Genomic DNA, 54,810 nt, shown 5'->3' on the forward strand with positions numbered 1-54,810 from the left:
CCATGATCTGCTGTACGTATTGCATGCCGATGTAGAAGAACCCGAACGTCGCGCCGAACAGGATGACGATCGCGGCGACGCCGGTGGCGAAATTCGGGTCGGCGAACAACCGGACATCCAGCAGGGGCTGCCTGCTGCGCCCGGCGAGCCGCAACTCGACGGCACCGAACGCGGCCGCGAGCACCGCCCCCGCGACAAGCCCGCCCCAGATCAGCGGGTCATCCCAGCCGCGGGTCGGCGCCTCCAGGATCGCGGCCACCGCGATCGCCACCGCGGCGCCGATCAGCACCGCGCCCAGCGAATCGATCCGCGGGGCGCCGCCGTCGCGCGACGAGGACACGGTGCACGCCAGCGCGAAGATCACCAGTCCGGCCGCGCCCAGCGACCAGAAGATCGCGTGCCAATCCCAGAAGCGCAGCAGCAGGCCGGAACCGATCATCCCCAGCACGCCGCCGGACCCGGCGGTGCCGGCCCAGATGCCGACCGCCTTGGTGCGCTCGTCCTTCGGGAAGGCCACGGTCAGCAGCGACAGCGTGGCCGGCATCACGAAGGCCGCGCCGATCCCGGCGACCGCGCGGCCGGCGATGATCTGGGCCGGGCTGTGCAGCAGCGCGGGCGCCATCGAGCCCAGGGCGAAGACCACCAGCCCGAGCAGCAGGGCGCCGCGCCTGCCGTAGCGGTCGCCGATCGCTCCGGCGGGCAACAGCAGGCACGCCAGCGCCACGGTGTATCCGTCGACGATCCAATTCAGCTGCGACTGGGTGGCCGAGGTGGCCACCGCGAGGTCCCCCAGCGCGGTGTTCAGCGCCGTCATCGACGCGACCACCAGCGCCACCCCCATGCAGGCGACGGCCAGCGTCCAGTTCCGGGCGCGGGGGCTACCCCCGATGCTGACTACATCAGTACTCTGGTCAGGCCGGACCAGGGTTTCGACCATGTGCTGCGCCTCCCCACGGTGGCGTTCGAAGATTCGAGACCGACAGTCTTGTAGGTAGACCGATAGTCTCGTTCCCAAACAGGGAGGTGGGTCACAATTACCGGCAGCACCACCGATCCACGCCCGGCCCGCTCGCGGGCCCGCCTGCTCGAGGCCGCCGCGTCGTTGCTGAGTTCCGGGGGGCCCAGCGCGGTGACCGTCGACGCGGTCACCCGCACCGCCAACGTAGCCAGGGCCACGCTATACCGCCACTTCCCGAGCGGAAACGACTTGCTGGCAGCTGCTTTCAACAGCCTCATCCCGCCGTCACCCACGCCGCCGGCCGAGGGTTCGCTGCGGGATCGCCTGGTCGCGGTGGTGCTGGCCCAGGCCGAGTCGGTGGCGCAGGCGCCGGCCCTGATGACGGCCATGTCGTGGTTGTCCATGGGTCGGGACCTGGACGAGATGCCGGAACCCCGCGACTGCGCGACGAACAGCACGGCGATCACCACCCTGCGCGAGCGCATCGCCCAGCAGTACGCGGCGCCGTTCGACGCCATTTTCGACAGCCCCGAGGCCGCCGAACTGGGCGAAGTGGACCGGTCCCGGGCCATCGCGCTGCTCATCGGGCCCCTGGTGCTGGGGCGCCTGTCGACGCTTCCCGACTTCGATTACCGCGAGTGCGCGCTCGCCGCCGTCGACGGTTTCCTCTATGTACAGCGCGCCCACAACCGGGCGGGCGCGGCGAGGGTCGAACCGGCGGGCGCCTGAGGCCCCAAACGCCCAGGTCGGCGGCCATCGCCCGGGATTTGGCCAAACCCATGATCTAGGGCATACTGTTCAGGTTGCCTTGGGCCGGGTTTGCGCCTGGTCGGGCATACGACCAGCGCCCAAAACGGGCGCGTCCGGTCCCATCCTTGGAGCGCGACTTTTCGGCCGCGGTCCAGGCTGCGTGAGGGTGACACACCCGACCGCGGGGGCCGGTGGACCACGACAGGTAAACAGCGGCGCAGTATCCGGCGCGACGCTCGATCGGCCCAGGATTGGCCCGGGCCCGGTCAGCGCGCTGGGAGCACCAGGTCCGGACACGGATTTTTGTAAGTGGAGTGAGGGTAGGAGAAGCGTGGCGGGACAGAAGATCCGCATCAGGCTCAAGGCCTACGACCATGAGGCCATCGACGCATCGGCGCGCAAAATCGTCGAGACCGTCGTCCGCACGGGTGCCAGTGTCGTAGGTCCGGTGCCGCTGCCGACTGAGAAGAACGTGTATTGCGTCATCCGCTCTCCGCATAAGTACAAGGACTCGCGGGAGCACTTCGAGATGCGTACTCACAAGCGGCTGATCGACATCCTCGACCCGACGCCGAAGACCGTCGACGCGCTGATGCGCATCGACCTTCCGGCCAGTGTCGACGTCAACATCCAGTAGGAGATCCAGAGCTCATGGCAAGAAAAGGCATTCTGGGTACCAAGCTGGGCATGACGCAGGTGTTCGACGAGAACAACCGGGTCGTGCCGGTGACGGTGGTCAAGGCCGGGCCCAACGTGGTCACCCGCATCCGCACTCCCGAGCGTGACGGTTACAGCGCCGTTCAGCTGGCCTACGGCGAGATCAGCCCGCGCAAGGTGAACAAGCCGGTGACCGGTCAATACAGCGCCGCGGGCGTGAACCCGCGCCGGCACCTGGCCGAGTTGCGGCTCGATGACGAGGCCGCCGCGAGCGAATACGAGGTCGGTCAGGAGTTGACCGCGGAGATCTTCGCCGACGGCGCGTACGTCGACGTCACCGGCACCTCCAAGGGCAAGGGCTTCGCCGGCACCATGAAGCGTCACGGCTTCCGCGGCCAGGGCGCCAGCCACGGTGCGCAGGCGGTGCACCGCCGGCCGGGTTCGATCGGTGGTTGCGCCACCCCGGCGCGCGTCTTCAAGGGCACGCGGATGGCCGGCCGGATGGGTAATGACCGGGTGACCGTCCAGAACCTGGTGGTGCACAAGGTCGATACCGAGAACGGCGTGCTGCTGATCAAGGGCGCGGTCCCCGGCCGCACCGGCGGGCTCGTGGTGGTCCGCAGCGCGATCAAACGAGGTGAGAAGTAATGGCTGACTCGAAATCCTTGAAGATCGACGTCAAGACGCCGGACGGCAAGGTCGAGGGCTCCGTCGAGCTGCCGGCCGAATTGTTCGACGCCCCGGCCAATATCGCCCTGATGCACCAGGTGGTCACCGCGCAGCGCGCGGCGGCTCGCCAGGGGACGCACTCGACCAAGACCCGCGGCGAGGTCAGTGGCGGTGGGCGGAAGCCGTACCGCCAGAAGGGAACCGGTCGTGCCCGCCAGGGTTCGACGCGGGCCCCGCAGTTCACCGGCGGCGGCGTCGTACACGGCCCCAAGCCGCGCGACTACTCGCAGCGCACCCCGAAGAAGATGATCGCCGCGGCGTTGCGCGGCGCGTTGTCGGACCGGGCGCGCAACGGCCGCATCCACGCGGTCACCGAGCTGGTGTCGGGTCAGACCCCGTCAACCAAGAACGCCAGGGCGTTCCTGGGCACGCTGACCGACCGCAAGAACGTGCTGATCGTGATCGGCCGCAGCGACGAGGCCGGCGCCAAGAGCGTGCGCAACCTGCCCGGTGTGCACATCCTGACGGCCGACCAGCTCAACACCTATGACGTGTTGCGCTCCGACGACGTGGTGTTCAGCGTTGAGGCCCTCAACGCCTACATCAAGGGCAATCCGGCTAGCACCGAGGAGGTTTCGGCGTAGATGGCGACCATCACCGACCCGCGCGACATCATCCTGGCCCCGGTCATCTCGGAGAAGTCCTACGGCCTGCTGGATGAGAACGTGTACACCTTTGTGGTGCACCCCGATTCGAACAAGACGCAGATCAAGATCGCCATCGAGAAGATCTTCGCCGTCAAGGTCGCATCGGTGAACACCGCGAACCGGCAGGGCAAGCGCAAGCGCACCAGGACCGGATACGGCAAGCGCAAGGGCACCAAGCGGGCCATCGTCACGCTGGCGCCGGGCAGCAAGCCGATCGACCTGTTCGGGGCACCGGCGTAGCGAGAGAAAGACTTGATTAGACATGGCAATTCGTAAGTACAAGCCGACGAGCCCGGGCCGCCGCGGCTCCAGCGTGTCCGACTTCGCCGAGGTCACCCGGTCGGAGCCGGAGAAGTCGCTGGTGCGTCCGCTGCACGGTCACGGTGGCCGTAACGCGCACGGCCGCATCACCACCCGGCACAAGGGCGGCGGTCACAAGCGCGCCTACCGGGTGATCGACTTCCGCCGCAACGACAAGGACGGGGTCAACGCCAAGGTCGCGCACATCGAGTACGACCCGAACCGGACCGCCAACATCGCGCTGCTGCACTACCTGGACGGCGAAAAGCGTTACATCATCGCGCCGCAAGGGCTTTCGCAGGGCGACGTGGTGGAGTCGGGCGCGAACGCCGACATCAAGCCGGGCAACAACCTGCCGCTGCGCAACATCCCGGCCGGCACCGTCATCCACGCCGTGGAGCTGCGGCCGGGCGGTGGCGCCAAGCTGGCGCGCTCCGCCGGCTCGAGCATCCAGCTGCTCGGCAAGGAGGGCACCTACGCCTCGCTGCGCATGCCCAGCGGTGAGATCCGCCGCGTCGACGTGCGCTGCCGCGCCACGGTCGGCGAGGTGGGCAACGCCGAGCAGGCGAACATCAACTGGGGCAAGGCCGGCCGGATGCGATGGAAGGGCAAGCGCCCTTCGGTCCGTGGTGTGGTCATGAACCCGGTGGACCACCCGCACGGTGGTGGTGAGGGTAAGACCTCCGGTGGTCGGCACCCGGTGAGCCCGTGGGGCAAGCCGGAGGGCCGGACCCGCCACCCGAACAAGGCCAGCAACAAACTCATCGTCCGGCGCCGTCGCACCGGCAAGAAGCACGGCCGGTAGGAGTAACTCATGCCACGCAGCCTGAAGAAGGGCCCGTTCGTCGACGACCACCTGCTGAAGAAGGTGGACGTGCAGAACGAGAAGAACACCAAGCAGGTCATCAAGACCTGGTCCCGGCGTTCGACGATCATCCCGGACTTCATCGGCCACACCTTCGCCGTCCACGACGGGCGCAAGCACGTCCCGGTGTTCGTCACCGAGGCGATGGTCGGTCACAAGCTTGGTGAATTCGCCCCTACGCGCACCTTCAAGGGACACATCAAGGACGACCGGAAGGCCAAACGGCGATGACCACAACTGAATTCCCGTCGGCGGTCGCCAAAGCGCGGTTCGTGCGGGTGTCACCGACCAAGGCGCGCCGGGTGATCGACCTGGTGCGCGGACGGTCCGTGTCCGACGCGCTGGACATCCTGCGCTGGGCGCCGCAGGCCGCCAGCGAGCCGGTGGCCAAGGTGATCGCCAGCGCCGCGGCCAACGCGCAGAACAACAACGGGCTGGACCCGGCCACCCTGGTGGTCGCGACCGTCTACGCCGACGAGGGACCGACCGCCAAGCGCATCCGCCCGCGCGCGCAGGGTCGCGCGTTCCGGATCCGCAAGCGCACCAGCCACATCACCGTCGTGGTGGAGAGCCGGCCGGCCAAGGACCAGCGTTCGGCGAAGTCGACGAGGGCCCGCCGCGCCGAGGCCAGCAAGGCCGCCGCCAAGGCGCCCGCGAAGAAGGCCCCGGCCAAGAAGGCCGCAGCTGGTTCGGCTGCCAAGAAGGCACCCGCCAAGAAAGCCGCGGCGAAGTCCGCCCCGGCGAAGAAAGCTACGTCTGAGACCTCGGAAGCGAAGGGAGGCTCAGACTAGTGGGCCAGAAGATCAATCCGCACGGCTTCCGGCTGGGCATCACCACCGACTGGAAATCCCGCTGGTACGCCGACAAGCAGTACGCCGACTACGTCAAGGAAGACGTCGCGATCCGCAAGCTGCTGTCCACCGGTCTGGAGCGCGCCGGCATCGCCGACGTGGAGATCGAGCGCACCCGCGACCGGGTGCGGGTCGACATCCACACCGCGCGGCCGGGCATCGTCATCGGCCGCCGCGGCACCGAGGCGGACCGCATCCGCGCGGACCTGGAAAAGCTGACCGGCAAGCAGGTTCAGCTGAACATCCTGGAAGTCCGCAACCCCGAGTCGCAGGCCCAGCTGGTGGCCCAGGGCGTGGCCGAGCAGCTGAGCAACCGCGTGGCGTTCCGCCGCGCCATGCGCAAGGCCATCCAGTCGGCGATGCGCCAGCCCAACGTCAAGGGCATCCGGGTGCAGTGCTCCGGCCGTCTCGGCGGCGCGGAGATGAGCCGCTCGGAGTTCTACCGCGAGGGCCGGGTGCCGCTGCACACGCTGCGCGCCGACATCGACTACGGCCTGTACGAGGCGAAGACCACCTTCGGCCGGATCGGCGTGAAGGTGTGGATCTACAAGGGCGACATCGTCGGTGGGAAGCGCGAATTGGCGGCCGCCGCCCCGGCGGGCGCCGACCGTCCGCGCCGCGAGCGTCCGTCGGGCACGCGCCCCCGCCGCAGCGGTGCGTCGGGCACCACGGCGACCAGCACCGAGGCCGGTCGCGCCGCCGCGGGTGCCGAGGAGCAGGCGGCGGCGGCCGCGGCCGCGCCCGCCGCAGAACCGCAGAGCACGGAGAGCTGAATCATGTTGATTCCCCGCAGGGTTAAACACCGCAAGCAACACCACCCCCGCCAGCGCGGCATCGCCAGCGGCGGCACGGCGGTGAACTTCGGTGACTACGGCATCCAGGCCCTGGAGCACGCCTACGTCACCAACCGGCAGATCGAGTCCGCGCGTATCGCGATCAACCGCCACATCAAGCGTGGCGGCAAGGTGTGGATCAACGTCTTCCCGGACCGCCCGCTGACCAAGAAGCCCGCCGAGACCCGGATGGGTTCCGGTAAGGGTTCGCCCGAGTGGTGGGTGGTCAACGTCAAGCCGGGCCGCGTGCTGTTCGAGCTGAGCTACCCCAACGAGCAGGTGGCCCGGGCGGCGCTCACCCGTGCAATCCACAAGTTGCCGATCAAGGCACGCATCGTCACCCGAGAGGATCAGTTCTGATGGCAGTGGGAATTTCGCCTGGCGAACTGCGTGAGCTCACCGAAGAGGAGCTGACCGAGCGTCTGCGCGAGTCGAAGGAGGAGCTGTTCAACCTGCGCTTCCAGATGGCGACCGGGCAGCTCACCAACAACCGCCGGCTGCGCACGGTGCGTCAGGAGATCGCACGCGTCTACACCGTGCTGCGCGAACGAGAACTGGGCCTGGCTTCCGGGCCCGACGGTAAGGAATCGTGATGGCAGAAGCGAAGAAGGCTGCGCCGAAGGCGGCCGCGAAGGACGCCGGCGCGAAGGACAAGGGCGCCAAGCACACGCCGGCCAATCCGAAGGTGCGTGGCCGCCGCAAGGTGCGCATCGGTTACGTGGTCAGCGACAAGATGCAGAAGACGATCGTGGTCGAGCTGGAGGACCGCGTGCGTCACCCGCTGTACGGCAAGATCATCCGCACCACCAAGAAGGTGAAGGCGCACGACGAGAACAGCACCGCGGGCATCGGCGACCGCGTCTCGCTGATGGAGACGCGTCCGACGTCGGCGACCAAGCGGTGGCGCCTGGTGGAAATCCTGGAGAAGGCCAAGTAGCCCTAAGCCACATCGAAACGCCCGAGACCTTACGGTCTCGGGCGTTTTGCTTTGCCCCGGGGAGCGGCACGGCGAAAAAAGATCGGGAAATTCCCGGCGGCGCTACGCTCGGCGCATGTCGACTGACTCGCGAGGCTTTCAAGGCAGGATCGAGCTGGATATCCGGGACTCCGAGCCGGACTGGGGACCGTACGCCGCGCCCACCGCACCGCAGAACTCGCCGAACATCCTCTATTTGGTTTGGGACGACACCGGCATCGCCACCTGGGACTGTTTCGGCGGCCTGGTCGAGATGCCCGCCATGACCCGCATCGCCGAGCGCGGTGTGCGGCTGTCGCAGTTCCACACGACGGCGCTGTGCTCGCCGACCCGCGCGTCGCTGCTGACCGGGCGCAACGCCACCACCGTCGGCATGGCCACCATCGAAGAGTTCACCGACGCGTTCCCCAACGCCAACGGCCGCATCCCGTTCGACACCGCGCTGCTCTCCGAGGTGCTCGCCGAGCGTGGCTACAACACCTACTGCGTCGGCAAGTGGCACCTGACCCCGCTCGAAGAGTCCAATCTGGCGTCCACCAAACGACATTGGCCGACCTCGCGCGGATTCGAACGGTTCTACGGTTTCCTGGGCGGCGAGACCGACCAGTGGTATCCGGACCTGGTGTACGACAACCATCCCGTCAACCCGCCCGGCACACCGGAGGACGGCTACCACCTGTCGAAGGACCTCGCCGACAAGACCATCGAATTCATCCGCGACGCCAAGGTGATCGCGCCGGACAAGCCGTGGTTCAGCTACGTGTGCCCGGGCGCCGGGCACGCGCCGCACCACGTCTTCAAAGAATGGGCGGACCGCTATGCCGGCCGCTTCGACATGGGCTACGAGGCCTACCGCGAAATCGTGTTGGAAAACCAGAAGTCGATGGGCATCGTCCCGCCGGAGACGCAGCTGTCGCCGGTCAACCCGTACGCGGACGTCAAGGGTCCGCAGGGCGAGCCCTGGCCGCTGCAGGACACCGTGCGGCCCTGGGATTCGCTGAACGACGACGAGAAGCGGCTGTTCGCCCGGATGGCCGAGGTGTTCGCCGGCTTCCTCAGCTACACCGACGCCCAAATCGGCCGAATACTGGACTATTTGGAGGAGTCCGGCCAGCTGGACAACACCCTGATCGTGGTGATCTCCGACAACGGCGCCAGCGGGGAGGGTGGCCCGAACGGCTCGGTGAACGAGGGCAAGTTCTTCAACGGCTACATCGACACCGTGGAAGAAAGCATGAAGCTGTTCGACCACCTGGGCGGGCCGGAGACGTACAACCATTACCCCATCGGCTGGGCGATGGCCTTCAACACCCCCTACAAGCTGTACAAGCGGTATGCGTCGCACGAGGGCGGCATCGCCGACACGGCGATCGTGTCGTGGCCCAATGGAATTGCGGCGCACGGCGAGGTTCGGGACAACTACGTCAACGTCTGTGACATCACGCCGACGGTCTACGACCTGCTGGGCATGACGCCGCCCGAGACCGTCCGGGGGATCGCGCAAAAGCCGCTGGACGGCGTGAGTTTCAAAGCGGCCCTTGCCGATCCGAGCGTTGCCACCGGCAAGCAGACCCAGTTCTACTCCATGCTCGGCACCCGGGGGATCTGGCACCAGGGCTGGTTCGCCAACACCATCCACGCGGCGACACCGGCCGGCTGGTCGCATTTCGACGCCGACCGTTGGGAGCTGTTCCACATCGAGGCCGACCGCAGCCAATGCCGGGACCTGGCTGCCGAACACCCGGACAAACTCGAGGAACTCAAGGCGCTGTGGTTCTCCGAAGCCGCCAAGTACAACGGCCTGCCGCTGTCGGACCTGAACATCATGGAGACGTTGACTCGGGTCCGCCCGTACCTCGTCGGCGAGCGGTCCAGCTACGTCTACTATCCCGACTGCGCGGACGTGAGCATCGGTGCGGCCGCCGAAATCCAGGGCAGGTCGTTCTCGGTGCTGGCCGAGGTGACCGTCGATACCACCGGCGCGGAAGGCGTGCTGTTCAAACAGGGCGGGGCCCACGGCGGGCATGTGCTGTTCATCCAGGACGGACGCCTGCACTACGTCTACAACTTCCTCGGCGAGCGGCAGCAGGAGGTCTCCTCGTCGGGCGCGGTGCCGCTGGGCAGGCACCTGTTCGGTGCGAGCTACACGCGGACCGGAACCGTGCCGAACAGTCACACGCCGCTCGGCGACGTGACGTTGTTCATCGACGACGACGTCGTCGGCACGCTCGCGGACGTGCAAACCCATCCCGGTACGTTCGGGCTCGCGGGCGCCGGCATCACCGTCGGGCGCAACGGCGGCTCCGGGGTATCCAGCCGCTATAAGGCGCCGTTCACCTTCACCGGCGGCACCATCGCTCAGGTCACCGTCGACCTGTCCGGTCGGCCCTACGTCGACGTGGAAGCCGAAATTGCGCTTGCCTTTTCGCGCGACTGAAGCCCTGGCGCTGTGCGTGTTGGCGCTCCCGGCGGTGGGATGCGAGAAGACCACCGCCGGCAACGCCATCGGTGGGACCGCCTCGTCGACGACCTCGACCACGCGGCTGTCCGACCCGGCCGAGCCGGTGCCCGGCGTCGAAACCACGCTGCCCGACCACATTCCACCCAATGCGCTGGTGTGCTTCCCGCCGCCGCCCGCCAGCGGCTCCATGACCAAGGCCTCGGTGGCCGACCCGGTGGCGCCCGTGCTCACGGTCGCCCTTCCGGACGGCTGGAGTTCCGCCCCGGGCAGCGGTGACGTCGCGCTGACGTCGACCGGACCCGACGGCATGTCGGTGCGGGTCAGCATCGCCCGCACGGACCTCGAGCCCGGCGGTGCGTTCCTGCGCTACGCCACCGACTTGCGAACGGCGAAGCCGACAGTGAAGGTCACCGTCACCGCGGCCCAGTTCTGCGGCTACAGCAGCCAGCTGCTCAGCGGCACCGACGGCGGGCCTCCTGCAACCGAATTCGCCGACCGCATCACCCACGTCTGGACGAACACCCAGGCGTACCTGGTGGTCGTCCACCTGGAGGGGCCCGGCAAAGTGCCCGGATTCGACGCGGCCAAATCCACGGTCATGCAGCAATTCGCCGTCATTATCCCCTGAAAAACCGTTGTCCCTGCTAGCATCTGGCGCGTGATGCCAAAATGACCGCCGGGACCCCGGCGCCTCCCGCGCCGCCCCCCCCCCCCGGCTCCCGGGGCCGGCAAATCGCGATAGCTTTCGGCATTGTCGTGGCCGTCATCGTCATCTACGTCCTGTCGCTGATCGCCGTTCACCTGTTGGCAAAGTCGGCACCCCCGTTGCCCCCGGTGGACTTCAGCAAGCTCGAGGCCGAGGACAGCGTGGTGCAGGTGCACCTCGAGAAGCTGGACACCGTCGCCAATCGCTTGACGGTGAATGTGCTTGTCTACCCAAAGGATTCGCTGTACGACAAGAACTTCGGCGTGCTGACCACGGACGCGGCCGTGCGGCTGTATCCGGAGAACGATCTGGGCGACCTGCAGTACCCCGTAGGAAAGGCGCCGGCGCAAGTCAGCACCGGGCTGGCGGCCCACGGCGACCCCGGCAACTGGCCGTTCGACTCCTACAAGACGGAAGTCATCGCGGCCGACGTGTTCACCGGCACCGGCCAGAACCGCGAAAAGGCGCCCGCCCGCGTGGAAGTGACCGGCAAGCTGGACGGCTGGGACGCGACCGTGACCCGCGTCCACGACCCCGAGGACGCCAACCCCGACGTTCAGGACAACGTGATCATCACGTTGCACAGGGCCAAGGGTCCGCTGATCTTCGACCTGGGCATCTGCCTGGTGCTCATCGCCCTGCCCGTGCTGGCGTTGTGGGTTGCCATCCCGGTGGCGCTGGGCAGGACGTCGTTCCTGCCGCCCATGACTACGTGGTACGGCGCGATGCTGTTCGCCATTGTCCCGCTGCGCAACATCTTGCCGGGCAGCCCACCGTACGGGTCGTGGATCGACCAGGCCGTCGTGCTCTGGGTCCTGATCGGTCTGGTCACCGCGATGGCCCTCTTCCTGTACGGCTGGTGGCGGCAACGCGACCGCAGGCGCGCGCACAAGGCCTAGCGGTTACTCCGAATTCGTCGCTCCCGCAGCGCTGATCGAGTCGACGGCGCTCGAGACCCGCGACTGGAAGTCCGGCGAGAGCGGGATGTAGCCGTTGCGGGCGAGGTCGACCTGGCCGGGACCGATCGCGGCCTGCAGGAAGGCCTTGACCGCCTTGGCCGTTTCGGGGTCCGCATATTTCGAGCAGACGATCTCGTAGGTGGCCAACACGATCGGGTACACGTCCGGCTGGGCGGGGTTGTAGAACGACGAGATGTCGAGCACCAGGTCGTTGCCGCTGCCGATGATCTTGGCGCCGGTGATGGTCTTGCCGACGGTGTCGGTGCCGATGCGCACCGGCCGTAACGACCTGCGGCTCGCCGGGGTCTTGATCTCGGCGGCGTAAAGCCCTTGCTGCAGAGCGAAAGACAGCTCGTTGTAACTGATCGCGCCCTCGGTGGACTTCACCAGCGCCGCGGTGCCATTGTTGCCCGCCGCGCCGGTGCCGACGCCGCCGTTGAACGCCTTGCCCGCGCCCTTGTTCCAGGCCCCGCCGGAGGCGGCCTGCAGGTAGGACTGGAAGTTGTCCGTCGTCCCCGACGCGTCACTGCGGTAGATGACCCGGATGTCTTCGGCCGGCATGGACGCGTTGAGCGTGGTGAGGGCCGGGTCGTCCCAGCGGGTGATGGTGCCGTCGAAGATCTTGGCGATGGTCGACGCGTCGAGCACCAACGAGTCGACCGAGCCCAGGTTGTAGGTGATCGCAAGCGGCCCGAACACCACGGGCAGGTTCCAGGCATCGGCGCCGCCGCAGCGTTGCTTGGCCGCGGCGTATTGGTTTCCGGCCAGCGGCGTGTCCGACCCGCCGAAATCCGTTTTGCCGGCGAGGAAGTCGCTGATCCCCGCACCCGACCCGTTAGCGGTGTAATTGAGGGTCTGGCCGGCGCACACCTTGCCGTATGCCGCGACGAACTTCGTCATGGCGTTGGCCTGTGCGGTCGAGCCGCTGGCCGTCAGGGCCTGCTTGCCGCCACAGTCCACCTTGGCGCCCGCGGCATACGCCAGGGTGGGGTGGGGGTCGGTGCTGCATGCCGAGACCGCGACGGCCGCCGCGGCGAGCAGGCCGATGGCGATCGCCGGTGGGGTGCGCTTCACGTTGCTTGGCTCCTGGGGACTGCGGGTTCGCGCAGACGGTGTACGTGCCACCCGGCGGCGACGGCGAGCACTGGGGCGCTGGCCCCGTTTCGACACACGTCGAGACTTACCGCGACCGCGTCAGCCAAGCAAACAAACATCGGGTGAACTGACAGGGACGCCGGCGTGCGCGCCAAGCCGACGAATCGCACCGGCGGCGATTCGCTAACCGGCGGCCTCCCGCCGGCTATGTTGCGGCAACCTACCTGATAGCTCGCATATTGCTCTTCTGGCGCGCGAACGCGAAGGGTTCGCTACCATCACCTCTCGTGCCGCCCAAGCGGCGCACCGGTCGATTCCGACGGAGGTTGGACGATGACCCACCACACGGCGCCGCAACAGCAGCCCACCACCCCGGCAACGCCTCCGCCTGCCGCTACAGCGACGGCGCCACCCGAGACGCCGCCGAAAAAGCCCAGGCGACGCCTCTTCATCGGGCTCGGTACCCTGTTGGGCTTCCTGGTGGTCTACCTGCTCACGCTGTTCGGCTTCCACCTGCTGGCCCGATCAGGGCAGCCGCTCAAGCCGCCGGACTTGAACGCGACCGGCGACACCGTCGTGTTGGTCCGCCTCGAGAAGCTGGACACCATCGCCAACCGTCTGACCGTGAAAGTGCTTGTCATTCCGGAAGATTCGATGTTCGACAAGCGCCTCGACGTGTTGAAGACCGACACCGCGGTCCGCATGGATCCGCCCAACGACCTGGGCGACCTGCAATACCCGGCGGGCAAGTCGCCGGCGCAGGTCGCCACCACGATCGAGGCGCACGGGGACCCCAACAACTGGCCGTTCGACTCCTACCGCACCGATACGCTCTCCGCCGACGTCCTCGTCGGCCAGGGCGACGCGCGCCAATACATCCCGGCCCGCGTCGAGGTCGCCGGGGCCTTGGACGGGTGGGACGTGAGCGTGCAGCGCGTCGGCGAAGCCAGCCAGGAATCGGATCGGCCCGACAACGTGGTCATCACGCTGCACCGGGCCAAGGGGCCGCTGATCTTCGACCTCGGCATCTGCCTGGTCCTGTTCGCCCTGCCGGCCCTGGCTTTCGCGGTGGCCATCCAGATCGCCTTGGGCAAGCGCAAGTTCGTGCCGCCCTTCGTGACGTGGTTCGCCGCGATGCTCTTCGCCGTCATACCGATCCGCAACTTCCTTCCCGGTTCGCCACCGCCCGGGGCGTGGATCGACCAGGCACTGGTGATCTGGGTGCTGCTCGCGTTGGTCGGCGCGATGGGGTTGTACATGTTGACGTGGTACCGGCAGTCCGACTGAGGTGCTCGTACCCTGAACGGGTGCTCACCGAGCTGGTCGACTTAACGGGCGGATCGTTCCGCATGGGGTCGACCACCTTCTACCCCGAAGAGGCGCCGATCCACACCGTGAGCGTTGCCGCCTTCGCGGTGGAGCGGCACCCGGTGACCAACGCGCAGTTCGCCGAATTCGTTTCCGACACAGGCTATCTGACGGTCGCCGAGCAGCCGATCGACCCGGCGCTGTACCCGGGTGCCGATCCGGCGGACCTGCGTCCGGGCGCCATGGTCTTTGCACCCACGCCGGGCCCGGTCGACCTGCGGGACTGGCGGCAATGGTGGCGCTGGGTGCCGGGTGCGAGCTGGCGACACCCGTTCGGCCCGGACAGCGATCTCACCGGTCGGGCCGATCACCCGGTGGTGCAGGTGGCCTACCCCGACGCGGCCGCCTACGCGCGCTGGGCCGGCCGGCGGTTGCCCACCGAGGCCGAGTGGGAGTACGCGGCCCGTGGCGGGAGCGCCGCGACGTACGCGTGGGGGGACGAGCCGAATCCCGACGGGCGGTTGATGGCCAACACCTGGCAGGGCCGGTTCCCGTATCGCAACGACGGAGCGCTCGGCTGGGTGGGCACCTCGCCGGTTGGAACGTTTCCCCCCAACGGATTCGGTCTGCTGGACATGATCGGCAATGTCTGGGAGTGGACGGCCACCGAGTTCTCCGCGCACCACCGCCTCGACCGGCCGCCGAAGGCCTGTTGCGCCCCGGTGGGTCCCGCGGATCCCGCCGTCAGCCAGACGCTGAAGGGCGGCTCGCACCTGTGTGCGCCGGAGTACTGCCACCGGTATCGCCCGGCCGCCCGGTCCCCGCAATCACAGGACACCGCGACCACCCACATCGGTTTTCGCTGCGTCGCACAGCAAACCGGGTCCGCGCCCGGGGACGTCTCCCGAAGTCGAAGCGACTAGCGGGTTACCGCCGCATGACCGGGGGGTGACGGGGCTTTCGTCGGGGCGCGGGGCCTTCGCGAGTTCGCTAGCATCTGACCACGTGTGGCCCTCGACGCGTCCCGAATCCGCATCGGCTTCCCGATGACCGCCGAGGCCCCCGCCGCGCCCGCGCCGCCGCCCCCGTCGGACGCCCCGCCGGCGTCCGCGCCGCCGTCCGGCAAACACATGGCGAAGCGGCCGCGCATCGTGATCGGGGTGGCCGTCCTGGCGGTTGTCGTGACGGCCTACATGCTGTCCCTGTTCGGGGTCCACTGGCTCGAGCGGTCGGAGGGGCCGCTCCCGCCGCTGGACCTCAGCCAGGGCGGCGGCGACGCGACCATCGTGCAGCTACAGGTGGAGGAGCTCAAGCCGGTCGCGAAGCACCTCGCTGTGAATGTGCTTGTCTATCCGGGGATTTCGGCGTACGACAACCGATTCGACGTGCTGGGCACAGACGTCGCCGTGCGCCTGTATCCGACGAGCGACCTGGGGGACCTGCATTACCCGAAGGGCAAGGCGCCGGCGCAGCTCAGCACGACGGTCGTCGCGCACGGCGACCCCGGTAACTGGCCGTTCGACTCCTACAAGACCGAGCCGATCTCCGCCGACGCGTTCGTCGGGTCGGGGGACAACCTGAAAAAGGTGCCCGCGCGGGTCGAGGTGACCGGGGAGTTGGACGGGTGGGACATCACGGTCAACCGCGTCCACGATCCCGGGGCGCTGCCGACGCAGCGCGGCACCGACAACGGCAACGTCGTCATCACGCTGAAGAGGGCCAAGGGCCCGCTGATCTTCGACCTGGGCATCTGCCTGGTCCTGATCAGCCTGCCCACCCTGGCGCTGCTGGTGGCCATCCCGATGGCGCTGGGCCGGAGGAAGTTCTTGCCGCCGTTCGCGACCTGGTACGCCGCGAACCTGTTCGCCATCGTCCCGCTGCGCAATATCCTGCCGGGCGCCCCGCCGCCCGGTTCGTGGATCGACCAGGCGATCGTGCAGTGGGTGTTGATTGCGCTCGTGACGGCGATGAGCCTGTACATCTTCGCCTGGGTACGGCAGGGGGATTAGCCGGGGCCGCTTTTGTCGGAGCCCGGTGGCATACTCGAACATATGTTCGATTCGAAGGTGTCGCCCGAGGTGATCGCGGGCCTCGACGAGCACTTCGAGCGGCGGTACCCATCGAAGACGGCCGAGTCGTCCGGGTTCCTCGCCGCCGCGCGCGAATGCGCCCGGAGCGAGAATCGGGCGGCGGCCGGGCAGCTGGCGGCGATCGGGAAGCTGTTCGCCTACCGGTTGTCCCGGGGCGGGGAGCGTGCGGACTGGGCGGTGGACACCGAGGCGGCGGTGGCCGCCGAGGTGGCCGCGGAGCTGCGGATCGGCCCGGGATTGGCGGCCAGCCGGGTGCGCTACGCCCGGGCGCTGCGCGAGCGGCTGCCCAGGGTCGCCGAGGTCTTCGCCGCCGGGGACATCGATTTCCGGATGGTGCAAACCATGGTGTACCGGACCGATCTGATCACCGACCCCGACGTGATGGCCAGTGTGGACGAGCAATTGGCCGCCCGGGTGGCGCGCTGGCCGTCGATGACCTCGGCGCGGCTGGGCGCGCAGGTGGACAAGATCGTGGCGAGAGCCGACGCCGATGCGGTGCGCCGGCGCCGCGAGCGCGCGGCGGGGCGCGAGGTGTGGATCGGCGAAATGGGGGACGGGCTGGCCCGCCTCGAGGGCGTGCTGTTAAGCCCGGACGCCCACGCCCTGGACGCGCGGCTTTCCGCGTTGGCGGTCAGCGTGTGCGGCGACGATCCCCGCACACGTGAGCAGCGCCGCGCCGATGCGCTGGGGGCGCTGGCCGCCGGGGCCGACCGGCTGGGATGCCGGTGCGGGCGACCGGATTGTGCCGCCGGCGCCCGGGCGCCGGCCGGGCCGGTGTTGATCCATGTGATCGCCGAGCAGGCCACCCTCGACGGCCGCGGCGCGGCGCCGGCCTGCGAACTGCGGGCGGACGGGCTGATCCCGCCGGCGCTGATCGCCGAGCTGGCCGCCTCGGCCACGCTGGTGCCGCTGGTCCATCCCGGGGATGCGCCGCCCGAGCCCGGCTATGTGCCCTCGCAGGCGCTGGCCGATTTCGTGCGTTGCCGGGATCTGACCTGCCGCTGGCCGGGCTGCGATTGCCCGGCGGTGGCCTGCGACATCGACCACACCGTTCCCCACGCCGCTGGTGGGCCCACCCACGCGAGCAACCTCAAGTGCTACTGCCGCGCGCATCATTTGGTGAAGACGTTTTGGGGCTGGCGCGAAAAGCAGCTGCCCGACGGCACGCTGATCCTGACCTCCCCGGCCGGGCGCACCTACGTCACCACACCGGGCAGCGCGCTGCTGTTCCCCAGCCTGTGCGCGGCCACCGGGGCGATCGCCGCTCCCGAAGCCGACCCGCCGGACTACTGCGCCGAACGCGCCGCGATGATGCCCCGTCGACGCCGCACCCGCGGCCAGGACCGCGCCTACCGGGTCGCCACCGAGCGCAGATCCAACCGCCGAGCGCGCACCACCGCCCGATACCGGCCACGCGACGCCACCGGCGACGACGACGAGCCACCGCCCTTCTAAAGCGGCGGTCGCGATCAGCAGCCGACCGGGCCGCCGCCCGCGGGGCAGGTGATCACGGTGGGTGTGCAACTCACCGATGTCGTCGAGACGGCGAACGCCAGCAGCAGCGCGAACAGAACCTTCTTCCCCCTGGTCATGGGCGAAATCTTAACGCCCGGCCGGGATTTCCCGCGGCGGTTTCCGCACAGACACAGGATGATTGCTCCATGTCCGCGTCGCTGCCGCCCTTGGCCGGCGAAAATTACGTCTGCGCCGACTGTGGGCTCAGCTATTCCGACACCCCGCCCGGCGAAGCGGTCGGCGTCATCGCCGCCCTGCCGGACAGGGTGCGGGAGGCCGTGTCCGCGATCCCGCCCGACGCTCGACGCGCGCGGCCCGGCGCCGGTGTGTGGTCGGTCGCCGAGTACCTCTGCCATCTGCGCGACGTCTACGTCAGCTTCACCATCCGGCTGCACCGCGTCCGCACCGAGGATCGGCCCGCGTGGGAGCCGATGCTCAACGACCTGCGGGCCCGCCGCTTCCGCTACAACGACTGCGACATCGACGCCACGCTGGGCGAGCTGGCGGCCGCCGCGGCGGGATTTCGCGACGAAGTCGCGCGCATCGCGGACGACGGTTGGGACCGCACCGGGACCCGGTTACCGGGGGAGCGGCGCACCGCCCGCTGGCTGGTTCGCCAGGCGATGCACGAGGGCGTGCACCACCTCGCCGATATCCGGAGAATCGGGGAAACCGCTCGCTGAAGCCGCCTCGCGGCCAGGTCGCTCCCGCTTCGGTCGCGAATTTGGCTCTGAGCTGGTCGTCCCCTAGACTCTAGGGGTTGCCTTGGGCAGACCTCGGCCGGTGCGAATCGGCCCCGCGTGCCTTTCGGTGACAAAGACCGCGCATGTCAGGTTTTTTGGTGGGCTGTGGCTTGCCTCCTGCCGTGCACACGCAACCAGGTCAGGAGATCGAGTGATTCAGCAGGAATCGCGGCTGAAGGTCGCCGACAACACCGGCGCCAAGGAGATCTTGTGCATCCGGGTGCTCGGCGGTTCGTCGCGACGCTACGCCGGTATCGGTGACGTCATCGTCGCCACCGTGAAGGACGCCATCCCCGGCGGCAACGTCAAGCGCGGGGATGTCGTCAAGGCCGTCGTGGTGCGCACGGTCAAGGAGCGCCGCCGCCCGGACGGCAGCTACATCAAGTTCGACGAGAACGCCGCGGTGATCATCAAGCCGGACAACGACCCGCGCGGCACGCGCATTTTCGGCCCCGTCGGCCGCGAGCTGCGCGAGAAGCGGTTCATGAAGATCATCTCGCTCGCCCCGGAGGTTTTGTAAATGAAGGTCCGCAAGGGCGACACCGTGTTGGTCATCGCCGGCAAGGACAAGGGCGCCAAGGGCAAGGTGCTGCAGGCCTACCCCGACCGCAACCGCGTGCTGGTCGAAGGCGTCAACCGGATCAAGAAGCACACGGCGATCTCGACCAACCAGCGCGGGGCGCAGTCGGGCGGAATCGTCACGCAGGAAGCCCCGATCCACGTCTCCAACGTGATGGTGGTCGACTCCGACGGAAAGCCCGCTCGCGTCGGCTACCGCGTCGACGAGGAGACCGGCAAGCGGGTCCGCATCTCCAAGCGCAACGGCAAGGACATCTGAGGCCATGACCACAGCAGAAAAAGTGCAGCCGCGCCTGAAAGAGCGCTACCGCAACGAGATTCGCGATTCGCTGCAGCAGCAGTTCGGCTACGCCAACGTCATGCAGATCCCGACGGTGACCAAGGTCGTCGTCAACATGGGTGTCGGCGACGCGGCACGCGACGCGAAACTGATCAATGGCGCGGTCAACGACCTGAGCCTGATCACCGGGCAGCGCCCCGAGATCCGTCGCGCGCGCAAGTCGATCGCGCAGTTCAAACTGCGTGAGGGCATGCCGATCGGCGCGCGGGTCACCCTGCGTGGCGACCGCATGTGGGAGTTCCTGGACCGCCTCACCTCGATCGCGCTGCCGCGTATCCGCGACTTCCGCGGACTGTCGCCCAAGCAGTTCGACGGTGTCGGCAACTACACCTTCGGCCTGGCCGAGCAGTCGGTGTTCCACGAGATCGACGTGGACAAGATCGACCGGGTCCGCGGCATGGACATCAACGTCGTCACCTCGGCGACAACCGACGACGAAGGACGAGCGCTGTTGCGGGCCCTCGGCTTTCCCTTCAAGGAGAACTGAGCAGATGGCGAAGAAGGCACTGGTCAATAAGGCCGCACGCAAGCCGAAGTTCGCGGTGCGCGGCTACACGCGCTGCAACAAGTGCGGCCGGCCGCGCGCGGTCTTCCGCAAGTTCGGCCTGTGCAGGATCTGCCTGCGCGAGATGGCGCACGCGGGCGAACTGCCCGGCGTGCAGAAGAGCAGCTGGTAACAGCAGACCCCAAGACCAACCCAGAACAGGCGCGCGACAGGCCCGGACCGGGAACCATCGCGAGGAAGGTACCAAAGCCGTTATGACGATGACGGACCCGATCGCAGACTTCTTGACACGTCTGCGCAACGCCAATTCGGCGTATCACGACGAGGTGACGTTGCCGCACTCGAAGATCAAGGCCAACATCGCCCAGATCCTCAAGGCCGAGGGCTACATCACCGACTACCGGACGGAAGACGCCCGGGTCGGCAAGTCGCTGGTCGTCCAGCTCAAGTACGGCCCCAGCCGGGAGCGCAGCATCGCCGGGTTGCGGCGGGTGTCCAAGCCCGGCCTGCGGGTGTATGCGAAATCCACCAACCTGCCGCGCGTTTTGGGCGGCCTGGGCGTGGCGATCATCTCGACCTCCTCGGGCCTGTTGACCGATCGTCAGGCAGCCAGACAGGGCGTGGGCGGCGAAGTCCTCGCGTACGTGTGGTGAGGGGATAGACATGTCGCGCATTGGTAAGCAGCCGGTTCCGGTTCCCGCCGGAGTCGACGTAACGATCGAGGGCCAGCAGGTCTCGGTGAAGGGGCCCAAGGGCAGCCTGAATCTGACGGTCGCCGAACCGATCACGGTGGCGCGCAACGAGGACGGCGCCATCGTGGTCACCCGTCCCAACGACGAGCGGCGCAACCGCTCGCTGCACGGGCTGTCGCGCACCCTGGTGTCCAACCTGGTCACCGGCGTGACCGAGGGCTACACCACCAAGATGGAGATCTTCGGCGTCGGTTACCGCGTGCAGCTCAAGGGCGCCAACCTCGAGTTCGCGCTGGGTTACAGCCACCCCGTGGTCATCGAGGCGCCCGAGGGCATCACGTTCGCGGTCCAGTCGCCGACGAAGTTCTCGATCACCGGTATCGACAAGCAGAAGGTCGGCCAGATCTCGGCGAACATCCGCCGCCTGCGCCGTCCCGACCCGTACAAGGGCAAGGGCGTGCGCTACGAGGGCGAGCAGATCCGCCGCAAGGTCGGAAAGACAGGTAAGTAGTCATGGCGCAAAAACAAGCTGACACCGCCGCACGAAAGCCGGTGGGGCAGAGCGTATCCGCCACGCGCCGGGTCTCCCGGCTGCGTCGGCACGCCCGGCTGCGCAAGAAGATCGCGGGCACGCCCGAGCGCCCCCGCCTCGTCATCAACCGCTCCGCGCGACACATCCACGTGCAGCTGGTCAACGACGAGAACGGCACCACGGTGGCCGCCGCGTCCTCGATCGAGGACGACGTGCGCGGCCTGGACGGCGACAAGAAGGCCCGCAGCGTGCGGGTGGGCCAGCTGATCGCCGAGCGTGCCAAGGCCGCCGGCATCGACACCGTGGTGTTCGACCGCGGCGGGTACACCTACGGCGGACGGATCGCGGCGCTGGCCGATGCCGCACGCGAGAACGGATTGAGTTTCTAGATGACCGAGAACAAGACCGGAAGGACCGCATAATGGCGGAACAGTCAGCCGGCGGCCCTGAAGCCCGCGGCGACAACCGCGACTCGCGCGGCGACAACCGCGGTCGGCGCGATGGCGGCGGGCGTGGTGGCCGCGACCGCGACGGCGACAAGAGCAACTACCTGGAGCGGGTCGTCGCCATCAACCGTGTCTCCAAGGTGGTCAAGGGTGGTCGGCGCTTCAGCTTCACCGCACTGGTCATCGTGGGCGACGGCAACGGCATGGTCGGCGTCGGCTACGGCAAGGCCAAGGAAGTTCCGGCCGCCATCGCCAAGGGCGTGGAAGAGGCGCGCAAGGGCTTCTTCCGCGTGCCGTTGATCGGCGGCACCATCACGCACCCGGTGCAGGGTGAGGCGGCCGCCGGCGTGGTGCTGTTGCGCCCGGCCAGCCCCGGTACCGGTGTGATCGCCGGCGGCGCGGCGCGTGCGGTGCTGGAATGCGCTGGCGTGCGCGACATCCTGGCCAAGTCGCTGGGCAGCGACAACGCGATCAACGTGGTGCACGCCACCGTCACCGCGCTCAAGCTGCTGCAGCGGCCCGAGGAGGTGGCCGCCCGGCGCGGACTGCCCATCGAGGACGTCGCCCCGGCCGGGATGCTGCGGGCACGACGTGAAAGTGAAGCGCTGGCCGCCAGTGCCGCGCGCGAGGGAACGGCACCGCAATGAGCCAGTTGAAGATCACCCAGGTGCGTAGCACCATCGGGGCCCGCTGGAAGCAGCGGGAGAGCCTGCGCACGCTCGGGCTGCGACGGATTCGCCATTCGGTGATCCGTGAGGACAACCCACAGACCCGCGGCCTGATCGCGGTGGTCAATCACCTCGTTGAGGTGGAGGAGGCCAAATGACCATCAAGCTGCACGATCTGAAGCCCGCGCCCGGCTCGAAGACCGCCCGCACCCGCGTCGGTCGCGGTGAGGGCTCGAAGGGCAAGACCGCCGGCCGCGGCACCAAGGGCACCAAGGCCCGCAAGAACGTGCCGGCCACCTTCGAGGGTGGCCAGATGCCGATTCACATGCGGCTGCCCAAGCTCAAGGGATTTAAGAACCGGTTCCGCACCGAATACGAGATCGTCAACGTCGGCGACATCAACCGGCTGTTCCCGCAGGGCGGCTCCGTCGGCGTGGACGAGTTGGTGGCCAAAGGCGCGGTCCGCAAGAACGCGTTGGTCAAGGTCCTCGGCGACGGCAAGCTGACCGTCAAGGTCGACCTCACCGCGCACAAGTTCAGCGGCAGCGCCCGCGAGAAGATCACCGCCGCCGGCGGATCGGTCACCGAGCTCTGATCAGCCGAGCCGCGGAATGACCTCCGCGGCAAGGCGTTCCATCTGCTCCCGGTTCTCGTCGACGTCTACGCCGACGGGATTGAGCAGCAGGTATTCGGCGCCCGCGTCGATCACCTCCCGCAGCCCGCGCGCGACGTCGTCGGGTGTGCCCGACACCGGGACGTCTTCGACGCCCGGCATCTTGCCGTAGATCCGCCGCAGCCCGGCGAGCACCCGCTCGCGGGCCCGCGCGGCGTCGTCGTCGACCATCAGGTAGACGCGTTTGCCGACGGTGAAATGCGCTGCGTCCTTTTGCTGTTCGTCGAGTTCGCGGCGCACCACGGTGACGGCCCCGGCGAAGGCCTCGGTGGTCGACGAACCGGCGCCCAGGAACGAGTCGCCGTGGCGCACCGCCCTGGCAAGGGCCTTGGGCGCCAGGCCGCCGAACCAGATGGGCGGGTGTGGCCGTTGCACCGGCTTGGGCGCGATCGGCAGGTCGTCGACGTCGCGGAATCGGCCGTGGAAGGTTACCCGGGGTTCGTCGGACCAGGCCGCCTTCATCAGCTTCAGCCCCTCGGTGAAATACGAGATGTACGTGTCCTTTTCGACGCCGAACGCGGCGAACCTGCGGAAGCCGCCACCGGTTCCGACGCCGAGGTCCAGCCGGCCGTGGCTCAGCCGGTCGACGGCGGTCACCGAAGAGGCCAGCTGCAGCGGGTCGTGCAGCGACGTCACCAGCACGGCGACCCCCAGGCGCAGCCGCCGGGTGCAGGCCGCGCAGTAGGCCAGCAGCTCCAGCGGCGCCAGCAGCGGTGCGTCGCCGATGATCTGCTCGAGCACCCAGCCGCCCTCGAACCCCAGCTCCTCGGCCCGGACCAGGTAATCGCGCAGCCCCTCGCCGTCGAACCCGTCGTAATCGAATTGCGGGATGGCGATGGAGAACCTCACCCCACCACCGTACGGCGGCGGTGTCGGTACGCTGCAAACATGTTCGCCTTCCTGCCCTTGCTCCCCGGAGTCGACGACGTCCGCGCGCTGGCCGGGCGCGTCGACACCGCCCGCCACCACGGCGTACCCAACGGTTGCGTGCTCGAACTCGACCTGCGTTCCGCGCCGCCCGAGGCGACGGGGTTCGACCCGCTGGCGATCTTCGGCGGCGGCAGGCCGATGACGTTGCGCGACGCGGTCGCCGCCATCCACCGCGCGGCCGAGGACCCGCGGGTCGCCGGGCTGATCGCCCGCGTGCAACTCGGCGCCTCGCCGCCCGCGGCGGTGCAGGAGTTGCGCGAGGCCGTCGCCGCGTTCAGCGCCGCCAAGCCCTCGCTGGCGTGGGCCGAAACCTACCCGGGCACGATGTCCTACTACCTGGCCTCGGCGTTCGGTGAGGTGTGGATGCAGCCCTCGGGCAGCGTCGGGTTGATCGGTTTCGCGAGCAATGCCACCTTCCTGCGCGAGGCGTTCGACAAGGCGGGCATCGAACCGCAATTCGTCGCGCGCGGCCAATACAAGTCGGCGATGAACCGGTTTACCGAGCACGGCTTCACGACCGCGCACCGCGAGGCCGTCACCCGGATGCTGGAAAGCCTGCAGGAGCAGGCGTGGCGGGCGATCGCCGAATCGCGCAAGCTCGACCCGGGCGCCCTCGACGCGCTGGCCGACCGCGCTCCGCTGTTGCGTGACGACGCCGTGGCCGCCGGGCTGCTCGACCGGATCGGATTCCGCGACGAGGCCTACACCCGGATCGCGGAACTTGTTGGCGTGAAGGATGTTTCGGACGACACCGAGCCGCCGCGGCTATACCTGGCGCGCTACGCCGGCGCCGCCCGTTCGCGGCTGGCCCCGCCCCGGCCGTCGGTTCCCGGCCGCCGGCCCAAGCCGACGCTGGCCGTCATCACGCTCGACGGCATGATCGTCGACGGCCGCGGCGGACCCCAGTTCCTGCCGTTGGGCGCCGCCACCGCCGGCGGCGACACCATCGGCGCGGCGCTGCGCCAGGCCGCCGCCGACGACTCGGTGTCCGCGATCGTGTTGCGGGTGAACAGTCCGGGCGGCACGATCACCGCGTCGGAGAGCATCTGGCGCGAGGTGACCAGGGCCCGCAAGCGCGGCAAGCCGGTGGTCGCGTCCATGGGCGCGGTGGCGGCCTCCGGCGGCTACTACGTCTCGATGGGCGCCGACGCCATCGTCGCCAACCCCGCGACGGTGACCGGCTCGATCGGGGTGATCACCGGCAAGCTGGTGATCCGGGACCTGTTGGAGCGGTTGGGGGTCGGCTCGGACACCGTGCGCACCAACGCCAATGCCGACGCCTGGTCGATCGACGCGCCGTTCACGCCGGAGCAGCAGGCCCATCGCGAGGCGGAGGCCGACCTGTTCTACGCCGACTTCGTGCAGCGGGTCGCCGAGGCGCGCAACCTGACCGCCGAGGCCGCCGATCGCGTTGCGCAGGGACGGATTTGGACCGGCGCCGACGCCCTCGAGCGCGGGCTGGTCGACGAACTCGGCGGCTTGCGCACGGCGGTGCGCCGGGCCAAGGTGCTGGCCGGGCTGGACGAGGACGACGAGGTCCGCATCGTCAACTACCCGAGCTCGTCGCTGCTGGACATGGTGCGGCCACGCGCCTCGTCGCAACCGGCCGCGGACGCGCTGGCCGCCCTGCTGGGCCGCACGCTTGCCGGCATCCGGGACAACATCGAACAGAGCCTCAACGGCGCCAGCGCGCTGTGGCCGGGGCAGGCGCGGTTCTAGCCGGTAAGCCCGCCGCTGATGAAGATGATCTCGCCGAGCGGGTCGTCGTTCTCGGCGGGTGGCGCCTCGATACCGTTGCGCGCAAACAGTTCCGTCCGGGTGATTCCTTCGACGTTCCACCGCTTGGAACTAAGGTAGTCCACGACGTGGTTGCGCTCGCCGGCGTAGACCAGCGACGCCATGTCGATGTCCACGCCGTGGTCGCGAAACGAGCCGGACATCTCGCGCACCCGCTCGGCGTCGAAATCGATGATGCCGGGCACGAATTCGGTTGCGACCGTGCTGCCGGGCGCGCTGAGTGCGGTGATGTTGTCGAACAACCGGTCCTGGGCTTCGGGCGGCAGGTAGATCAGCAGCCCCTCGGCCAGCCACGCGGTCGGTGCCGTCGGGTCGAACCCGGCGGATTTCAGGGCGGTCGGCCAGTCGGCGCGCAGGTCGATCGGCACGGTGCGCCGCGTCGCGGTCGGCTCGGCACCGATGCCGGCCAGCGTGCCCGACTTGAAGTCGATCACGCGCGGCTGGTCGATCTCGTAGACCACCGTGCCGTCCGGCCACGGCAACCGGTAGGCGCGCGAATCCAGGCCGGACGCCAGGATCACGACTTGCCGGATCCCGCCGTCGGTGGCGTCGATGAAGTAGTCGTCGAAGTACTTGGTGCGCACCGCCATTCCGTCGACCATCGCCTGCATGCGCACCGTCGAAGCGTTCTCGATCGCTTCCAGGTCGAGCTCGCCGTCCATCATCTTGGTGAAGAAGTCCACGCCCACCGCGCGAACCAGCGGTTCGGCGAAGGGGTCGTGGATCAGGCCGCGGGGATCGCGGGTCGCCATGGCGCGACCGGCGGCCACCATGGTCGCGGTCGCGCCCACACTGGACGCCAGATCCCACTCGTCGTCGTGAGCGCGTGACATAGCCGAAACCCTAGCCAACCCGCTACTTGTACGTCGCGGCGACGTAGCTCAACTCGCCGAAGGTTGCCGACATCTCGTCCTCGGGGAAGTCGAACCCGTTCTGCGCGTACAACTCCCGCGCGGGATACGTGGTTACCTGCCAGTCGTGCGTCTGCAGGTAGTCGACGACGACGTTGCGCTCGCCGCGGTAGAACAGGTCGGCCGCGTTGAGGTTGAAACCGAAGCGCTGCCACCGTTCGCTGATGCGCTGCAACCGCTCGTCGGAGAACGCGTTGGGATCCGGCACGTGCTCGGTGGCCAGCCGGCTGCCCGGCGCGCTGAGCGCGGTGATGTTGTCGAACAACCGGTCCTGGGCCTCGGGCGGTAGGTAGGGGAGCAGCCCCTCCGCGCTCCACGCCGTCGGCTGGGCAACGTCGAACCCACCCTCGCGCAGCGCCGCAGGCCAGTCGTCACGCAGATCGATCGCGATCGTGCGGCGCTCGGCGGTCGGGGCGGCGCCGAGACCGGCCAGCGTGTCGGTCTTGAAGGCGATGACCTGTGGCTGGTCGATCTCGTAGACGACGGTGCCCGCCGGCCAGCCCAGCCGGTAGGCCCGGGTGTCCAGCCCGCTCGCCAGGATCACCGCCTGGCGCACACCGGCTTTGGTGGCGCCGATGAAGAAGTCGTCGAAGAAGCGGGTGCGAACCGTGATCTGCTCGGCCCGCGCCTTGCGATTGAACAGCGGGTCGTCTTCGAAATCGACCTGCCCGTCCACGATGCGGATGAATGGCTCCAGGCCGACCGCGCGCACCAGCGGTTCGGCCAGCGGATCGTCGAGGAGCGCGTCGGGCCCCTGCGACGCCACCGCGCGCGACGCCGCGACCATGGTGGCCGTCGCCCCCACGCTGGACGCGGGTCCCCAGCTGTCGCCTTCCGTGCGTCCCTCACTCATAGCTGCCACTCACGTAGAGCATCTCGCCCATCCGCATGTCGTCGTCCTGCAGCGGGGCAAGCCCGTTGGCGGAGAACAACTCGGAGATGGTGACGCCGTTCAGGGACCACCCGCGCTCGCCGAGGTAGGGGGCCGCCTCGTTGCGGTCCCCGAAGTAGACCAGGCCGGCCATGTCCAGCTCGAAACCGTGCGCGCGCCAGCGTTCGGCGATCTGCTGCATGCGCTCCTTCATCTTGTCCTCGTCCCCGGGCTCGGGGTTGGGCGCGCTTTCCACGGCCACCCGGCTGCCGGGCGCGCTGAGTTCGGTGATGGTGTCCAGCAACCGGTCCTGCGCCTCCGGCGGCAGGTAGCCGAGCAGGCCCTCGGCGCTCCACGCGGTCGGCTGCGCCGGGTCGAACCCGGCGGCCCGCAACGCGGCGGGCCAGTCGTCGCGCAGGTCGACGGCCACCACCCGCCGGTCGGCGGTGGGCGCGGCGCCCAGCCCGGCCAGGGTGCGCGACTTGAACTCGATCACCTGCGGCTGGTCCACCTCGTAGACGACGGTCCCGGCGGGCCACGCCAGCCGGTAGGCCCTGGCGTCCAAGCCCGAGGCCAGGATCACGGCCTGTTTGATGCCCGCCCCCGCCGCGTCGAGGAAGAACTCGTCAAAGAACTTGGTGCGCACCGCCATGTTGTCGGCCATCCGCGACATCGCGCCGGCCGAACCGGTGGAGCCGTCGTGCACGTCGTTCAGCTCGTCCGGGTTCACTTCGCCGGTCGCGAGCCGGGTGAGCAGCTCCACGCCGACGGCCCGCACCAGCGGCTCGGCGAATGGGTCGTTGATCAGCGGACGCTCGGCCCGGGTCGCGACCGCGCGGGCCGCGGCGACCATCGTCGCGGTCACCCCGACGCTGGAGGCCAGGTCCCAGGTGTCGCCCTCATACCTGGTGGAAGTCATGTTTGCCCCTGTTCAGAACTAGTCCATCTAATATTTAGTCGATATAACAAGCTGCCACCACTGTACGCTTCCCGCGTTTCGCGGCAACCTTGACTGATGAGCGATCGGGTGCTGATCACGGGAGCTTCGTCGGGGCTGGGGGCCGCGCTGGCGCGCAGGCTGGCCGGGCGGCACGCGGTGGTGGGGCTCGTCGCGCGGCGCCGGGACCGGCTCGGACAGGTGCTGGCCGAGTGCCGGCGGGCCTCGCCGGAGTCGGCGATGTGGGTGGCCGACCTGGCCGACACCTCGGCGCTGCATGACCTGGCCGGCCGGGCCTGGGAGGCGCTCGGCGGCATCGACGTGCTGATCAACAACGCCGCCGTCCCCAAGCGTCGTCCCGTTGCCGCGCTGGAGCCCGACGAGGTCGAAGACGTCATGCGGGTCAACTTCTTCGCCCCGATGCGGCTGACGCTGGCGCTGTTGCCGCGGATGCTGGCGCGCGGATCGGGGATGATCGTCAACGTGTCGAGCGTCGGCGGCCGGCTCGGAATCATCCACGAATCCGCTTACTGCGCAAGCAAATTCGCGTTGTGCGGGTGGAGCGAGGCGATGGCCGTTGACCTGCACGGCTCCGGGGTGTCGGTGAAGCTGATCGAGCCGGGCCCGGTCGACACCGAGATCTGGGACCAGCCCGGCAGTGAGGAACCGCTCTACCAGGGCCCCAAGGTGCCCGCGGACGAGGTGGCCGACGGCATCATCGCGGCCCTGGAGGGTGACGGTTTCGAGCACTACGTGCCCGACCTGAAGGCGGTCGTCGACGCCAAGAACGCCGATCTCGACGCGTACATCGCGGGAGCGGCCGGGATGGCGCCGCGATGAAGGCGCTGGTGTACGGCGTCGCGCCGGAGCCGGTCGAGGTGCCCGAGGGCGCCAACACGCTCACGGCGAACCTGGGCCGCACCCCGACCGCGCTGCGTCGGGTGCCGGATCCCGAATTGCCGCACGATGATTGGGTGCTCACCCGGCCGCGGCTGACCGGCATCTGCGGCTCGGATTCCAAGCAAATCCTGATGGATTTCGGCGAGGGCGACGCCGACAACGCCATGTCCTCTTTCTGCTCCTTCCCACAGGTCATGGGGCACGAGGTGGTCGCCGATGTGGTGGCGCTCGGCCCGAGGGCCCGCGGCCTCGAGGTGGGGCAGCGGGTGGTGCTCAACCCGTGGCTGTCCTGCGGCCCCCGCGGCATCGAGCCGCCGTGTCCGGCGTGCGAGGACGGCGACTACAGCCTGTGCTGGAGCTTCACCGACGGCGACATCAAGGCCGGCATCCACACCGGGGTGTCCGCCGACGTGACGGGCGGTTACGCCGAGCTGATGCCCGCCCACGACAGCATGCTGTTCGGGGTGCCGGACGCGATTCCGGACGAGATGGCCGTGTTCGCCGATCCGTTTTCGGTGTCCCTGCACGCGATCACCCGCCACCCGCCGCCCCGCGGCGGCCGTGCACTGGTGTACGGGGCCGGCTCGCTGGGGCTGTGCGCCGTGGCGATCCTGCGGGCGCTCTACCCGGACGTGGCCGTCGCGGTGGTGGCGCGTTTCGGTGCGCAGGCCGAGCTGGCCCGGCGGTTCGGGGCCGCCACGGTGCTGGCGCACGAACCGCGGCTGGGCCTGATCGAGGAGCTGGTCGCCTGGGGCGGCGGGCGGCTGCGACAGCCGCTGCTGGGGCTGCCGATGGCCCACCCGGGCGCGCTCGACGTGGTCTACGACACCGTCGGCAAACCCGAGACGTTCGAAGTGGGGGTGCGGGTGCTGCGCTCGCGGGGCACCTTGGTGAAGGCCGGTGTGCACGCCCCCGGCCGCTGGGAGTGGAGCCCCCTGTATTTCAAGGAGATCGCCCTCGTGGGGTCGAACGCGTTCGGCGTCGAGGAGGTCGAGGGGCGGCGCAAGCACGCCATCGCCCACTACCTCGACCTGGCCGCCGGCGGCCGAATCGACCTGCGCCCCATGCTGACGCACACCTATAGGCTCGACCAGTGGCGCGACGCGTTCCTCGCGATCGCCAACCAGGGCGACAGCGGCGCCGTCAAGGTCGCGATCGACCAGCGCTAGGCGGGGCGGGTGGCGCGGTAGTAGTTCAGCCGCCCGAGGATCCGGTGCCGCATCGATGCCACCTCCGTGCACTCGAACCCCGCCCCGCGCAGCAGCCGGGGGATCGCGTCGCCGAGGTTGCCCGCCGCGTGGTGATTGCGCCTGATGAGCCGCGCCGCCAGGCCGTGCTCGGCGGCCGGTTCGCCGCCGATGTCCACCAGGTGCAGACTGCCGCCGGGGCGCAGGACCCGGAAAACCTCCGCCGCGGCGGCGCTTTTCGCGTCCTCGGCGATGTGGTGCAGCATCATTGACGACAGCACGCGGTCGAATTCGCCGTCGGCGTACGGGAGCCGTTCGGCGTAGGCACTGTCGAAACGGACTTCGCTCGTCTTACGCCGCGCCCGCTCGAGCGCCCGCGGGTCGGGGTCGCAGCCGATCACCTCGGCCGCGGGATGAGACCGTTTCGCGCGGATGGTGAGATTGCCCGTCCCGCAGCCGATTTCCAGCACGCGCTGACCGTCGGTGATCTCGGCCTGCGCGATCAGGGCCTGCTGCACCTTCTTCATGCCCAGCAGGCGGGACATCAGGTCATAGGTGGGCAGCAGCGCGTCGTGGCCCGCGGCGGGCAGGTAGTCATGTGGATGATGTTTCGTCACATTTCCCATGGTGAACGCCTGCATCGCAGAAGAATTGGTCGATTTTCGGAAATAATGGGACTATCTTCGGAGATATGACACGGCTGGCGCGGATGGTAAGCCAGCGCGGCGGCGTGCCCGTCTACGAATACCGGGCGGACCCGGGCACGCCCCCGGTGGCGGTGTTGCGAGCGGGGCCCGGTCTCGGGGAACGCGGCCGGCACATCCACGACTTTCCGGCGCTCTGGTACGTGCCCGCGGCCGGGGCGGTCCACGTGCTGGCGGCGGGCGCGGTGCTCGACCCCGCGCAGGACTTCCATCTCGACGACGGCGTCGCGGTGTTCTTCGATCCCGCCGCCTTGGGCGAGGACGCGGCGTCGGCGTGGCCGACGTGGCGGGCGCATCCGCTGTTGTTCCCGTTCCTGCACGGGCACGCGGGCGGCGTGCTGCGCCTGGAGTTGCCCGCCGACCGACGGTCCTTGTGGGACAACGCCATCGGGTCGATCGAGGCCGAGCTGTTCGGCGGCCAGGACGGTTATCGCCAGGCGGTCCTGGCGCACCTGACGCTGTTGCTGATCGACCTCGCGCGGTTGGCGGGTCCGGCGGTGGCCGAGTTGCGCCGCAGCGCCGAACCGCTGCTGGCCGGGGTGTTCGAGGTGATCGACCGCCGGCACGCGGAGCCGCTGTCGCTGCGCGACGTGGCCGACGAACTCGGCATGACGCCCGGGCACCTGACCACGGTCGTGCGGCGCCGCACCGGGCGGACCGTCGGGGAGTGGATCACCGAGCGCCGGATGGCGGCCGCCCGCGAGCTGCTGACCCAGACGGAGCTCCCGGTCGCGGAGGTGGCCAGGCGGGTCGGCATCGGCGATCCCGGCTATTTCAGCCGGCTGTTCGGCCGCACGCACGGCATCACGCCGCGCGAATGGCGCGATTCAAACCGTTAGTGCCCCTTTGGAACCGGTGATGGGCAAGTCGATGGGGGTGATGACGCCCGGCCGTGCGTCGCAGAGGAACGGTATGGCGTTGACGGCCGCGACGGCGGTGCTGTCCATCAACACCGTCATCACGTCCTCGCCCGGTTTGCCGAACCGGATCGTGGCGTCGACGTGGGGCCGGCCTTCGATCACCACGCTGAAGCCCTTGGGGTCGGGCCATCGCGGGTCGAGCGCGTCGTCGCTCATCGTCCAGCAGATGGCCAGCTCGACCACGGGGCGGCCGCCGCGGTGGCCGCGATACGTGCGGCGCTGGCCGCCGATGGTGCCGGCCGCGAAGTCCACCCAGCCCAGGTGCAGGTCGCGGGTCAGCACCGCGGGCTCGACGAACGCGTCCTTGAAGTCGAGTTCGACGCCCAGCATGGCGGCGATCATGTCCAGCGTCTCGAAGTAGCCCAACCCGAATCGTTGTGTCGCCGGGTCGATTTGCGTCACCGGCTCGCGCGGGGTTTTGCCGAATCCGAGCACCTTCCACACGTCCCACACGGGATAGGTTGTGCAGTCCAGGGTTTCGACGAGCTTGACATGGTCGACCTCGCGGCACGCGCCGGTGAGGAAGCCGGCGACGACGTTGATGAAGCCCGGCTCGAACCCGGTACCCAAAAAGGTCGCGCCGCCCTCCCGCGCCGCCGCCTGCAGCGCCGGGAGCTCGACCGGGTGATGGGTGCCCGTCAGGAAATCACCCGTCGTGACGACGTTTATGCCGGACCGCAGCATCCTGAGCACCAGCTCGTAGTCGATGACCCGGGGCATGTAGTTCACGCAATCCGGCCGAAGCTCGATCAACGCGTCGGCGTCGTCGGTCGCGGCCACCCCTGCCGGGGCCCGGCCGGCCAGCAGGCCCGCGTCGCGGCCCACCTTGTCCGGGCCGAAGGCGTGTACGCCCACCACCTCGAAGTCGTCGCGGTCCAGCAGCACGCCGAGCGCCCTGCTGCCGATGTTTCCGGTTGACCACTGGACTACTCGGTAGGGCGCCATGCCCCACACCGTAACCTCGGCGAGGCTCGGGCTCAGAGGGATTCGAAGTCCAGCCAGCGGTCGATGTCGAACTGATCGTCGACGGCGCGGATCGTGGCGCCGCCGTGGCCGGGATAGTGCGCGGGTATCACGGCGGCCTTCCCCTGGGCGGCTTCGGTGAAGATCCGGCGGCGGGTCACGGCCGCGGCCGGCGCGTCGACGTCGAAGGCGCACGCGTCGGCCGGTCGACGCAGTTGCAGCGGGCTGTGGGTCAGGTCGCCGACGAAGACCGCCGGCCGGCCCGCGTCCAGCCACAGCACCGAGGAGCCGGGGGTGTGCCCGGGGGCCGCCCGCAGCCGCAGCGACCGGCTGATTTGGTGCTCGTCCGACCACTGGACGAGCTGGCCCCCCGCGTCGACGGGCGCGACGCTGTCGGCGAACACCAGCTGGTCACCGGGGTCTTGGCCGGCGGGCCCGTCCGGGCAGAAGTGGCGGTAATCGGCGGCCGGCACCAGGTATCGCGCGTTGGGGAAGGTCGGGACCCACGCGTCGTTCTGGCGCAGGGTGTTCCACCCGACATGGTCGGAGTGGATGTGGGTGTTGACCACCACGTCCACGGCGGTGCGGTCGATGCCCGCGGCCTCCAGCGCGGCCAGGAACCCGGTGTTCAGGTGGTCCAGGGGCGGCATGTGGGGGCGTTCGCGGTCGTTGCCGACCCCGGTGTCCACGACGACGGTCAGCCCGTCCACCTCGATGACCCAGCTTTGGACCGCGATGTGCCACTGGTCGGTCGACGGGTCGAAGAAGTCGGGCTCCAGCAGGTCGGCGTTGTCCCGCCAGCCCGACGGCGGCGTTTGCGGGAAAAATTGTGCACCCAAGTCGAATTGGAGTTCGGCCACCCGCGAAACGGTCGCGTGGCCGAACCGGACCGGGCGCATCAGGCGTTGCTGCGCAGGTAGCCGTAGACGCTGGCGAAGTTGCGGTTCACGTCCTCCGGGATGGGCACCGGACCGCCGAGTGCCTTTGCGCCCCAGACGATTTGGGCGGTGCGTTCGACCAGCGCGGTGATATGCAGCACCTTGTCCGGCCGGGGCCCTACGGCCACCAGGCCGTGGTTGGCGATCAGCGCGGCGCCCCGGCCGTCGAGCGCCTTGACGGCGTTGGCGCCGACGTCGGGCGTGCCGGACGCCGCGTAGTCGGTGCACCGGACGTCCCCGCCGCAGTACACCGCGAACTCGTCGATGCAGGCCGGAATCGATTGGTGCGCAATGGCGAACATGGTCGCCCACACCGGATGGCTGTGGATGACGCTGCCGATGTCGTCGAACGCGCGGTAGCAGGCCAGGTGCAGCTGCATCTCCGACGACGGCGCGCGGCCGTCCGCGGCGTGCAGCACGGCGCCGTCCGGGTCGACCAGGACGAGGTCGTCGAGCTGCATGTCGCGATAGTCGACCGACGACGGGGTGATGACGATGTTGCCGTCGTCGCGTCGCGCGGAGATGTTGCCCGCGGTTCCCTCGACGAGCCCCCGGCGCAGCATGTCCTTGGCCGCGTCCAGCACCGCGGCTTCGGGGTTGGCTACCGATTTCATGGCCCCAGCACCTCCGGGTTGACGATGTGGGCGGGCGTCTTGCCGGCCAGCAGCGCCTCCAGGTCGTCGGCCACCATCTGCGCCTGCCGAGCCTCAGTGTTCCACGTGGCGCCGCCGATGTGGGGCGTCAGCACGACGTTGGGCATGCCGGCCAGCGGGTGGTCGGGGGCCAGCCATTCGCCGACGAAGTGGTCCAGGCCGGCAGCGGCCACCTTGCCGCTGCGCAGCGCGTCGACCAGCGCGTCGGTGTCGTGCAGCTGGGCGCGGGCGGTGTTGAGGAAGACCACGCCGTCGCGCATGGCGGCGAACTGCTCGGCGCCGATCATGCCGGCGGTGTCGTCGGTGACCGGGGCGTGCATGGAGACGACGTCGGCCTCGTCCAGCAGCTCGTCCAGGCCGTGCCGGGCGTCGTCGTTGTAGGGGTCGTGGGCGATGACCCGCAGTCCCAGGCCGGACAGCCGCCAGGCGGTGGCGCGGCCGACCGCACCCAGGCCCACCAGGCCGGCGGTGAGCCCGGCGATCTCCCAGCCGCGGAACCGCTGATAGGGGATGCTGCCGTCGCGAAAGATGTTGCCGCCGCGGACATCCGAGTCAGCGGGCAGCAACTGACGGGTGGCCGCGAGCAGCAGCGCCACGGTCATCTCGGCGACGGCGTCGGCGTTGCGGCCAGGGGTGTTGAGCACCGGGATGCCGGCCGCCGCGGCGCCGGCGACGTCGACGTTGTTCGGGTCCCCGCGGGTGGACGCGATCGCGCGCAGGTTCAGCTCGAACACCGGCCCGCTCACCGAGTCACCTTCCACCACAACCACATCGGCGGACTCCGCCACAATGCGCTCGGCCAGCTGTTCGGCGCCGTAGATCCGCAGTGGGGCCTGCTCGATCCAGGGGTCGTAGACCACGTCGGCCAGCTCGGACAGCTTGGCGAAACCCGGCCCACGCAGCGGGGCGGTCACCAGGGCGCGCGGTCTTGACGTCACGAACCCCAATGCTGGCGTACGGTGACGCCCGTGTCACGTGATGACGTCACAATCGGCATCGACGTCGGCAGCACCGCGGTCAAGGCGGTCGCCGCGGACGGCGACGGCCGGGTGACGGCGCGGGCGCGGATCCCGCACGAATTGCGGGTGCCGGCGCCGAACCGGCTCGAGCACGACGCCGGGGAGGCGTGGCGGCGGGGGCCGTTGGCCGCCCTCGCGCGGCGGGCCCGCCCGGACGCCCGGGCGGTGGCCGTCTCCGCGATGGTGCCGTCGCTGACGGCCGTCGACGCCGCGGGGGTGCCGACCACACCGGGGCTGCTGTACGGCGACGAACGGGGCCGGACGCCACAACAGGAGGCGCAGCCGCTGCCGGCGCTGGGGGAGGCCGCGGAATTCCTGCGCTGGACCGCGGTCCAAGCGCCGGGCGCGGCCGGGTACTGGCCGGCACCGGCGGTGGCCAACCACGCGCTGGCGGGCGAGGCGGTGATCGACTTCGCCACCGCCGCCACCGCGTATCCGCTGTTCGAGGGGACCGGCTGGAATGCCGAGGCGTGCGCCGAACGCGGCGCGCGGCCCGAGCAGATGCCGCGGGTGGAAAGCATGGGCGCCGCCGTGGGGCAGGTGCACGGCACCGGCGCGGCGCTGGCGATCGGCGCGATCGACGCGCTGTGCGAACAGATCGTCGCCGGCGCCGACCGCGTCGGCGACGTGCTGGTGCTGTGCGGCACCACCTTGATCGTGTGGACCACCATCTCCGAGCCCCGGCAGGTGCCGGGCCTGTGGACGATCCCGCACACGTCGGCGGGCAAGAGCCAGATCGGCGGGGCCAGCAACGCCGGCGGCCTGTTCCTCGGCTGGGTGGACCGCGTCGTCGCGCCCGGCGATCCGGCCGCCGCGCGGCCCGGGCGGGTGCCCGTGTGGTCGCCGTACATCCGCGGCGAACGCACCCCGTTCCACGACCCGGATCGCCGGGCCATGCTCGACGCCCTGGACCTCACCCACGACGCCGCCGCGCTGCGGCGGGCCGCCTACGAGGCGTCCGGCTTCGTGGTCCGCCAGCTCATCGAGCTGAGCGGGGCGCCGGCGGCGCGCATCGTCGCCACGGGCGGCGGAACCCGCGTCGCGCCGTGGATGCGGGCCATTGCCGACGCCACCGGGCGGCCGGTCGAGGTATCCGCCGTGCCGGAGGGGGCGGCGCTGGGCGCGGCGTTCCTGGCGCGCATGGCGGCCGGCCTGGAAACCTCGATCGCCGACGCCGCTCGCTGGGCCCGCACCGAGCGCATTGTCGAACCCGACCCCGCCTGGGCCGCCCCGATCGAGGATCGCTATCAGCGGTTCCTGGAACTGGGAAACCGCCGATGTAGCGCGCTCCCCGGGGCGGCGTTCTAGGCTAATGCAATGACCGACCAGGACCGCAAAGCCGCCCGCCGCGAGATCGCCGATGCCTTGTTGAAAGCCCTTGAACGGCGGCATGAAATCGCCGACGTCGTGGTCGAGTCCGAGAACAACGCGGCCGCGGTCGAGGCGATCGTCCGGCTGCTCGACACCTCCCACCTGGCCGCCGAAGCGGTGATGGGGATGTCGTTCGCTCAGCTCACGGTCGACTCGCGCCGCAAGATCCTTGCCGAACTCGAGGACCTCAACAAGCAGCTCAGCTTCACCCTCGGCGAGCGCCCGGCCAGCTCCGGGGAGACGCTCGAGCTGCGGCCGTTCTCCGCCGACAAGGATCGCGACATCTTCGCCGCCCGCACCGAGGACATGGGCGCCGCCGGCGACGGGTCGGGCGGGCCGGCCGGCAACCTCGACGACGAGATCAGCGCGGCGCTCGGGCGCCTCGACGACGAGGAGGCCGCCTGGTTCGTGGCCGTCGATTCCGGCGAGAAGGTCGGCATGGTGTTCGGCGAGCTGCTCGGCGGCGAGGTGAACGTGCGGATCTGGATCCACCCCGAGCACCGCAAGAAGGGTTACGGCACCGCCGCGCTGCGCAAGTCGCGCACCGAGATGGCGTGGTGCTTCCCCGCCGTGCCGATGGTGGTGCGGGCGCCGGCCGCCAGGCCCAGCTAGCTAGCGGCGATCGCAAGCGCGGCGAAGCCGGGCGCGGCGGGTCGCCGCCATCGAGCTAGCCCAGCGTCGCGGTGACGGCGACGATGTTGCGCAGCTGCGACGTCTCGTCGTCCGGGAACTTCAGCCCGTAGTCGGCGAAGTACTCCCGGCGCTCGCGGGTGGTGACCTGCCAGCCGTGGGCCGCCAGGTAGTCGACGACGTTGTTGCGCTCGCCGTCGAAGAACAGCCCCGACAGGTCGATATCGCAACCGAGGTTGGCCCAGCGCTCGTTGAACTGCTTGGCCCGCTCGGTCATCGTGCGGCCGGAATCGCCGTGGAATTCGGTGGCGAGCTTGCTGCCGGGCGCGCTGAGCTCGGTGATGTTGTCGAACAGCTTGTCCTGGGCTTCGGGCGGCAGGTACATCAACAGGCCCTCGGCGCTCCACGACGTGGGCTGCGCGGGGTCAAACCCGCTGCGCCGCAACGCTTCCGGCCAGTCGTCGCGCAGATCCACGCTGACCGTCCGCCGGTCGGCGGTCGGGGCGGCGCCCAGCCGGGCCATCGCGGCGCTCTTGAACTCGACGACCTTGGGCTGGTCCACCTCGTAGACCACGTTGCCGGGCGGCCAGCTCAACCGGTAGGCGCGGGCGTCGAGGCCGGCCGCGAGGATCACCGACTGGCGGATGCCGTCGCGGGCGGCGTTCAGAAAGAAGTCGTCGAAGAAGCGGGTGCGCACGGCGATCGAGTCGGTCTCCAGCTGCAGGTCCCGATCCCCGTCCTGCCCGTCCGGCGGGACGACCTCGCCGTCGACCAGCTGGCGGAAGAATTCCAGGCCGACCGCCCGCACCAGTGGCGCCGCGAACGGGTCGTCGATGATCGGGTTGCCGCCCTCGCTGGCCAGCGCACGCGCCGCGGCGACCATCGTGGCCGTGGCACCGACGCTGGACGCCAGGTCCCAGCTGTCTTGATCAGTGCGTGTCATGCTGCTCCTATTTATTTAGCAAATGCAACGAGCCAGCAGAACTCTACGCCCCGCGGCTTACGGCTTCCTGTGTTTTTCGCGGCCTTGAATGGGCTGTGGCCGACGGCCCTGGACGGGCCCGCCCGAATCAGCTGTTAGTCTCGTACACGGTTTGACGCGCTTTAGATAAGGCGGCCGTACGTCCTGGCCTGCGGGTGTTGGGCGCGTAATGCAGGAGACCCCCCGGCTGCGCAGGAGGAAGAGTGCTTTCGGCTTTCATCTCATCGCTGCGGACAGTCGATCTGAGACGGAAGATCCTCTTCACGCTGAGCATCGTCGTTCTCTATCGGCTGGGCGCCGCGCTGCCGTCCCCCGGCGTCAATTTCCCGAACGTCCAGCAGTGCATCAAGGAGGCCAGCGGTGGCGCGGCCGGCCAGATCTATTCGCTGATCAACCTGTTCTCCGGCGGTGCGCTGCTGAAACTGACGGTGTTCGCGGTCGGGGTGATGCCCTACATCACGGCCAGCATCATCGTGCAGCTGCTCACGGTGGTCATCCCGCGGTTCGAGGAACTGCGCAAGGAGGGCCAGTCCGGCCAGGCCAAGATGACCCAGTACACCCGCTATCTGGCGATCGCGCTGGCCATCCTGCAGGCCACCAGCATCGTGGCCCTGGCGGCCAATGGCGGGCTGCTGCAGGGCTGCTCGCTGGACATCATCGCCGACCAGAGCATCTTCACCCTGGTCGTCATCGTGATGGTGATGACGGCCGGGGCGGCCCTGGTGATGTGGATGGGTGAGCTGATCACCGAGCGGGGCATCGGCAACGGCATGTCGTTGCTGATCTTCGTCGGCATCGCGGCGCGCATCCCGTCCGAGGGCAAGACCATCCTGGACAGCCGCGGCGGGGCCATCTTCGCCGCCGTCTGCGTCGCCGCCCTGGTGATCATCGTCGGCGTGGTGTTCGTCGAGCAGGGTCAGCGGCGCATCCCGGTGCAATACGCCAAGCGCATGGTGGGCCGGCGGATGTACGGCGGAACGTCGACGTACCTGCCGCTGAAGGTCAACCAGGCCGGCGTCATCCCGGTGATCTTCGCGTCCTCGCTGATCTACATCCCGCACCTGATCACGCAGCTGATCCGCAGCGGCAGCGGCGGCGTGGGCAACAGCTGGTGGGACAAGTTCGTCGGCAGTTACCTGTCCGACCCCAGCGACCCGATCTACATCAGCATTTATTTCGGGCTGATCATCTTTTTCACGTACTTCTATGTGTCGATCACGTTCAACCCCGACGAACGCGCCGACGAAATGAAGAAGTTCGGCGGCTTCATTCCCGGCATTCGACCGGGCAAGCCCACCGCCGACTACCTGCGCTATGTGCTGAGCCGGATCACCCTGCCGGGCTCGATCTACCTCGGCGCCATCTCGGTGCTGCCCAACCTGTTCTTGCAGATCGGCAATGGCGGAGCGGTTCAGAATTTGCCGTTCGGCGGTACCGCGGTTTTGATCATGATTGGCGTCGGTCTGGATACGGTCAAGCAGATCGAGAGCCAGCTGATGCAGCGCAACTATGAAGGGTTCCTCAAGTGAGAGTCGTTTTGCTGGGACCGCCGGGGGCGGGCAAGGGAACGCAGGCCCAGAAGCTCTCCGAAAAGCTCGGAATTCCACACATCTCCACCGGGGAGCTGTTCCGCAGCAACATCGAGAACGGAACCAAACTCGGCTGCGAGGCCAAGCGCTACCTGGACGCCGGCGACCTGGTGCCCTCGGAGCTGACCAACCAGCTCGTCGACGACCGCCTCAGCGATGACGACGCGGCCAACGGCTTCATCCTGGACGGCTATCCGCGGTCCACGGAGCAGGCCAAGGCGCTGCACGACATGCTGGGTCGCCGGGGCACCGACATCGACGCCGTGCTGGAGTTCCGCGTCTCGGAGGAGGAGTTGTTGCAGCGCCTCAAGTCGCGGGGCCGCGCCGACGACACCGACGACGTGATCCTGAACCGGATGAAGGTCTACCGCGACGAGACCGCGCCGCTGCTCGAGTACTACCGCGACGAGCTCAGGACGGTCGACGCCGTCGGCGGCATGGACGAAGTGTTCGCCCGCGCCCTGCAGGCGCTGGGCAAGTAATCGTGAGCGCGCTGGCGCGGCTGCGAAGCCGCAAAGTCGTGCCGCAGCGCACCGCCGACGACCCGGACGCGATGGCCGCGGCCGGGGCGGTGGTCGCGGCCGCGTTGCAGGCGGTGCGGGCGGCGGCGGTGGCAGGCGTGTCGACCCTGAGCCTCGACGAGATCGCCGAGTCGGTGATCCGCGAGGCGGGTGCCATCCCGTCGTTCCTCGGCTATCACGGCTACCCCGCGTCGATCTGCGCGTCGGTCAACGAGCGGGTGGTGCACGGGATCCCGTCGGCCGCAGAGGTGTTGGCCCCGGGCGACCTGGTGTCCATCGACTGCGGGGCGGTGCTGAACGGCTGGCACGGCGACGCCGCGGTCACGTTCGGCGTCGGGACCCTCGACGGGGCCGACCAGGCGCTGTGCGACGCCACCCGGGAATCGCTGGAGGCCGGGATCGCGGCGATGGTCCCGGGCAACCGGCTCACCGACGTCTCGCACGCCATTGAGGCGGGCACGCGGGCGGCCGAGGGCCGGCACGGGCGGGCGTTCGGGATCGTGGAGGGCTACGGCGGCCACGGCATCGGCCGGCACATGCACATGGACCCGTTCCTGCCCAACGAGGGCTCGCCCGGGCGCGGCCCGCTGCTGGCCCCCGGATCGGTGCTGGCCATCGAGCCGATGCTGACCCTCGGCACGGGCAAGACCCTGGTGCTCGACGACGCGTGGACGGTCACCACCTCCGACGGTTCCCGTGCGGCACACTGGGAGCACACCGTCGCGGTCACCGATGACGGGCCGCGCATCCTGACAGTGGCTTAGCGTGAACTAAACCGCCATTCGACTCGTTTCAGTAGTCGGAGGTGATGGAGTGGCCCGTGTGGCAAGCAATCGGAGGGCGTCGGGGGCTGCCGAGGCCGCTCTGATGAAGGCGCTCTATGACGAGCACGCGGCGGTCTTGTGGCGCTACGCGCTTCGGTTGACCGGGGACGCGAGCCAGTCCGAGGACGTGGTGCAGGAGACGTTGCTGCGGGCCTGGCAGCATCCGGAGGTCGTCGGGGACACGGAGCGCTCGGCGCGGGCGTGGCTGTTCACCGTCGCCCGCAACATGATCATCGACGACCGGCGCAGCGCGCGGTTCCGCAACGTCGTCGGTTCGACGGACGAGGCGGGCGCGCCGGAACGGTCGACGCCGGACGAGGTGAACGCGGCGCTGGACCGGCTGCTGATCGCCGACGCGATGGTGCAGCTGTCGGCCGAGCACCGGGCCGTGATCGACCGGTCCTACTACCGCGGATGGACGACTGCGCAGATTGCTGCAGACCTCGGCATCGCCGAGGGGACGGTGAAGTCGCGATTACACTACGCCGTGCGGGCGTTGCGGCTCACTCTGCAGGAACTTGGAGTTACCCGCTGAGGGGCTCCGAAATGCTTGAAGGGTGATGAGGGAATGGATGAGATGAATACGCCGCTACGGGGCCTCGGCCCGCCCGCCGATCCGTACGTGATGTGGGATGCCGCATACGTTTTGGGCTCGTTGTCGGCCGCCGAGCGGCGCGAATTCGAGGCGCACCTGGCGCACTGCCCCGCATGCCGCGAGGCCGTCGCGGACCTCAGTGGCTTGCCCGCCCTGCTGTCCCAGCTGGGCTCCGACGAGGTGGCCGCGATGAACGAGGCCGGGTTGCCGGCCGCACCGGAGATGTCGCCGGAGCTGTTGCCGTCGTTGCTGGCCAAGGTGAGCTGGCGCCGGCGCCGCACGCGCATCGTGACCTGGGTGGCCTCGTCGGCCGCGGCCGTGGTGCTCGCGATCGGCGTGTTCGTCGGGCTGCAGGGGTATTCGTCGTCCTCGTCGCAGCAGGTGGCCGCCTCCTCGGCGCCGATGGCGCAGGTGGGCACCACCCTGCTGACGTCGACGGTGCAGCTGTCCAGCCAGCACTGGGGGACGTCGATCAACCTGCGGTGCGTGTGCCTGGCCCCGCTCAATGCGCACCACGACACCCTGGCGATGGTCGTGGTGGGCCGCGACGGCAGCCAGACCCGGCTGGCGACCTGGGTGGCCGAACCCGGCCACACGGCGACGCCCGCGGGCAGCATCTCGACTCCGGTCGACCAGATCGCCGCCGTGCAGGTGGTGGCCGCCGACAGCGGCCAGGTTCTGCTGCAGCGTTCGTTGTAGGGGTCGGGAGCTGACGTGACTGGCCACCGGCGTCCGCTTCGGGCGCTGGTGGTGGGCGCGGGCGTCGGGGGCATCTCGGTCGCCCGCGGACTGTTGCGCGACGGGCATGACGTCACCGTCTACGAGCGTCGACCCGAGCTGCGGGCCCCCGGCGGCGCGGTGACGATCTGGTCCAACGGCGACACGGTGCTCCGGCAGCTGGGCGTCGACATGGACGGGGCCGGTCAGCTGCTGTCCACCGTGCGGGCCGTCACCCGCACGGGCCGTCCGCTCGCCACGCTCGACGTGTCGGTGATGGCGGACCGGCTGGGCGCGCCCGTGCGGATGGTGCCGCGCCGGGTCCTGCTGGAACGGTTGCTGGACGGCTTCCCGTGCGACCGCATCCGATGCGGCTCCCGCGCGATTGCGTTCGAGGACACCCGTGACGGCGTGCGGGTCGAGTTCGCCGACGGCCGCGCGGTCGAGGGGGACCTGCTGATCGGCGCCGACGGCCTGCACTCGATGGTCCGCGACCGCGTCGGCGGTCGGCAGGCCCAGCCCACCGGCTGGTGCAGCTGGCAGGGGCTGACAACGCTCGCGGACGTCCCGGACAAGGGCACCGCGCTGATGGTCATCGGCGAGCGGGGAAACCTCGGCCTGTGGCCGGCCGGGGGCACCGACGTGCAGTGGTGGTTCGACCTGCCGTGGGCCTACGGCTTCGTGCGGCCGCCGCGCCCGATCGAGGAGATCCGGTCCCATTTCACCGGCTGGTCCGACGCCGTCGACCGCGTGCTGGCGGCCCTGACCGACGACGACCTGGCGCACTCGCCGTATCCACACTTCCGCCATCCCATACCGCCGGTGGGCCGCGGCCCGGTGACGTTGCTCGGCGACGCCGCACACACGATGCCGCCCACCCTGGCGCAGGGCACCAACCAGGCGCTGCTGGACACCATGGTGCTGTGCAAGGCGCTGGCCGACGTCGCGACGAACGACGAGGTGCCGAAAGCGCTGCGCCGGTACGAGAGGACGCGCAGGCACAGGGTGATGGCCGTGTCCCGGGTGGCGTCGCTGCCGGTCTCGCACGGGGAGGTCGTGCTGCGCCCGGCCGCACTGATCCCCGACCGGCTGCAGGCCGCCGCGCTGACGATGTTCCTGCGCTGGACGAGCCACCGTAGGATGTCCGCAGAGATCGACCGAGAAATGGGGGCAGCGACGACCAGCCGATCCAGCCCATGAACGACGAATCCGTCAGGGTGCGAGGCGATTTCGATGCGCCCTCGCGCTGGCTCTGGCTGGTGAAATGGTGCGTGCTGGCGGTCCCGCACTACCCGATCCTGATCGGGCTCTACCTGGTCTTTCCGCTGTCGACCGTCGTCGCCGGCGTCGCCATCCTGTTCACCGGGCGGTACCCGCGGCCCCTGTTCGACTTCAACGTCGGCGTGCTGCGCTGGTCCTGGCGGGTGATGAACTTCCGGTTCCCGATGAACAGCACGGACCGGTATCCGCCGTTCACGCTCGCGTCGCGCCCGGACTATCCGGGCGACCTGCAGGTCGATTATCCGGAGCGGCTGCGCAATTGGGCCGTGCTGGTGAAGTGGCTGCTGGCCATTCCGCAGATACTGCTCTGCTGGTCGATGGAGCCGCTGCTGCAGCTGCTGTGCGTGATCGCCGCGATGTCGTTGTTGTGCACCGCGACCATTCCGCCGGGGATGTTCGACCTGCTGCTGGGCATCGTGCGCTGGCGCTACCGGGTGGCCGTGTACGTGTCCCTGATGCGCGACGAATACCCGCCGTTCCGAATGGATTTGGGTGCCCGGTGACCCGCCGCAATCCGCTGTTCCCGTACGTGTATCGGTTCGGCCAGCCGGTCTTCGACCGGCTGTTCTACCACCGGTACCGCCGGGCGGCGCTCAGCAACGCCGTCGGTCGGCTGCTGATGCTCGGCCTGGGGCCGGGCACCGATTTGAGGTTCCTGCCCGCCGCGGTGACGTCGGTGGCCGCCGTGGAGCCGGTGGCGCCGTTCCGCCGGATGGCGGCCCGGCTGGCCGCTCGGCACGGCATCGCCGTCGACATCGTCGAGGGCGCGGGCGAGTCGATTCCGTTCGGCGACAACAGCTTCGACTCCGTGCATATCGGGCTCGTGTTATGTTCGGTCGACGACGTGCCCGCCACCCTCGCCGAGATCCGCAGGGTGCTCACCCCGGGCGGCAGGCTGGTCGTCCTCGAGCATGTGCGGGGCGAGGGCGCGACGGGCCGGTTCCAGGATTTGGTCGCCAAGCCGTGGTCGTGGGTGGCCGCCGGGTGCGAGCCGAATCGGCGGACCCTGGAATCCATCGCCGCGGCGGGGTTCGACACCACGGCGCTGCGCACCATCCCGCGCACCCCGGTCCCGTTCCCGTGCAAGCCCCATCTGCAGGGGTTCGCCACCCTCACTCCACGCTGACGGCCTCGATGATGTTCAGTCGCGCCGCGCGCCGCGCGGGCGGCACCGAGCCGAGCAGGCAGATCACCAGCGCCCCCGCGGTGAACGCCAGGGCCATCGGGCTCAGGCGGAAGCCGACCCGGAAATTCATGATGTCCCCGCTGATGAGGCTGAACAGCCACTGGTCGGTCAGGCCGAACAGCAGCCCCAAAACCCCACCGACGAAACCGATTCCGGCCGCCTCGGCCAGGACGGTCCGCAGGGTGAACCGGCGGCTGGACCCCATGGCCCGCAGCACGCCGATCTCGCGGCGGCGCTCGGTCACCGACAGCGTCAGCGTGTTGAGCAGCGCGACGCCGGCCACGGCCACGACGATGACCCAGACCGCGTTGGCGATGAACATGCTCTGGTGCAGCGGCGCTTCCAGTCCCGCCAGCGCGGCGCGGCCGTCGTACACGTGGTTCGGGGCCGGCACCACCCGGCGGACCTCGGCCCGCAGGCGCCTCGGATCGGCGCCCGGCGCCGCGGTGATCTGCAGGTTGGTCGCCGCCGGGCGATCGAACCACGCCCGCAGGTGCTCGAGATCCATTCCGACCGTGCCGATCACGGTCGAGAAGAACGGCACCAGCGCCAGCACCTGGGCCTGCCGTGGACCGTGCGGCGTCTGCAGCTGCAGCCGATCGCCGGCGCGGACGTGCAGGGCACTGCCGAGGTTCTGCGTGAGCACCACGCCGCGGCCGGCGAGCACGTCGTCGCGCAGCCGTTCGTCGAGCGCGCGGAACAGCGAATCGTGGGTTCCGTCGGCGAAGCCGTCGAGCAGGACGCGGGTTCCGCCGACGACGGCGAACCCGAATGCCCCCTCGGTGACCCGCCCCACCCCGGGCAGGGCAGCCACCTTCTCCGAAAGGCCTTGCGGCAGTGCGTCGGTGGGGTAGCTGTCGGGGGCGTCCGCGCTCACCCACACGTCGACGCCGGCGGCGGGGGCCGACAGGGCGCGGGCCGAGCGGATCATGTCGGCGTTGGTGCCGGTGATCACCACGGTGGTGACCACGCCGATGAGCACCGTCATCACGGTGGCCCACACGCGCCGCGGCGCGCGTTCGACGGTGGCCGCCGCGAGCGCGCCGAACGATCCGAACAGGCGAGCCGTTGCGGCCGTGGCGGCGACGATGGGTGCGGTGAGCGCGAAGCCGAGCGCGATCTCGGCGCTGAGCAGCGCGGCCATCGCGGCGAAGGCCAGCGTGCCGTGCTGGCCGATCACGGCCCAGATCGACACCGCGGCCACGGCGACCGCGCCCGCCCCGGCGGCGACCCGCAACCACCGCGGCACCACGTCCGCCGCCGACGCCCCGACGGGCGCCAGGGCCTCGATCGGGGCCACCTTGTACACCTGTCGCGCCGCCATCGCCGACGCGACCACGCTGGTGATCGCCGTCGCCGCCAGGGCCATCGGGATGGCGTAGCCGGGCAGCCCGTACTCGACGCGGGCCTCGAGCCCCTGGGTCATCGCCGGGGGCAGCCGGCCGATCGCGAGGTGGCCCGCGAGGATGCCGATGCCAGAACCGATGGCCCCGCCGATGAGCCCGAGGATCGCCGCCTCGCCGAGCATGTCGCCGACGATGGTGACGCGCCGGCCGCCGATCGCGCGCAGCATCGAGATGACCGGCCGGCGCTGGGTGATCGCCATCGTCATCGTGGTGTAGATCAAAAACGCGCCGACCACCAGCGCGACGGCGGCACCCAGCAGCGCCATGTAGTTCATCAGCCTGACCCCGTCGCCGGCCCGGGCGGCCCGCACGCTGGGCGCGGCGACCAGGGCGCGGCCGTTCACCGCGGCGGTGACCGCGGCGCGGACGGCGCCCAGATCGGCACCCGGCTTGGTGGTGATCAGTATCGAGTCGAGTTGACCGGCGCGCCCGGTCACGTTCTGCGCCAACGTAAGTGGCGCGAGGACGTAGTGCCCGCCGTTGAGGTCCGCGAACTGCTTGCCCGCCAGCACCTCGGTGACGGTGACCGAACCCGAGCCCAACTCCAGCGTCTGGCCCTTCGCGTAGCCGACCCGCGGCCCCACCTGGACGCCGTTGGGCGTGGCGGACAGCTCCTGCACCGGACGAGCGACCGCGTCCTTGAGCGCGCCGCCCAACGCGGCGGTGCTGGCATCCGCGCCGAGCAGCAGCACCGGTCCCGTCGCCGTGGCGGCCGACGTCCTGATCATCGGCGCGGCGGTCGCGACGCCGGGGACCGCGGCCACGTCGGCCAGTACGGCGTCGGGGAACCCGGCGTCGGTGATGCCCGACACCTCCAGCGCGGCCACGCCGGCGATCCCGTCGGCCAGCCGGTTGACCGATCCGGTGATGGACCCGAAGATGCCGAAGATCGCGACCAGATACGTTGCGGAGACGGCCATCACGGCGATCGACGCGAGCGTGCGGCGACGATGGACGGCGAGCTCACGCAGGCTGAACACGCGCAGTCGGCTCGCCGCCGCACCGATCCTCACGCAGGGACCGCCGGTACGTCGGACCCGACCCGCCCGTCCTGCAACGTGATCACCCGGTCGGTCGAAGCGGCGGCGTCCGAATTGTGGGTCACCATCACCACCAGCCGGCCCCGGCCGTCCTCGTGCGCCACCTCGGCGAGCAGCGCAAGGATCGAGGCGCCCGTCGCCGAGTCCAGGTTGCCGGTGGGCTCGTCGGCGAGGATCAGCGGCGGATCCATCATCAACGCGCGCGCCACCGCGACCCGCTGCATCTGACCACCGGACAGCTCCGCCGGCCGGTGCTCGGTCCGGTCGCCTAGCCCGACGCGGTCCAGCAACCGCACCGCGTCCGCTTTGGCGCGGCCCAGCCGGACGCCGTCGAGCAGCTTCGGCACCGCCACGTTCTCCCAGGCCGAAAGCGTCGGCAGCAGGTTGAAGAACTGGAAGATGAAACCCACCCGGTGGTGGCGGAACTCCGACTGCTGCTCGTCGCCCAGGCGCCCGATCTCCTCGCCGTCGAAGGTGATCGAGCCGGAATCGGGGCTGTCCAGCGCGCCGAGCAGGTGCAGCAGCGTGCTCTTGCCCGCCCCGGAGGGGCCGACGACCGACACGAACTGACCGCCGTCGAGCCGCAGGCTGATCCCGTCGAGCGCGCGGACCGTCTGACCGCCCACCCGGTACTCGCGAACCACGTTGCGCAGTTCGATGGCCATTTAGACACCACGAGGGCCGCCGGCAAACGGTTCAAACCGCCGGGGTGAACCGATCGCGGGCCCGGCTCGTGTCTGAAGGCATGTCCGGCAACTACCGGGTGGTCGACCACATCGTCGGGCACCTCGCCGCACTCGGGGTGGATCACGTCTTCGGTGTCGATGGCGCCAACATCGAGGACCTGTACGACGCGGCGCACTTCCGCCCCGAGGTCACCGCGGTGCTGGCCAAGCACGAGTTCTCGGCGGCCACCATGGCCGACGGCTACAGCCGCAGCGGCGCCGGGCTCGGCGTGGTGGCGGCGACCTCGGGTGGCGGAGCGCTGAACCTGATCGCCGGGCTGGGGGAGTCGTTCGCCAGCCGGGTCCCGGTGCTGGCCCTGGTCGGCCAGCCCGCCACCACGATGGACGGTCGGGGCAGCTTCCAGGACACCAGCGGCCGCAACGGTTCGCTGGACGCCCGCGCGTTGTTCTCGGCGGTGTCGGTGTCGTGCGAGCGGGTGCTCGCGCCGGCCGACATCGTGTCCGCGTTACCCCGGGCCGTCGCCGCCGCGCGCACGGGCGGCCCGGCGGTGTTGTTGCTGCCCAAGGACATTCAGCAGGCGGGCATCGCCGCCGACGGCCCCGACGGGCACGCGGGGAACTTCGGCGCGCCGATCGGCAACCCGCATCCCATCGCGCAGGAACTGCGCCGCGCGACCGGTCAGGTGACGATCATCGCCGGCGAGCAGGTGGCCCGCGACGACGCGCGGGCCGAGCTCGAGCAGCTGCGCGCGGTGCTGCGCGCGCGGGTGGCCACCGTGCCCGACGCCAAGGACGTCGCCGGCACGCCGGGCTTCGGGTCGTCGTCGGCGCTCGGCGTGACCGGCGTGATGGGCCACCCGAGCGTGGCCGAAGCGGTGGCCGCCAGCTCCGTGTGCCTGATCGTCGGCACCCGGCTCGCGGTCACCGCGCGCGGCGGCCTGGACGACGCGCTGGCGGCGGTGCGGACGCTGTCGATCGGGTCGGCGCGGCCTTACCCGAGCTGTCTCCACGTGCACACCGACGACCTGCGCGGCTCGCTGCGCCTGCTGACCCAGGCCCTGCGCGGGCACGGCCGCCCGAACGGCCTGCGCGTGCCGGATGTGGTGCGCCGCACCGAGCTGACGCCCCCGGCCTGCCCCGGGCCGGGCGTGCGGTACCGCGACGCCATGGGGGTCCTGGACCGCGCCCTGCCAGACGGCGCCGACATCGTGGTCGATGCCGGCAACACCGGCGCGGCCGCCATCCACTACCTGCCCGCGCGGCGCGGTGGCCGGTTCGTGGCCGCGCTCGGCATGGGCGGCATGGGCTACAGCTTCGGGGCGGGCATCGGGATGGCGTTCGGGCGGGCCAGCGGCGGCCGGCCCGGCGGGCGCACCGTCGTGATCGCCGGGGACGGCGCGTTCTTCATGCACGGCCTCGAGGTGCACACCGCAGTGCAATACCGCCTCCCGGTGACGTTCGTCTTGTTCAACAACAACGCCCACGCCATGTGCGTGACCCGCGAGCAGCTGTTCTACCAGGACCGGTACAGCTACAACCGGTTCCGGCCGAGCACGCTGGGCTCGGGCCTGGCGGCCATGTTCCCGGGGCTGACATCGGTCGACGTCAGCGAATCCGCCCAATTCGCCGCGGCGCTTCGGGTGGCGCTGGACGTCGAGGGCCCGGCGGTGGTCAGCGTCGAGTGCGCAGCCGACGAAATCCCGCCGTTCGCTCCATTTCTCGCCGCGCTGCCGAGCAACGCGGCTCTCGCAGAACAGCTTTCGACCGCAAAGGAGAACCGGGACGATGTCGTTGCCAGCGCTTGAGGATATCCCCATCCCCCTCGACGGGGTGGTCCGCATCGAAACCAGTCCACGGGAGAAGGCGACCCCGATCATCATGGAGATGATGCGGTCGGTGTACCCGCACGACCAGGTCTTCGGCCAGTACTGCACGGTCAACGATTACGTCGATTGTCCGCCCGACGAGCTGTACGAGTACATGGCCGACACCCGCAGCCTGGAGGAGTGGACCTACAGCCTGCGCGGTTTCACCCCCACCGACGAGCCGGGCCTGTGGCTGGCCCACGACCGGCTCGGTTCGGAGACCGAGATCTACACGCGCACCGTCGCCAATCCCGAGGCGCGGACCGTCGATTACCACTGCGCGTGGGACCAGGGCAAGCACCTGTGGATGATCTACCTGATGCGCGTCGTCGACGCGCAGGTCGTGCTGGACAAGCCGGGATCGGTTGTGCTGTGGACCAATTGCCATCACCCGTTCTACGACCACAACCCCTATCCGGAGACCGCACCGGCGCAGCGCCCGGTGTGGGTGGGTGACTTCTGGGACATGTTCGGCGCCGGGCACGCGCTGGAGCTGCAGAACCTGAAGGCGATCGCCGAATACCGGCACCGCAACGGCCTGCCGGTGACGCCGAAATGGATGGGGTGACAAACATGAGCGTCAGCCTGATCGACGTTTCCACGTATCTGCCCGGCGAACCGATCGGAGCCGACTACTACGCGCAGTTCGCCGAATCCGACGACCTGCGCGACAGCGTCATGTTCCGCGCCCCGAAGTTCCGGCACCACGTCGCGCCCGACGAGAGCTCCATCGACATGATCGAACGCGCGGCGCAGGGCCTGATCGAGCGGCACGGCCACGACGTGGTCGAGGGCGCCGACGTGCTGATCACCCACACCCAGGTGCCGGACATGGCCTTCTACGGCCAGGGCGGCGGCATCGCACACCGGTTGGGCATGCGGCCGTCCTGGGTGCTGGACCTCAACAACGGCGGCTGCGCGGCATTCGTGTTGGCGCTCAACGTGGCTCGCAAGCTGCTGGAGTCCGGCAGCGGACACACCGCGCTGATCGCCATCGCGCAGAACGCGGCGGGCCAGTTCTTCGATCAGCCGACCATCCGGCGCAAGGCGCAGTCCGCGGTGCCCGGGGACGGCGCGGCGGTGGGGCTGGTGACCCTCGGCGATCAGTCGCCCATCCTCGACGTCGAGTGCCGCACCTACGGCGAGTACGCCGGTGAGATGACGCTGTCGTACGACCCGCCCCGCAAGTGGTGGCAGGCCGGGTCCGGTGAGGGCAGCATCGGCTTCACCGAAAGCAAGATCACCAAGGTGTTGGCCCGCGGCAACCGGCAGGTCCCCGAGGTGGCGCTGGCGGTCTGCGACCGGATCGGCCTGCCCGCCAAGGACATCGATCTCCTGGTCACAAACCAGCCGAACCGAGTGTTCCTGCGCAACTGGCGCGAGGCGCTCGAGCTGCCCGAGTCGAGACACCGCGACACGTTCGACGAGTGTGGCAACCTGTTCGGCGCGGGGATCCCGATCAACTTCGACCGCGCGATCACCGACGGTCAGGTCCAGGCCGGCGACGTCGTGATGATGGCCGCCTTCGCGCATGCCGGCGATTTCGCCGGTGCGGCGGCGGTGCGCTGGGGCGGGCGAGGCTGATGCAGCCCGCACCGGTCCCGTGGGACGGTGACCTCCGCGACGCGCTGCCGGAGGCTATGGATCCGTTTGCCTTGTCGCTCAACGAGAATCCGTTCCCCCCACTGCCCGAGGTCCGCTCGGCGCTGATGCGATCCGTGCAGACGGCGCACCGCTATCCGGAGTTCCTGCCCGAGCGGCTGCGCGCGCTGATCGCCGACCACATCGGGGTGCCGGCCGACGCGGTGGTTCCGGGTGCGGGCGCGACGGGCGTCGCATTGCAGGCCCTGCAGTCGCTGACCGTTGCGGGCGACACGATGGTGATGTCGACGCCGACGTTCGACGGATACCCGATCCTGGCGCGGATGGCGCGGCTGACGACGCGGACGGTGCCCCTGGACGAGCACGGCCACAACGACCTCGACGGGCTGGCCCGCGCCGCCGCCGATGCCCGGGTGGTGGTGCTGTGCCGCCCGCACAACCCCACCGGCACGCTGGAGACCGCCGACGCCGTCTCGGCGTTTTTGCGCCGCGTGCCCCGCGACACCGTCGTGCTGCTCGACGAGGCGTACATCGAGTTCACCGCGCCCGAACACCGCATCGCCGTGTCGGCGTTGATCACTCGGTTCCCGAATGTGGTGGTGGTGCGGACCTTCTCCAAGGCCTACGGCCTGGCGGGGCTGCGAATCGGTTACGGGGTGGCGTCACCGGAGCTGGCCCGGGCGCTGTGGTCCGATCAGCTGCCGTTCGGCGCCGCGATCACCAGCCTGGTCGCGGTCGCCGCGTCGTACGCGGCGGAAGACCAACTGCTGCAGCGGGTCCGGCTGATCAACGCCGAACGCGGCTACTTGCGCATGCGCATGAGTGCGCTGGGGATCTACACCACCGACGCGCACGCGAACTTCATGTACCTGCCCCCGAGGGGTGGGCCGTGGCATGAGGTTTTCGCCGGCGGCGGCCCACGGGTGCGGTGTTACCCGGACGGCGGCGCGCGGATCACCGTGGGCAACAGGGCGTCGACCATGGCGGTGCTGTCCGCGCTGGGGAAAGGCCACGCTCGCGCGCCAAGTGCGGTATGAAGGGGCGTGGCTGCCTCCAACAAGCGTGACCCGATCGACGCGGCACGCGCCAACTGGGAACGCTCCGGTTGGGCCGACGTGGCGCAGGGCATGGTCGCGGTGACGTCGGTGATGCGCGCCCACCAGATCCTGCTGGCCCGCGTCGAGACGGCGTTGCGCCCCTACGACTTGAGCTTCTCCCGCTATGAGCTGCTGCGGCTGCTGGCGTTCAGCCGGACCGGCGCGCTGCCGATCACCAAGGCCTCCGACCGCTTGCAGGTGCACGTCACCAGCGTGACCCACGCGATCCGCCGGCTGGAGGCCGACGGGCTGGTGAAGCGGGTGCCGCACCCCACCGACGGGCGCACCACGCTGGTGCAGATCACCGATCTCGGTCGCTCGACGGTGGAGGACGCCACGGTGACGCTCAACGAGCAGGTGTTCGCCGACATCGGGATGTCGGAAAGCGAAGCGCGAGCACTGGTTTCGTCGATCGAGACGCTGCGCCGCGACGCGGGCGACTTCTGAGGCTCACGCTCTGGTCTCTTCGCCGAACGTGAACTGACGGCGGCTTTTCGTGCGATTTTCCGCCGTGAGTTCACGCTCGGCGCGCTGAGGCTCAGCCTTCGCGCAGCATCTCGATGACCGCGCTGAAATCCTTGTCGGCGTGGTCCGCCGCGAACTCGGCGTAGATCTCGGCGGCGTGGCGGCCCAGCGGCGCCGAGGAGCCCGTCGAGGTCACCGCGTCCATCGCAAGGCCCAGGTCCTTGTTCATCAGCGCGGTCGCGAAACCCGGCTTGAAGTCGTTGTTGGCCGGCGAGGTCGGCACCGGGCCGGGCACCGGGCAGTTGGTGTGCACGGCCCAGCAGTTGCCGGTCGCGCCGGTGATGACGTCGAACAATGACTGCGCGGACAGCCCGAGCTTCTCGGCCAGGACGAACGCCTCGCCGATGGCGATCTGCTGCACCGCCAGCACCATGTTGTTGCACACCTTGGCGGCCTGCCCGGCGCCGGCGGCGCCGCAGTGAATCACCTTGCCCGCCATGGGTTCCAGCACCGGCCGGGCGCGCTCCAGGGCTTCGGCGTCGCCGCCCACCATGAACGCCAGCGTGCCGGCGACCGCGCCCTTCACCCCGCCGGAGACGGGCGCGTCCAGCTGCGCCATGCCGTGCCCGGTGGCCAGCGCGTGCACCTCGCGGGCGTCGTTGACCGAGATCGTCGAGCTGTCGATGAACAGCGCGCCCGGTCGCGCGGCGGGCAGCACCTCGGCGTAGCAGCGCTTGACGATGTCGCCGTTGGGCAGCATGGTGATCACCACGTCGGCGTCGGCCACCGCGGCGGCGGCGGTGTCGAATCCGGTGACACCGGCCTCGACCGCCGCGGACAACGCCGCCGGAACGGGATCGAACCCGCGCACCGCATGCTTGACCGCGACCAGGTTCGTCGCCATCGGGCCGCCCATGTGGCCCAGGCCCAGGAAGGCCACCGTCAGGTGCTCGGTCATCTGCCCGCCCTTCTACGCGCTCGCGCGCACTCGCGAGGCCTCGGCGCGGCCGATGACCACCCGCATGATCTCGTTGGTCCCTTCCAGAATGCGGTGCACCCGCAGATCGCGAACGATCTTCTCGAGACCGTACTCGCGCAGGTAGCCGTAGCCGCCGTGCAGCTGCAGGGCCTTGTCGGCCACCTCGAAGCAGGTGTCGGTGACGTAGCGCTTGGCCATCGCGCACAGCTCGACCTTGTCCGGGTCGTCGTTGTCCAGCGCATCCGCGGCCCGCCACAACATCATTCGCGACGTCTGTAGCCCGGTGGCCATGTCGGCCAGGGTGAACCGGACGGTGGGCTCGTCGAGCAGGGACTTGCCGAACGCCGCGCGTTCGCGCACGTAGGC

General features: G+C 69.6%; 65 protein-coding genes and 1 pseudogene (2 of these 66 cut by a window edge). 49 read left to right on the forward strand and 17 right to left on the reverse strand.

Annotated elements, in window-relative coordinates; all coding sequences use genetic code 11:
- Positions 1-937: the 5' portion of an MFS transporter gene (locus A5730_RS17515; protein ID WP_067902953.1), read on the reverse strand. It extends 659 nt beyond the left edge of the window; 937 of the gene's 1,596 nt are visible here — the first part of the coding sequence; it begins with the start codon at positions 935-937; the stop codon falls past the left edge of the window.
- A 144-nt stretch (positions 938-1,081) separates the two neighbouring features.
- Here A5730_RS17515 and A5730_RS17520 point away from each other — a divergent pair, with 144 nt between their 5' ends.
- The 15 genes from A5730_RS17520 to A5730_RS17590 all read left to right on the forward strand — a co-directional run bounded on the left by A5730_RS17520 (position 1,082) and on the right by A5730_RS17590 (position 11,632).
- Positions 1,082-1,687: a TetR/AcrR family transcriptional regulator gene (locus A5730_RS17520; RefSeq protein ID WP_082946880.1), complete on the forward strand. Its 606-nt coding sequence runs from the start codon at positions 1,082-1,084 to the stop codon at positions 1,685-1,687.
- Between the two features lie 352 nt (positions 1,688-2,039).
- Positions 2,040-2,345 (forward strand): 30S ribosomal protein S10, encoded by a 306-nt coding sequence (gene rpsJ / locus A5730_RS17525; protein WP_003873519.1) that lies wholly within the window; start codon positions 2,040-2,042, stop codon positions 2,343-2,345.
- A gap of 14 nt (positions 2,346-2,359) precedes the next feature.
- Complete coding sequence (gene rplC, locus A5730_RS17530; protein WP_055401884.1) at positions 2,360-3,013, forward strand: 50S ribosomal protein L3; 654 nt, start codon at positions 2,360-2,362, stop codon at positions 3,011-3,013.
- Entirely contained in the window at positions 3,013-3,678 is a 666-nt protein-coding gene (rplD, locus tag A5730_RS17535; protein WP_067902958.1) for a 50S ribosomal protein L4, read from the forward strand. Before rplC ends, rplD begins: the two co-directional genes overlap by 1 nt.
- Positions 3,679-3,981 (forward strand): 50S ribosomal protein L23, encoded by a 303-nt coding sequence (gene rplW / locus A5730_RS17540; protein WP_055401878.1) that lies wholly within the window; start codon positions 3,679-3,681, stop codon positions 3,979-3,981. It abuts the gene before it with no gap.
- Positions 3,982-4,003: 22 nt separating this feature from the next.
- Positions 4,004-4,846: a 50S ribosomal protein L2 gene (rplB, locus tag A5730_RS17545; RefSeq protein ID WP_055401875.1), complete on the forward strand. Its 843-nt coding sequence runs from the start codon at positions 4,004-4,006 to the stop codon at positions 4,844-4,846.
- Between the two features lie 9 nt (positions 4,847-4,855).
- Positions 4,856-5,137 carry a 30S ribosomal protein S19 gene (gene rpsS / locus A5730_RS17550; RefSeq protein WP_010908582.1) on the forward strand — a complete coding sequence of 94 codons (282 nt, stop codon included), beginning with the start codon at positions 4,856-4,858 and terminating at the stop codon, positions 5,135-5,137.
- Positions 5,134-5,697, forward strand: coding sequence for a 50S ribosomal protein L22 (gene rplV / locus A5730_RS17555; RefSeq protein ID WP_067902959.1), 564 nt, complete (start codon positions 5,134-5,136; stop codon positions 5,695-5,697). The genes rpsS and rplV overlap by 4 nt, the downstream gene beginning before the upstream one ends.
- Positions 5,697-6,530, forward strand: coding sequence for a 30S ribosomal protein S3 (gene rpsC / locus A5730_RS17560; RefSeq protein ID WP_067902962.1), 834 nt, complete (start codon positions 5,697-5,699; stop codon positions 6,528-6,530). Before rplV ends, rpsC begins: the two co-directional genes overlap by 1 nt.
- 3 nt (positions 6,531-6,533) lie before the next feature.
- On the forward strand, positions 6,534-6,950 hold the full coding sequence (gene rplP, locus A5730_RS17565; protein ID WP_007167840.1) for a 50S ribosomal protein L16: 417 nt from the start codon (positions 6,534-6,536) through the stop codon (positions 6,948-6,950).
- Entirely contained in the window at positions 6,950-7,183 is a 234-nt protein-coding gene (rpmC, locus tag A5730_RS17570; protein ID WP_055401869.1) for a 50S ribosomal protein L29, read from the forward strand. The genes rplP and rpmC overlap by 1 nt, the downstream gene beginning before the upstream one ends.
- Positions 7,183-7,527: a 30S ribosomal protein S17 gene (rpsQ, locus tag A5730_RS17575; protein WP_067902964.1), complete on the forward strand. Its 345-nt coding sequence runs from the start codon at positions 7,183-7,185 to the stop codon at positions 7,525-7,527. Before rpmC ends, rpsQ begins: the two co-directional genes overlap by 1 nt.
- Positions 7,528-7,642: 115 nt before the next feature.
- Positions 7,643-10,003, forward strand: a complete 2,361-nt coding sequence (locus A5730_RS17580; RefSeq protein ID WP_067902967.1) for an arylsulfatase — start codon at positions 7,643-7,645, stop codon at positions 10,001-10,003.
- Entirely contained in the window at positions 9,978-10,655 is a 678-nt protein-coding gene (locus tag A5730_RS17585; protein WP_231994706.1) for a hypothetical protein, read from the forward strand. Before A5730_RS17580 ends, A5730_RS17585 begins: the two co-directional genes overlap by 26 nt.
- A 41-nt stretch (positions 10,656-10,696) precedes the next feature.
- Complete coding sequence (locus A5730_RS17590; RefSeq protein ID WP_067902969.1) at positions 10,697-11,632, forward strand: DUF4436 domain-containing protein; 936 nt, start codon at positions 10,697-10,699, stop codon at positions 11,630-11,632.
- A 3-nt stretch (positions 11,633-11,635) separates the two neighbouring features.
- Here the strand turns inward: A5730_RS17590 and pstS are convergent, their stop codons facing one another.
- Positions 11,636-12,766 carry a phosphate ABC transporter substrate-binding protein PstS gene (gene pstS, locus A5730_RS17595; protein ID WP_067902972.1) on the reverse strand — a complete coding sequence of 377 codons (1,131 nt, stop codon included), beginning with the start codon at positions 12,764-12,766 and terminating at the stop codon, positions 11,636-11,638.
- Between the two features lie 354 nt (positions 12,767-13,120).
- On the opposite strand from pstS, the gene A5730_RS17600 reads away from it, so the two are divergent.
- The 4 genes from A5730_RS17600 (at position 13,121) to A5730_RS17615 (ending at position 17,640) form a co-directional block, all read left to right on the forward strand.
- Positions 13,121-14,074 (forward strand): DUF4436 domain-containing protein, encoded by a 954-nt coding sequence (locus A5730_RS17600; RefSeq protein WP_067902974.1) that lies wholly within the window; start codon positions 13,121-13,123, stop codon positions 14,072-14,074.
- Between the two features lie 20 nt (positions 14,075-14,094).
- On the forward strand, positions 14,095-15,018 hold the full coding sequence (locus tag A5730_RS17605) for a formylglycine-generating enzyme family protein (RefSeq protein WP_067902976.1): 924 nt from the start codon (positions 14,095-14,097) through the stop codon (positions 15,016-15,018).
- Positions 15,019-15,225: 207 nt separating this feature from the next.
- Complete coding sequence (locus A5730_RS17610; protein WP_082946889.1) at positions 15,226-16,104, forward strand: DUF4436 domain-containing protein; 879 nt, start codon at positions 15,226-15,228, stop codon at positions 16,102-16,104.
- A 42-nt stretch (positions 16,105-16,146) separates the two neighbouring features.
- Positions 16,147-17,640, forward strand: coding sequence for an HNH endonuclease signature motif containing protein (locus A5730_RS17615; protein ID WP_067902978.1), 1,494 nt, complete (start codon positions 16,147-16,149; stop codon positions 17,638-17,640).
- A 14-nt stretch (positions 17,641-17,654) separates the two neighbouring features.
- Here A5730_RS17615 and A5730_RS25315 read toward each other — a convergent pair whose 3' ends face one another.
- Positions 17,655-17,777 (reverse strand): hypothetical protein, encoded by a 123-nt coding sequence (locus A5730_RS25315; protein WP_255353587.1) that lies wholly within the window; start codon positions 17,775-17,777, stop codon positions 17,655-17,657.
- 69 nt (positions 17,778-17,846) lie between these two features.
- On the opposite strand from A5730_RS25315, the gene A5730_RS17620 reads away from it, so the two are divergent.
- From A5730_RS17620 to rplO, 11 genes are all read left to right on the forward strand, one after another.
- Positions 17,847-18,383, forward strand: a complete 537-nt coding sequence (locus A5730_RS17620) for a DinB family protein (RefSeq protein ID WP_067902980.1) — start codon at positions 17,847-17,849, stop codon at positions 18,381-18,383.
- A 211-nt stretch (positions 18,384-18,594) separates the two neighbouring features.
- Positions 18,595-18,963, forward strand: a complete 369-nt coding sequence (gene rplN, locus A5730_RS17625) for a 50S ribosomal protein L14 (RefSeq protein ID WP_003403649.1) — start codon at positions 18,595-18,597, stop codon at positions 18,961-18,963.
- Complete coding sequence (gene rplX / locus A5730_RS17630) at positions 18,964-19,281, forward strand: 50S ribosomal protein L24 (RefSeq protein WP_067820151.1); 318 nt, start codon at positions 18,964-18,966, stop codon at positions 19,279-19,281.
- Between the two features lie 4 nt (positions 19,282-19,285).
- Entirely contained in the window at positions 19,286-19,849 is a 564-nt protein-coding gene (rplE, locus tag A5730_RS17635) for a 50S ribosomal protein L5 (protein WP_055401847.1), read from the forward strand.
- 4 nt (positions 19,850-19,853) lie between these two features.
- Positions 19,854-20,039, forward strand: a complete 186-nt coding sequence (locus tag A5730_RS17640; protein ID WP_003873499.1) for a type Z 30S ribosomal protein S14 — start codon at positions 19,854-19,856, stop codon at positions 20,037-20,039.
- Between the two features lie 82 nt (positions 20,040-20,121).
- On the forward strand, positions 20,122-20,520 hold the full coding sequence (gene rpsH, locus A5730_RS17645; RefSeq protein WP_055401845.1) for a 30S ribosomal protein S8: 399 nt from the start codon (positions 20,122-20,124) through the stop codon (positions 20,518-20,520).
- A gap of 10 nt (positions 20,521-20,530) precedes the next feature.
- On the forward strand, positions 20,531-21,070 hold the full coding sequence (rplF, locus tag A5730_RS17650; protein WP_055401841.1) for a 50S ribosomal protein L6: 540 nt from the start codon (positions 20,531-20,533) through the stop codon (positions 21,068-21,070).
- 41 nt (positions 21,071-21,111) lie between these two features.
- On the forward strand, positions 21,112-21,480 hold the full coding sequence (rplR, locus tag A5730_RS17655; protein ID WP_082459801.1) for a 50S ribosomal protein L18: 369 nt from the start codon (positions 21,112-21,114) through the stop codon (positions 21,478-21,480).
- 32 nt (positions 21,481-21,512) lie between these two features.
- On the forward strand, positions 21,513-22,184 hold the full coding sequence (rpsE, locus tag A5730_RS17660) for a 30S ribosomal protein S5 (RefSeq protein ID WP_067902983.1): 672 nt from the start codon (positions 21,513-21,515) through the stop codon (positions 22,182-22,184).
- Positions 22,181-22,363, forward strand: a complete 183-nt coding sequence (rpmD, locus tag A5730_RS17665) for a 50S ribosomal protein L30 (protein WP_055401836.1) — start codon at positions 22,181-22,183, stop codon at positions 22,361-22,363. The genes rpsE and rpmD overlap by 4 nt, the downstream gene beginning before the upstream one ends.
- A complete protein-coding gene (gene rplO / locus A5730_RS17670) occupies positions 22,360-22,800 on the forward strand; it encodes a 50S ribosomal protein L15 (protein WP_067902985.1) in 441 nt (146 codons plus the stop codon). The genes rpmD and rplO overlap by 4 nt, the downstream gene beginning before the upstream one ends.
- Here rplO and A5730_RS17675 read toward each other — a convergent pair whose 3' ends face one another.
- Complete coding sequence (locus A5730_RS17675; RefSeq protein ID WP_067902987.1) at positions 22,801-23,727, reverse strand: LLM class flavin-dependent oxidoreductase; 927 nt, start codon at positions 23,725-23,727, stop codon at positions 22,801-22,803.
- Between the two features lie 39 nt (positions 23,728-23,766).
- Here A5730_RS17675 and sppA point away from each other — a divergent pair, with 39 nt between their 5' ends.
- Positions 23,767-25,527, forward strand: a complete 1,761-nt coding sequence (gene sppA, locus A5730_RS17680; RefSeq protein ID WP_067902990.1) for a signal peptide peptidase SppA — start codon at positions 23,767-23,769, stop codon at positions 25,525-25,527.
- Here sppA and A5730_RS17685 read toward each other — a convergent pair.
- From A5730_RS17685 to A5730_RS17695, 3 genes are read right to left on the reverse strand one after another with little or no spacing between them, the layout of a single operon-like run.
- Positions 25,524-26,438 (reverse strand): class I SAM-dependent methyltransferase, encoded by a 915-nt coding sequence (locus tag A5730_RS17685; protein WP_067902993.1) that lies wholly within the window; start codon positions 26,436-26,438, stop codon positions 25,524-25,526. The genes sppA and A5730_RS17685 overlap by 4 nt on opposite strands.
- 22 nt (positions 26,439-26,460) lie before the next feature.
- A complete protein-coding gene (locus A5730_RS17690; protein ID WP_067902995.1) occupies positions 26,461-27,369 on the reverse strand; it encodes a class I SAM-dependent methyltransferase in 909 nt (302 codons plus the stop codon).
- Positions 27,362-28,306 carry a class I SAM-dependent methyltransferase gene (locus tag A5730_RS17695; protein WP_067902998.1) on the reverse strand — a complete coding sequence of 315 codons (945 nt, stop codon included), beginning with the start codon at positions 28,304-28,306 and terminating at the stop codon, positions 27,362-27,364. Before A5730_RS17695 ends, A5730_RS17690 begins: the two co-directional genes overlap by 8 nt.
- A gap of 96 nt (positions 28,307-28,402) precedes the next feature.
- On the opposite strand from A5730_RS17695, the gene A5730_RS17700 reads away from it, so the two are divergent.
- Together A5730_RS17700 and A5730_RS17705 are read left to right on the forward strand one after the other, a co-directional pair.
- A complete protein-coding gene (locus tag A5730_RS17700) occupies positions 28,403-29,164 on the forward strand; it encodes an SDR family oxidoreductase (protein ID WP_067903000.1) in 762 nt (253 codons plus the stop codon).
- The gene (locus tag A5730_RS17705) at positions 29,161-30,393 is read left to right on the forward strand and encodes a zinc-binding dehydrogenase (protein ID WP_067903003.1); all 1,233 of its coding nucleotides are present in this window, start codon (positions 29,161-29,163) and stop codon (positions 30,391-30,393) included. The genes A5730_RS17700 and A5730_RS17705 overlap by 4 nt, the downstream gene beginning before the upstream one ends.
- Here the strand turns inward: A5730_RS17705 and A5730_RS17710 are convergent.
- On the reverse strand, positions 30,390-31,028 hold the full coding sequence (locus A5730_RS17710) for a class I SAM-dependent methyltransferase (RefSeq protein WP_369829892.1): 639 nt from the start codon (positions 31,026-31,028) through the stop codon (positions 30,390-30,392). The genes A5730_RS17705 and A5730_RS17710 overlap by 4 nt on opposite strands.
- 74 nt (positions 31,029-31,102) lie before the next feature.
- Between A5730_RS17710 and A5730_RS17715 the strand changes: the two genes are divergently transcribed.
- Complete coding sequence (locus A5730_RS17715; protein ID WP_067903006.1) at positions 31,103-31,954, forward strand: helix-turn-helix transcriptional regulator; 852 nt, start codon at positions 31,103-31,105, stop codon at positions 31,952-31,954.
- Here the strand turns inward: A5730_RS17715 and A5730_RS17720 are convergent.
- From A5730_RS17720 to A5730_RS17735, 4 genes are read right to left on the reverse strand one after another with little or no spacing between them, the layout of a single operon-like run.
- Positions 31,943-32,980, reverse strand: coding sequence for a dihydrodipicolinate reductase (locus A5730_RS17720; RefSeq protein ID WP_067903179.1), 1,038 nt, complete (start codon positions 32,978-32,980; stop codon positions 31,943-31,945). The two genes, A5730_RS17715 and A5730_RS17720, sit on opposite strands and share 12 nt — an antisense overlap.
- 32 nt (positions 32,981-33,012) lie before the next feature.
- Positions 33,013-33,897 carry an MBL fold metallo-hydrolase gene (locus A5730_RS17725; RefSeq protein ID WP_067903009.1) on the reverse strand — a complete coding sequence of 295 codons (885 nt, stop codon included), beginning with the start codon at positions 33,895-33,897 and terminating at the stop codon, positions 33,013-33,015.
- Entirely contained in the window at positions 33,897-34,550 is a 654-nt protein-coding gene (locus A5730_RS17730; RefSeq protein ID WP_067903012.1) for an L-fuculose-phosphate aldolase, read from the reverse strand. The genes A5730_RS17725 and A5730_RS17730 overlap by 1 nt, the downstream gene beginning before the upstream one ends.
- Positions 34,547-35,527 carry an NAD(P)-dependent oxidoreductase gene (locus tag A5730_RS17735; RefSeq protein WP_067903015.1) on the reverse strand — a complete coding sequence of 327 codons (981 nt, stop codon included), beginning with the start codon at positions 35,525-35,527 and terminating at the stop codon, positions 34,547-34,549. The genes A5730_RS17730 and A5730_RS17735 overlap by 4 nt, the downstream gene beginning before the upstream one ends.
- Positions 35,528-35,557: 30 nt before the next feature.
- Between A5730_RS17735 and A5730_RS17740 the strand changes: the two genes are divergently transcribed.
- A complete protein-coding gene (locus A5730_RS17740) occupies positions 35,558-36,916 on the forward strand; it encodes an FGGY-family carbohydrate kinase (protein ID WP_067903182.1) in 1,359 nt (452 codons plus the stop codon).
- A gap of 9 nt (positions 36,917-36,925) precedes the next feature.
- Positions 36,926-37,591 (forward strand): GNAT family N-acetyltransferase, encoded by a 666-nt coding sequence (locus A5730_RS17745; RefSeq protein ID WP_055401813.1) that lies wholly within the window; start codon positions 36,926-36,928, stop codon positions 37,589-37,591.
- Positions 37,592-37,646: 55 nt separating this feature from the next.
- Here A5730_RS17745 and A5730_RS17750 read toward each other — a convergent pair whose 3' ends face one another.
- A complete protein-coding gene (locus tag A5730_RS17750) occupies positions 37,647-38,552 on the reverse strand; it encodes a class I SAM-dependent methyltransferase (RefSeq protein ID WP_067903018.1) in 906 nt (301 codons plus the stop codon).
- Between the two features lie 242 nt (positions 38,553-38,794).
- On the opposite strand from A5730_RS17750, the gene secY reads away from it, so the two are divergent.
- From secY to A5730_RS17790, 8 genes are read left to right on the forward strand one after another with little or no spacing between them, the layout of a single operon-like run.
- Entirely contained in the window at positions 38,795-40,120 is a 1,326-nt protein-coding gene (gene secY / locus A5730_RS17755) for a preprotein translocase subunit SecY (protein WP_067903022.1), read from the forward strand.
- Positions 40,117-40,662 carry an adenylate kinase gene (locus A5730_RS17760; protein ID WP_067820114.1) on the forward strand — a complete coding sequence of 182 codons (546 nt, stop codon included), beginning with the start codon at positions 40,117-40,119 and terminating at the stop codon, positions 40,660-40,662. The genes secY and A5730_RS17760 overlap by 4 nt, the downstream gene beginning before the upstream one ends.
- A 2-nt stretch (positions 40,663-40,664) precedes the next feature.
- Positions 40,665-41,465, forward strand: a complete 801-nt coding sequence (map, locus tag A5730_RS17765; protein WP_067903025.1) for a type I methionyl aminopeptidase — start codon at positions 40,665-40,667, stop codon at positions 41,463-41,465.
- 49 nt (positions 41,466-41,514) lie between these two features.
- Complete coding sequence (locus A5730_RS17770; protein ID WP_082946881.1) at positions 41,515-42,060, forward strand: sigma-70 family RNA polymerase sigma factor; 546 nt, start codon at positions 41,515-41,517, stop codon at positions 42,058-42,060.
- 42 nt (positions 42,061-42,102) lie between these two features.
- Complete coding sequence (locus A5730_RS17775) at positions 42,103-42,819, forward strand: anti-sigma factor (protein ID WP_156745857.1); 717 nt, start codon at positions 42,103-42,105, stop codon at positions 42,817-42,819.
- A gap of 15 nt (positions 42,820-42,834) precedes the next feature.
- Complete coding sequence (locus A5730_RS17780) at positions 42,835-44,037, forward strand: NAD(P)/FAD-dependent oxidoreductase (RefSeq protein ID WP_067903034.1); 1,203 nt, start codon at positions 42,835-42,837, stop codon at positions 44,035-44,037.
- A gap of 17 nt (positions 44,038-44,054) precedes the next feature.
- The gene (locus A5730_RS17785; protein WP_067903185.1) at positions 44,055-44,621 is read left to right on the forward strand and encodes a DUF4389 domain-containing protein; all 567 of its coding nucleotides are present in this window, start codon (positions 44,055-44,057) and stop codon (positions 44,619-44,621) included.
- A complete protein-coding gene (locus tag A5730_RS17790; protein ID WP_067903037.1) occupies positions 44,618-45,244 on the forward strand; it encodes a class I SAM-dependent methyltransferase in 627 nt (208 codons plus the stop codon). Before A5730_RS17785 ends, A5730_RS17790 begins: the two co-directional genes overlap by 4 nt.
- On the opposite strand, the gene A5730_RS17795 is transcribed toward A5730_RS17790, so the two are convergent.
- Together A5730_RS17795 and A5730_RS17800 are read right to left on the reverse strand one after the other, a co-directional pair.
- Complete coding sequence (locus tag A5730_RS17795; RefSeq protein ID WP_231994712.1) at positions 45,231-47,630, reverse strand: ABC transporter permease; 2,400 nt, start codon at positions 47,628-47,630, stop codon at positions 45,231-45,233. The two genes, A5730_RS17790 and A5730_RS17795, sit on opposite strands and share 14 nt — an antisense overlap.
- A gap of 89 nt (positions 47,631-47,719) precedes the next feature.
- Positions 47,720-48,415, reverse strand: coding sequence for an ABC transporter ATP-binding protein (locus tag A5730_RS17800; RefSeq protein ID WP_067903043.1), 696 nt, complete (start codon positions 48,413-48,415; stop codon positions 47,720-47,722).
- Between the two features lie 80 nt (positions 48,416-48,495).
- Between A5730_RS17800 and A5730_RS17805 the strand changes: the two genes are divergently transcribed.
- The 5 genes and pseudogenes from A5730_RS17805 (at position 48,496) to A5730_RS17825 (ending at position 53,447) form a co-directional block, all read left to right on the forward strand.
- Positions 48,496-50,241: a thiamine pyrophosphate-binding protein gene (locus A5730_RS17805; protein ID WP_067903045.1), complete on the forward strand. Its 1,746-nt coding sequence runs from the start codon at positions 48,496-48,498 to the stop codon at positions 50,239-50,241.
- Complete coding sequence (locus tag A5730_RS17810; RefSeq protein ID WP_067903048.1) at positions 50,222-50,869, forward strand: hypothetical protein; 648 nt, start codon at positions 50,222-50,224, stop codon at positions 50,867-50,869. Before A5730_RS17805 ends, A5730_RS17810 begins: the two co-directional genes overlap by 20 nt.
- A 5-nt stretch (positions 50,870-50,874) precedes the next feature.
- Positions 50,875-51,885 (forward strand): 3-oxoacyl-ACP synthase III family protein, encoded by a 1,011-nt coding sequence (locus tag A5730_RS17815; RefSeq protein ID WP_067903188.1) that lies wholly within the window; start codon positions 50,875-50,877, stop codon positions 51,883-51,885.
- Positions 51,885-53,043 (forward strand): annotated as a pseudogene (locus A5730_RS17820) (histidinol-phosphate transaminase). The gene A5730_RS17815 and the pseudogene A5730_RS17820 overlap by 1 nt, the downstream one beginning before the upstream one ends.
- A complete protein-coding gene (locus tag A5730_RS17825; RefSeq protein ID WP_055405659.1) occupies positions 52,947-53,447 on the forward strand; it encodes a MarR family transcriptional regulator in 501 nt (166 codons plus the stop codon). The pseudogene A5730_RS17820 and the gene A5730_RS17825 overlap by 97 nt, the downstream one beginning before the upstream one ends.
- A gap of 91 nt (positions 53,448-53,538) precedes the next feature.
- On the opposite strand, the gene mmsB is transcribed toward A5730_RS17825, so the two are convergent.
- Together mmsB and A5730_RS17835 are read right to left on the reverse strand one after the other, a co-directional pair.
- A complete protein-coding gene (gene mmsB / locus A5730_RS17830; protein ID WP_067903056.1) occupies positions 53,539-54,423 on the reverse strand; it encodes a 3-hydroxyisobutyrate dehydrogenase in 885 nt (294 codons plus the stop codon).
- A 12-nt stretch (positions 54,424-54,435) separates the two neighbouring features.
- A protein-coding gene (locus A5730_RS17835) for an isobutyryl-CoA dehydrogenase (protein WP_055405467.1) crosses the window boundary here: on the reverse strand, positions 54,436-54,810 show its final stretch. Its footprint extends 786 nt past the window's final position; 375 of the gene's 1,161 nt are visible here — the last part of the coding sequence; its start codon lies off the right edge, out of view — the gene reads right to left on this strand; its stop codon occupies positions 54,436-54,438.

Source organism: Mycobacterium sp. ACS4054 (genome assembly GCF_001667275.1).
GTDB lineage: Bacteria > Actinomycetota > Actinomycetes > Mycobacteriales > Mycobacteriaceae > Mycobacterium.

Excerpts from the sequence above, each read along its gene's own strand:
- A5730_RS17815 (WP_067903188.1), top strand. The coding sequence starts at position 50,875 with ATGAGCGTCAGCCTGATCGACGTTTCCACGTATCTGCCCGGCGAACCG.
- mmsB (WP_067903056.1), bottom strand. The coding sequence starts at position 54,423 with ATGACCGAGCACCTGACGGTGGCCTTCCTGGGCCTGGGCCACATGGGC.
- A5730_RS17745 (WP_055401813.1), top strand. The coding sequence starts at position 36,926 with ATGACCGACCAGGACCGCAAAGCCGCCCGCCGCGAGATCGCCGATGCC.
- A5730_RS17590 (WP_067902969.1), top strand. The coding sequence starts at position 10,697 with ATGACCGCCGGGACCCCGGCGCCTCCCGCGCCGCCCCCCCCCCCCGGC.
- rplX (WP_067820151.1), top strand. The coding sequence starts at position 18,964 with ATGAAGGTCCGCAAGGGCGACACCGTGTTGGTCATCGCCGGCAAGGAC.
- rplO (WP_067902985.1), top strand. The coding sequence starts at position 22,360 with ATGACCATCAAGCTGCACGATCTGAAGCCCGCGCCCGGCTCGAAGACC.
- A5730_RS17690 (WP_067902995.1), bottom strand. The coding sequence starts at position 27,369 with ATGAGTGAGGGACGCACGGAAGGCGACAGCTGGGGACCCGCGTCCAGC.
- rplV (WP_067902959.1), top strand. The coding sequence starts at position 5,134 with ATGACCACAACTGAATTCCCGTCGGCGGTCGCCAAAGCGCGGTTCGTG.
- rpmD (WP_055401836.1), top strand. The coding sequence starts at position 22,181 with ATGAGCCAGTTGAAGATCACCCAGGTGCGTAGCACCATCGGGGCCCGC.
- rplC (WP_055401884.1), top strand. The coding sequence starts at position 2,360 with ATGGCAAGAAAAGGCATTCTGGGTACCAAGCTGGGCATGACGCAGGTG.
- A5730_RS17715 (WP_067903006.1), top strand. The coding sequence starts at position 31,103 with ATGACACGGCTGGCGCGGATGGTAAGCCAGCGCGGCGGCGTGCCCGTC.
- rpmC (WP_055401869.1), top strand. The coding sequence starts at position 6,950 with ATGGCAGTGGGAATTTCGCCTGGCGAACTGCGTGAGCTCACCGAAGAG.
- A5730_RS17775 (WP_156745857.1), top strand. The coding sequence starts at position 42,103 with ATGAATACGCCGCTACGGGGCCTCGGCCCGCCCGCCGATCCGTACGTG.
- A5730_RS17795 (WP_231994712.1), bottom strand. The coding sequence starts at position 47,630 with ATGGCCGTCTCCGCAACGTATCTGGTCGCGATCTTCGGCATCTTCGGG.
- A5730_RS17730 (WP_067903012.1), bottom strand. The coding sequence starts at position 34,550 with ATGAAATCGGTAGCCAACCCCGAAGCCGCGGTGCTGGACGCGGCCAAG.
- sppA (WP_067902990.1), top strand. The coding sequence starts at position 23,767 with ATGTTCGCCTTCCTGCCCTTGCTCCCCGGAGTCGACGACGTCCGCGCG.
- rpsS (WP_010908582.1), top strand. The coding sequence starts at position 4,856 with ATGCCACGCAGCCTGAAGAAGGGCCCGTTCGTCGACGACCACCTGCTG.
- A5730_RS17600 (WP_067902974.1), top strand. The coding sequence starts at position 13,121 with ATGACCCACCACACGGCGCCGCAACAGCAGCCCACCACCCCGGCAACG.
- rpsQ (WP_067902964.1), top strand. The coding sequence starts at position 7,183 with ATGGCAGAAGCGAAGAAGGCTGCGCCGAAGGCGGCCGCGAAGGACGCC.
- A5730_RS17810 (WP_067903048.1), top strand. The coding sequence starts at position 50,222 with ATGTCGTTGCCAGCGCTTGAGGATATCCCCATCCCCCTCGACGGGGTG.
- rplW (WP_055401878.1), top strand. The coding sequence starts at position 3,679 with ATGGCGACCATCACCGACCCGCGCGACATCATCCTGGCCCCGGTCATC.
- A5730_RS17685 (WP_067902993.1), bottom strand. The coding sequence starts at position 26,438 with ATGTCACGCGCTCACGACGACGAGTGGGATCTGGCGTCCAGTGTGGGC.
- A5730_RS17695 (WP_067902998.1), bottom strand. The coding sequence starts at position 28,306 with ATGACTTCCACCAGGTATGAGGGCGACACCTGGGACCTGGCCTCCAGC.
- A5730_RS17805 (WP_067903045.1), top strand. The coding sequence starts at position 48,496 with ATGTCCGGCAACTACCGGGTGGTCGACCACATCGTCGGGCACCTCGCC.
- A5730_RS17640 (WP_003873499.1), top strand. The coding sequence starts at position 19,854 with ATGGCGAAGAAGGCACTGGTCAATAAGGCCGCACGCAAGCCGAAGTTC.
- A5730_RS17700 (WP_067903000.1), top strand. The coding sequence starts at position 28,403 with ATGAGCGATCGGGTGCTGATCACGGGAGCTTCGTCGGGGCTGGGGGCC.
- rplD (WP_067902958.1), top strand. The coding sequence starts at position 3,013 with ATGGCTGACTCGAAATCCTTGAAGATCGACGTCAAGACGCCGGACGGC.
- rplE (WP_055401847.1), top strand. The coding sequence starts at position 19,286 with ATGACCACAGCAGAAAAAGTGCAGCCGCGCCTGAAAGAGCGCTACCGC.
- rpsH (WP_055401845.1), top strand. The coding sequence starts at position 20,122 with ATGACGATGACGGACCCGATCGCAGACTTCTTGACACGTCTGCGCAAC.
- A5730_RS17610 (WP_082946889.1), top strand. The coding sequence starts at position 15,226 with ATGGCGAAGCGGCCGCGCATCGTGATCGGGGTGGCCGTCCTGGCGGTT.
- A5730_RS25315 (WP_255353587.1), bottom strand. The coding sequence starts at position 17,777 with ATGACCAGGGGGAAGAAGGTTCTGTTCGCGCTGCTGCTGGCGTTCGCC.
- A5730_RS17720 (WP_067903179.1), bottom strand. The coding sequence starts at position 32,980 with ATGGCGCCCTACCGAGTAGTCCAGTGGTCAACCGGAAACATCGGCAGC.
- A5730_RS17615 (WP_067902978.1), top strand. The coding sequence starts at position 16,147 with ATGTTCGATTCGAAGGTGTCGCCCGAGGTGATCGCGGGCCTCGACGAG.
- rpsE (WP_067902983.1), top strand. The coding sequence starts at position 21,513 with ATGGCGGAACAGTCAGCCGGCGGCCCTGAAGCCCGCGGCGACAACCGC.
- A5730_RS17705 (WP_067903003.1), top strand. The coding sequence starts at position 29,161 with ATGAAGGCGCTGGTGTACGGCGTCGCGCCGGAGCCGGTCGAGGTGCCC.
- rplP (WP_007167840.1), top strand. The coding sequence starts at position 6,534 with ATGTTGATTCCCCGCAGGGTTAAACACCGCAAGCAACACCACCCCCGC.
- rplB (WP_055401875.1), top strand. The coding sequence starts at position 4,004 with ATGGCAATTCGTAAGTACAAGCCGACGAGCCCGGGCCGCCGCGGCTCC.
- A5730_RS17750 (WP_067903018.1), bottom strand. The coding sequence starts at position 38,552 with ATGACACGCACTGATCAAGACAGCTGGGACCTGGCGTCCAGCGTCGGT.
- rplF (WP_055401841.1), top strand. The coding sequence starts at position 20,531 with ATGTCGCGCATTGGTAAGCAGCCGGTTCCGGTTCCCGCCGGAGTCGAC.
- A5730_RS17580 (WP_067902967.1), top strand. The coding sequence starts at position 7,643 with ATGTCGACTGACTCGCGAGGCTTTCAAGGCAGGATCGAGCTGGATATC.
- A5730_RS17725 (WP_067903009.1), bottom strand. The coding sequence starts at position 33,897 with ATGCGCCCGGTCCGGTTCGGCCACGCGACCGTTTCGCGGGTGGCCGAA.
- A5730_RS17620 (WP_067902980.1), top strand. The coding sequence starts at position 17,847 with ATGTCCGCGTCGCTGCCGCCCTTGGCCGGCGAAAATTACGTCTGCGCC.
- A5730_RS17800 (WP_067903043.1), bottom strand. The coding sequence starts at position 48,415 with ATGGCCATCGAACTGCGCAACGTGGTTCGCGAGTACCGGGTGGGCGGT.